The sequence below is a fragment of the Arenimonas fontis genome, assembly GCF_008386465.1.
Classification (GTDB): Bacteria; Pseudomonadota; Gammaproteobacteria; order Xanthomonadales; family Xanthomonadaceae; genus Arenimonas; species Arenimonas fontis.
Genome location: NZ_VUOD01000010.1, coordinates 1 through 56,139, shown reverse-complemented (window position 1 = coordinate 56,139; position 56,139 = coordinate 1). Strand labels below are relative to the sequence as shown.

Genomic DNA, 56,139 nt, shown 5'->3' with positions numbered 1-56,139 from the left:
TTGGGCAGGCCGGTCAGCACGTCGTAGTGGGCCAGCTGCTCGATGCGTTCGTTGGCCTCGTGCTCTTCGGTAATGTCCTGGGTCAGGCCGGTGACGCGGTAGGGCTGGCCGTCGCGCCGCTCCATGCGGGCGGTGATGCGCAACCAGATGCGCCGCTCGTCAGGCGTGAAGTAGCAGGCTTCCAGCGTTTCCTCGTGCGTCACCCCGGCGACCAGCCGTGACAGCGCTTCGCGCAGCTCCATCCGCGACTCGGGCGCGTAGTGGGGCAGGGTGTCTTCGAAACGCAGCGGCGTGCCGGACGGGATGCCGTGGATGCGGTAGTTCTCGTCGGTCCAGTGCAGCTCGTCCGTGTCCAGGATCAATTCGAAACCGCCGATGCGACCGACGGCGGCGATGCGGTTGAGCAGGTCGTTGCGCCAGCGCGCGGTTTCCTCGCTCCGTCGCTGTTCGGTGATGTCGTGCAGCACGCCCACCAGCCGCCGCACCACCCCGTCCGGACCGGGAATGCCCTCGCCACGCGCCTGCACCACCCGGCGTTCGCCGTTGGGCCGCACCATCTCCAGTTCCAGCGCGTAGGGCTTGCCCTCGCGCAGGATGGCGATGGAGGCCTCGCGCAGGCGGGCGTAGGACTCTGGCGTGAACAGGTGCTTCTGCGAACGGAACGGCGGCGGCGTGCTGCCCGGCCGCAGGCCGGCGATCAGGTACAGCTCGTCCGACCACCACAGGACATCGGCCTCGGCGTCCCAGCTCCAGCTGCCCAGGCGGGCCACGTGCTGGGCCTGGTTGAGGATCAGCTCGCGCTCGCGCAACTGCAGTTCGATCTGCTTGTAGTCGTGGATGTCGGTGTGGGTGCCGATCACCCGGAGGGGCCGCCCGTGCGTGTCCCAGCGCAGGGCGCGGCCGCGGTCCAGGATCCAGCGCCAGCGGCCATTGGCGTCGCGCACCCGGTAGTCCACCTGATAGTTCTCGCGTTCGCCGGCCAGGTGGGCATGCAGGGCCTCGGCGACGCGCGGGCGGTCGTCCGGATGGATCAGGGCCTGCCAGGCATCGAAACTGCCGTCGAAGGCGTTGTGCGGGTAGCCCAGCATGCTGAAGCAGCGGCCGGACCGGTATACCTTGCCGGTGCTGGCGTCCCAGTCCCAGAGGCCGTCGCGGGCGCCTTCCAGGGCGAAGCGCCAGCGGGCCGCATCCGGCGCCTCGGCCGGTTCCGCGCCGTCGTCGCCGTCGTGAAGGCTGACGGTATAGCCCTGCAGATCGCCGCGGTCGTCGCGCACGGCGCGCAGCAGGCATTCCAGCACGCCGTCGGCGTCCTCATGCCGGTGCCCGACCACCCGGTCGGGATGATCGGCCAGCTGCCGGATGCCTTGCGCCAACGCCTCCCGCAGCAAGGGTTCACGGGCCGGGCCGACCAGCTCGGCAGCACGGGAGTTGCCGCCCAGTACCCGGCCTTCCGCGTCCAGAACCAACAGGGCGCGGCGAACCGGATGCTGCAACAGGCTGGCGGTGAATGCGGACAACAATGGCCTCCCCAAGGATGGACCTCGCCATTGTTCTGTCACAGGACTGCCGGCCCTGCTGTGCGCCAGCGCACAGACCGGCGCCTCGAAGGACGAGCCGTTCAGCTTGGCCGCCCGCTTTCCGGGCCCGGCCCGGCTTCCCATGCCGGCGGCTACCTGCGAGAATGACCGGCCCGCACCGCACCGGGCTCCGCCGGTGCCGGGAGCGCCGAAACACGCGCCTGTAGCTCAGCCGGATAGAGTAGCGGCTTCCGAAGCCGTTGGTCGGGGGTTCGAATCCCTCCAGGCGCGCCAGTTCCCCCGCGACAGGTCCGGGACCGCATCCGATCCCGGGCAAGCTGTCGCCTTCATCCTGATAGGACACTGGGGCGAGGCAAGGCCGGCATGAAGACTTCGAAGGTTCTCCAGATCCGGGTCGAACTCCGGGGGATCGAGCCGCTGATCTGGCGCCGCCTGCAGGTGCCGGGCGACTACACCTTCTGGGACCTGCACGTCGCCATCCAGAGCGCCTTCGCCTGGACTGACACCCACCTGCACGAGTTCCGGCCCTGGGGCCGGCGCGGCGGCCATCCGCGCTTCGGCATGCCGCTGGACGAGTTCGACGACGATCCGCCCCTGCCCGGCTGGGAGCACCGCGTGGCCGACGTCCTGAGCCGGGCCAATCCTCGGCTGGAATACGAATACGACTTCGGCGACGGCTGGGAACACGCGGTCGTGCTCGAGGACGTCCTCGAAGCGGCGCCAGGCAAGAAGTATCCGCGCTGCACGGCCGGCGAGCGTTCGGCGCCGCCCGACGACTGCGGCGGCCCGGGCGGTTACGAAAGCCTTCTCGAAACCCTGGCCGACCCGGAAGACCCGGACCACAAGGCGTCCCACGTCTGGGCCAGCCGCCAGAAGGGCAGGCGCGGCAAGTTCGATCCCGAGGCCTTCGACGAACAGCAGGTGAAGTTCGCCAACCCGGCGCCGCGGCTCAAGCGGCTGCTGGCTTATATTGCGTCCCAACGTTGATAGCCGGCGGGCTGCCCCTGGCTATCGGGAGGCCGGCGGCTTCCCAAGAAGCGGCGCCACGACGCCAGCCAACTCGGCCACCACCACTGCAAGCCCAGGCGCCTCCAGCCGACCCCTTTCGAGGAAGGCCCGCCATTGCCTTTGCTTGGCGTTGTCCGAGGCGAAAGCCTCCGTCAGCCCCACCGGCAGGGAACCAGGCATTGGGGTGTCCCGTCGCGCGAACGTGGCGGACACGGCGTTTCGAAGCACCGTCGGATCGAGCCGGCCCTCCCGGGCCAGGCTGAGCAGATCGAAGTAATCCTTCATCCGGCTGTTGGTCATACCGAGCACGACGATCGACTGCAGCTTCTCGGCGAAGACGGTTTCCCGCGGATAGATGCGCAACGAGGGCGCGGGCAGGTCATCGAGCAAGGTCGGCAGCTCGGCGTCCTCGGGCCCGGGCGTCACGGCATCCCCGAACCCGATATCCCACTGGACCAGGCACTCCGCCGTCCCCAGTCGGGCACGCAGGTTCACTCGCAGGCCGTCGTAGCGCGCCGTTTCCCGGATCTCGCTGACGCGCAGGCCCGCGAGGTCGAAAGCCAGGCCGTCGTCGACCTCAAGTTCGCAGAGTTCGCGGACGATGGCTTCGATTCGCGCCGGATCCGGAGTGCCAAAGCCCAGGAAGTCCGCGTCGCGCGTCGGCCTGTGCTCCTGGCCGAACCAGTGCCGGAAAAGCATGGCGCCCTTGAGCAGGAAGTCAGCCCGGTGGCGCGAGATCGACAGCCGATACAGCAGGCGCTCGACGGCATAGCGGTCTAGCGTCAGCTGGAACTCCTCCCCTGCCTGCTTCGCGTGGTTCAGCAGTCGCTGGCGGATCGAATCAATCCGTGCTGGCAAGGGACTGCTCATACCACCGATTCCAGATAGGGGCGCATGACATTTGCCATCCGAAGCTGACTCGCCAGCCGCCAGATTTCGTCGTTGCTCGTTCGACGCTCGCGGCGCACCTGGGCGAGCGCCTCCAGCGCCACGTCCAAACCGATCCTGTTGCGGAACTTGAAGCAATCCACGACGGTCCGGGCGACCCCGGTAACCCGGAGCGGCACGCCGTCGAGGACGTGGGTTTCGATTCCAGTCGAGAGGCCGGCACCCGAGTACCGAACGACCCGCAGCGAAGGCCAGTCCAGCTTGGGCGTGTGCCGCCCGGCGGCGATACCCAGCCAGACCGAGTGCGGTGCCTGTGTCGTGAGCCCGTGGAAGCGCAGCGCCGTCAGGAGGCAGAAGAAGCCGTCGGGCACGCGGCGCGCGACGATCTGCAGCCCCTCGTCCGCCGACGGCGCCCGACCGGGCAGTGAGTAGACCCCACGCGCGAGCCTGACCAGTTCGCCCCTTTGCACCAGGCGAGTGATCTGGGCACCCTCCAGCCCGGCGGCCCGGAGGTCACGGGCCCGGGCAGTGCCCTGGACTTCGAGCAGGCGCTTGGCTTTGGCGTGGGGATCCACGCACCGAGAGTGTTCTAATTGCTACATCTATGTCAATAATGTGTGTGTTTTTGTAACACCCCGCCACCAGGTTTGGAACTGGCCTTTACTCCCGCGAATGTGCCGACAAGAGCCTTGGACTGCGGTGCAGAATGGCTCCAAGTGACCTCGTCGCAGGCCGACTCGGGTCGGCGCCAAAGCAGGGCAGACCGCTTCGGACGGAAGGAGGCGGTCTGCAATCCATTGCCGCAGCTGAGTTTTCACGGCTTCCGAAGCCCGGCGCCGTTTCACGGTGTCCGGAACCGGGGCGACTCACTCCCGCCGCAACACCGCCCAGGCGAAAGCCTGCGTGTGGCCGCCCGGCGTGGTGTGCACCTCCCGGTGCTGGCCCACCAGGCGGAAGGCCGGACCCATCAGCGCGGCGATGTCCCCGGCCGAACGCCGCGCCACCGGCAGGCCGCTGCAACGCTCCGGGCCGTCGGGAGCGAAGCCGCCGATCACCGCGTGGCCGCCCGGACGCAGCGCCCGCGCCGCCTGCGCCGCATAGGCGGCGGCCGCCTCCGGGGCGGTGAGGAAATGCAGCACCGCGCGGTCGTGCCACAGGTCGAAGCCGGCGGCCGGCAAGTCGGCGGTGAGCAGGTCGGCGGCCAACCAGCGTACGCCGGCACCGCGGTCGCCCAGGCGGGCGCGGGCCAGGTCCAGGGCCTGGCGCGACAGGTCCAGCACGGTGATCGCGGCCACGCCGCGATCCAGCAGGTCGTCCACCAGGGTGGATGCGCCGCCGCCGACGTCGATGAGCCGCACGTCCGGCCCCAGCCCGGCCTGCTCCAGCAAGGCCAGCGAGGTCTCCAGGTGCGGCCTGTACCAGCTGAGGGTATCGGCCGGTTTGCGCTGGTACACGTCTTCCCAGTGGTCCTGCGGCGAAGGCTCCGGTTTGCCGCTCATGTTCCGCTCCTGGTCTCCATGGCCCAGCGCCCCGGCTAGACCTTCCCGCCATGACGAGGCCCAGAGTAGCGCCGCCTTGCGGCCGATGCCCGTGCCGGACGATCTCAGGGTGCTGCCCGGCCGGTAACATGATCGCCGGCCCGGTTCTTCCCCGTCGCCGCCCCTTGTCCCGGCCCCGTGCCGCGGCCACGTCCCCGAGCGGATATCGCCATGCATGCCGAGAACCTTTCCCGCTGGCAACACGAGCACGTCTTCGATACCGGCAGCCATGCCGCCGAGCGCGGCACGCGCCTGGTGATGTGGATCACGGCGGTGGCGATGGCGGTGGAGATCGCCGCCGGCTGGTGGTTCAACTCGATGGCACTGCTGGCCGACGGCTGGCACATGAGCTCGCACGCGCTGGCGATCGGCCTGTCCGCCGCCGCCTATGCGGCGGCCCGCCGTTACGCCCGGGATCCGCGCTTCGCCTTCGGCACCTGGAAGATCGAGGTGCTCGGCGGTTTCGCCGGCGCCATCTTCCTGCTCGGCGTGGCGGCGATGATGGTGATCGGTTCGCTCGAGCGGCTGCTGTCGCCGGAACCGATCCGTTACCGGGAGGCGATCGCGGTCGCCGGTCTGGGCCTGGGCGTCAACCTCGCCTGCGCCCTGATCCTGGGCCGGGCGCACCACCACGGCCACGGCCACCCCCACGGTCACGGACATCGTCATGACGACGGCCACCATCATGGCCGCGCCCACGGCCGGGAGTCCGGCCACGATCATGCCGAGCCCCGCCACCACGACCTCAACCTGCGTTCGGCCTACCTGCACGTGATCGCCGACGCCGCGACCTCGGTGCTGGCCATCGTCGCCCTGGCCGGGGGCTGGCTGTACGGCTGGGCCTGGCTGGATCCGGTCATGGGCATCGTCGGCGCGGTGCTGGTGGCGGTCTGGGCCAAGGGGCTGATCCGCGACACCGGCAAGGTGCTGCTCGACCGCGAAATGGACCATCCCGTGGTGGAAGGGATCCGGGCGGCGCTGGAATCCGGGCCCGGGGCCGGCGACACCCGCGTCACCGACCTGCACGTCTGGCGGGTCGGCCGGCATGCCTACGCCTGCGCCGTCGTCCTGGTGACGCACGATCGGTCGCTTGGCGCCGATGCCGCCAGACGCAGGCTGGCGGCACATCCGGAAATCGTGCACTCGACCATCGAGATCCATCATTGCCCGGACTCCGCCGGGTAGGACCGCGGCGGCCGGATCGTTACAATCCCGGCCCCCGACGGGCGGCGGGCGCGACCTTCCGCTCAGTCTCGGCCCGTGAGCCTGCGGCCGGCGAGACTGCTTTCGGCCCCGGATTGCGTTTCAGCCAGGGATGGCCATGAACATGACGACGACCCCCGAATCCGACGAACGCCAGCAATGGCAGGCGCTGCTGCGGCCGCTGGCCGGGCCGCGCTGGCCGATCCGGGCCAACCGCCGCTTTGCCGCCGAGGACGTCGCCCGCCTGCGCGAGGGCCTGTGGCCGCGCGGCCTGGACGACCGCTGGGCGGTCTGGCTGGACGGAGGGGTGCTGCGTTGCTGGCTGGCCGGCCCGCGCACCTGCGTCTACGAGGCGCGGCTGGAATTCGGCGAAGAGGGCGATGCCCGCTGCGTCGTGCTCGACGTTCTGGACAGCCCCGAGGAATACGCCCGCGCCCGCTCCGACGAGGGCGAGCTGGACCGCTTCGACGGCGTCCTGGTCCTGGTGCTGGCGGCGCGCCGGCAGGCGGCTTGAGCAGGCATCCGCGAACGGCCGGACTCCGCCCCGCCGGATGAGGCCGCGGCGGCTCAGTCGGTTTCCGCTTCCACCGCTTCCTGCGCCGGCGGCGTTTCCGTGCGGGCCTTGCCCTTGCCGCCGGCTGCCTGCACGGGTTCGGGATGCATCGCCAGCGCCGCCTGCAACTCCTCGCAACTGACGCGGCCTTGTTCCTTGCGGCAGATGGTGTCGCCGAAACCCAGGCGCCTGAGCGCCAGCTCGCGCAGCTCCATGCGCTCGAGCAGGAAATCCACGAAGGCGCGCACCTTCGGTGACAGCACCGAGCCGCGCGGAAACACCGCGTTGAGCTCGACGATCGGTCCGGCCCAGCCCGGCAGCACCCGCCGCACGCAGCCGCTGGCCAGTTCGCCGCCCACCACCATCGGCGTGGCCAGCATCAGGCCTTCGCCGGCCAACAGTGCCGGCTTCAGCGCGAAGGGGTCGTTGGCCACCATCATCGGCCGCACTCCGAAGTCGCCGCTGTGGTCGCCGTCGCCCAGAGCCCAGCTCCAACGCTGGCCGCGCCGGTGGTGCGGCATCACCAGAGCATGGTGGTGCTCCAGATCCTCGGGCGTCAGCGGCTCGCCATGACGGGCGATGTAGCTGGGGCTGGCATAGATGTAAGGCCGGTAGCTGCCCAGGTTGCGGGCCACCAGGGTGGAGTCCGGCAGGGAGCCGAAGCGCAGGGCGACGTCTATCTCGTCGCCGATCAGGTCGAGCACGTCGTTGCTCAGCACCAGATCCAGTCGCACCTCCGGGTAGCGCGAGCGGAATTCGGTCAGCAGTGGTCCCAGCGCGATCAGGCCCAGGGACACCGGGACGGTGACCCGCAGCCAGCCGCGCGGCCCGCTCTGCAACTGGTTGACCGCGCCCTCGGCCTCCTCCAGTTCGCGGGCGATGCGCTTGCAATGTTCGTAGTACACGGTGCCGGCCTCGGTCAGTCCGAGCCGGCGGGTGGTGCGCATCAGCAGCTGCGCGCCCAGGCGCGCCTCCAGCTCCAGCACCTTGCGGCTGACCGTAGTCTTGGGCAAACCCAGTTGCCGGGCCGCCGCGGTGAAGCTGCCCTGCTCCACCACCTTCACGAAGATCAGCGTGTCGTTGAGATCGCGCGCCATGCCTGTTCTCCCTCGTGCGGGACGCCCATGCGGGGGCATCCGGGCGGGAACATCCGGACGGCTACCGGCCGGACGCCGGCGCTGCGAACGATTGTCCCTGGTGCGACACCATTCTGTCACCGAATCGCGCGCGCATTGTCTCGCCTCCGAGACAATTTTTCCCTGGTTTGCCGTCTAATCCACGCTCGTATGCGTCCATAACATTCAGCGACCTTTGCCAACGGGCCAGGTCGTCATGAATCCCTCCCCCCGCAACGCCACCCTGCACGGCACTCCCGTGGTGGTGATCGGCGCCACCGGCCACATCGGCCGGGGCGTGGTCGCCGCTCTGCTGGAGGCCGGCACGCCGGTGCTGGCCGTCGCGCGTGACGCCACCCGGCTGGCGGAGCTGCGCATGGGCACGGGTCCGGACCCGCGCCTGGGCGTCATTCCGGCATCCCTGGCCAGCGATGCCGAAGGCGAGGAACTGGCCGCCGTGCTGAGGGCCTTCCGCCGCCCCCTGGGCGGGGTGGTGGTTTGCCTGTCGGGTCCGCGCCAGCGCGGCCGGCTGATCGAACAGCCGGCCGATTTCCTGGAGCGGACGCTGAACGAAAACGTGACGCCGGTGCTGGTGGCGGCCCGCCACCTGGTTCCGCTGCTGGCGGCGGCCGGCAAGGGCCTGCCCTTCCTGGTGATCGGCGGTCCGGCGGCCGACGTGCCCTGGGCCGGCTACGGCCAGCATTCGGTGGCGGCGGCGGCGCAACGGATGCTGCTGCGCGTGCTGCACGACGAGCTGGCCGGCGAACCGGTGCGGGTACAGCAGCTGGTGATCGGTTCGCCGGTCTGCAGCGGCCGGCATGACGAGCCCGCCTGTCCGGAATGGCCCAGTGCGCTCGACGTCGGCCATCAGGTCTGCATCGCGCTGGCGGACGCCCACTCGCACGAGGCGGTCCGTCGGCTCTTCCCCTCGCCACGCCCGTCGGCGACCCCGCCGACCGCAGCCACGAACCCCACTTGAACAGAGGCTCTCCCCCCATGAACGCGAGCACGAACCGGCAAGACCGACTCTTCCGTCCCGTCCGCCAGGTGGCCAGTCGCTGGGCGATCGGCCTACTGGCCCTGTCCGGCCTGCTGGGCCTCGCCGGCTGCGCCAGCGAGGCCGCGCCCGGTGAAGGCATGCCACCGCCGCCAGAGGTCAGCGTGGCCACGGTCGAACAACGCGAGATCCGGCCCTGGAGCGAATTCACCGGCCGCATCGAAGCCGTCCAGACCGTGCAGCTGCGGCCGCGGGTATCCGGCTACATCGAACGCATCGCCTACGAGGAAGGCCAGGAAGTCCGCCAGGGCCAGGTGCTGTTCGTCATCGATCAGCGTCCCTACCGCGCCGCCCTGGCCCGGGCCGAGGCCGAGCTGGCCCGCGCCCGTACCCAGGCCGAACTGACACGCAGCGAAGCCGCCCGCGCCGAGCGCCTGGCCGGCCAGCGGGTGATCTCGACCGAGGAACTCGACCAGCGCCGCGCCGCCGCCGCCGCCGCCCAGGCCGCCGTTCGGGCCGCGGCCGCCGCCCGCGACGTGGCCGCGCTGGAGCTGGAGTTCACTGAAGTGCGCGCGCCGATCGCCGGCCGCGCCGGCCGAGCCCTGGTGACGCCGGGCAATCTGGTCGGCCCCGAAACCAGCGTGCTGACCAGCATCGTTTCGGTGGACCCGGTGCATGTGGTGTTCGAAGGCGACGAGCTGACCTACCTGCGCTTCACCCGCGAGGCCCGCACCGAGGGCAAGCGGCGCAGCCCGGTGCAGGTCGGCCTGGCCGGCGAGGAAGGCTTTCCGCACGAGGGCGTGCTGGATTTCGTCGACAACCACGTGGATCCGGCCACTGGCACCATCGTCGCCCGCGCCGTGCTGGACAACGCCGGCCGGCAGTTCACTCCCGGCCTGTTCGCCCGGGTGCGCCTGCTCGGACCCGAGCCGGTGAAGGCGCTGCTGGTGGATCCGAAGGCGGTGCTGACCGACCAGGACCGCCGCTACGTCTATGTGCTCGGCGCCGACAACACCGCCCAGCGCCGCGACATCCGGCTCGGTCGCGAGCTGGACGGCCTGCGCGTGGTCGAATCCGGCCTGGAACCGGGCGAGAAGATCATCGTGCACGGCGTGCAGAAGGTGTTCTTCCCGGGCATGCCGGTGCAGCCGGTCGAAGTGGCCATGGGCGCGCCGCCGGCCGTCGCCGCGGCCGCGGGCTCGCACTGAGGAGCCGCCGACATGCGCGACTTTTCCAGCCTGTTCGTCGACCGTCCGATCTTCGCGGCGGTCCTGTCCATCCTGATCTTCGTCGCCGGCCTGATCGCCTTGCCGCAGCTGCCGATCAGCGAGTACCCGGAAGTGGTGCCGCCCTCGGTGGTGGTGCAGACGGTGTATCCGGGCGCCAACCCGAAGGTGATCGCCGAGACGGTGGCGACGCCGCTGGAGGAGGCCATCAACGGCGTCGAGGACATGATGTACATCAAGTCCGTCGCCGGCTCCGACGGCGTGCTGATGATGACCGTCACCTTCCGGCCCGGCACCGATCCGGACGACGCCGCGGTCAAGGTGCAGAACCGGGTCAGCCAGGCGCTGGCCCGCCTGCCCGAGGACGTGCGCCGCCAGGGCGTGACGACGCAGAAGCAGTCGCCGACCTTCCTGATGGTGGTGCATCTGACCTCGCCCGGCGGCGAGCACGACACCCTCTACCTGCGCAACTACGCCCGCCTGCACGTCCGCGACGTGCTGGCGCGCGTGCCCGGCGTCGGCGACGCCCAGGTCTTCGGCGGCGGCGACTACGCCATGCGCGCCTGGCTGGATCCGGACCGCATCGCCGCCCGCGGCCTCAGCGCCGGCGACGTGATCCGCGCCATGCGCGAGCAGAACGTGCAGGTCTCCGCCGGCCAGCTCGGCGCCGAGCCCATGCCGGACAGCCAGTTCCTCACCCTGATCAACGCCCAGGGCCGGCTGCGCACCGAGGAGGAGTTCGGCCAGATCGTGCTCAAGGTCGGCGACAACGGCGAGGTCGTGCGCCTGTCCGACGTCGCCCGCCTGGAGCTGGGCGCGCACAGCTACACCCTGCGCAGCAACCTGGACGGGAAGAACGCGGTCGCCATCGGCATCTTCCAGGCGCCGGGCGCCAACGCCCTGCAGATCCGCGACCAGGTGATCGCCCACATGGAAGAGCTGTCGCAGCACTTCCCGCCGGGCATGCAGTACGAGGCGGTGTACGACACCACCATCTTCGTGCGCGACTCCATCAATTCGGTGATCCGCACCCTGCTGGAAGCGGTGGTGCTGGTGGTGCTGGTGGTGCTGCTGTTCCTGCAGACCTGGCGCGCCTCGATCATTCCCTTGCTGGCGGTGCCGGTGTCGGTGGTCGGCACCTTCGCGGTGCTGTACCTGCTGGGCTATTCGGTCAACACCCTGACCCTGTTCGGCCTGGTGCTGGCGATCGGCATCGTGGTGGACGACGCCATCGTCGTGGTCGAGAACGTCGAACGCAACATCGAAGAGGGGCTGGATCCGCTGGCGGCCACCCATCAGGCCATGCGGGAAGTGTCCGGACCGATCATCGCCATCGGCCTGGTGCTGTGCGCGGTATTCGTGCCGATGGCTTTCCTGGACGGTGTCACCGGCCAGTTCTACCGGCAGTTCGCCGTCACCATCGCCATCTCGACGGTGATCTCGACGATCAACTCGCTGACCCTGTCGCCGGCCCTGGCGGCCCGGCTGCTCAAACGCCATGACGCGCCCAAGGACGTGATCGAACGGTTCATCCAGCGCTCCCTCGGCTGGTTGTTCCGGCCGTTCAACCGTTTCTTCGGCCGCAGCTCCGAGGCCTACCAACGTTCGGTCGGCCGCTCGCTGATGCGGCGCGGCGCCGTGTTCGCCATCTATGGCGGCCTGCTGCTGGCCACCGGGCTGATGTTCAGGCTGGTGCCGCCGGGCTTCATCCCGGTGCAGGACAAGCTGTACCTGATCGCCGGCGTGATCCTTCCGGAGGGCTCCTCGCTGTCGCGCACCGACGCCCTGCTATCGAAGGTGGCGGAGATCGCCATGGAAACCGAAGGCGTGTCGCACGCGGTCGCCTTTCCCGGCCTGAACGCCCTGCAGTTCACCAATACACCCAACACCGGCGTGGTGTTCTTCCCGCTCGAAGACTTCGGCGACCGGCCGGGCCGCACCGCCGCCGACATCAACGCCGAGATCAACATGAAGATCGCCGGCCTGCAGGAGGGCTTTGCCTTCTCCTTCATGCCGCCGCCGATCCTCGGTCTGGGCAACGGCTCGGGCTACCAGCTGTTCATCGAGGACCGCGCCGGACTGGGTTACGGCGCCCTGCAGGAAGCGGTGAAGAACTTCCAGGGCGCGGTGTCGCAAGTGCCGGGCATGGGCTTCCCGATCACCAGCTACCAGGCCAACGTGCCGCAGCTGGACGCCGAGGTGGACCGGGTCAAGGCCAAGGCCCTGGGCGTGCCGCTGACCGACCTGTTCGAGACCCTGCAGGTCTACCTGGGCTCGGCCTACGTCAACGATTTCAACCAGTTCGGCCGCACCTGGCAGGTGATCGCCCAGGCCGACGGCCGCTTCCGCGGGCGGGTCGAGGACATCGCCAGGCTGCGGGTGCGCAACGCCGACGGCGAAATGGTGCCGATCGGTGCCATGGTGGACGTCCGGCAGAGCTTCGGGCCCGACCCGGTGCTGCGCTACAACGGCTATCCGGCCGCCGACATCGCCGGTGAATCCGATCCGCGCCTGCTGTCTTCGGCCCAGGCCATGGACGTGCTGCAGAACGTCGCCGACCAGGTGCTGCCCAACGGCATGGCCATCTCCTGGACCGACCTGAGCTACCAGCAAGCCAACCAGAGCGGTGCCGCCCTGGTGGTGTTCCCGCTGGCGGTGCTGCTGGTGTTCCTGGTGCTGGCGGCACTGTACGAAAGCTGGACCTTGCCGCTGGCGGTGATCCTGATCGTGCCGATGTGCATGCTCTCGGCCCTGATCGGCGTCTGGTTCGGCGGCGGCGACAACAACATCTTCGTCCAGGTCGGTCTGGTGGTGTTGATGGGACTGGCCTGCAAGAACGCCATCCTGATCGTCGAATTCGCCCGCGAGCTGGAAATGCAGGGCAGGGGCATCGTCGAAGCGGCGCTGGAGGCCTGCCGACTGCGCCTGCGCCCGATCATCATGACCTCGATCACCTTCACCGCGGCGGTGGTGCCCCTGGTGCTGGCCTCCGGCGCCGGCTACGAAGTGCGGCAGGCGCTGGGCACGGCGGTGTTCGCGGGCATGATCGGCGTCACCCTGTTCGGCCTGTTCCTCACCCCCGTGTTCTATGTCGCCCTGCGCAAGCTGGTGAGCCGCCGCGAGCGCGCGGCGGGCGCCGCCGTCCTGGCGCCGGCGACGGGAGCTTCCCATGACTGATGCCTTGCTTCCCCGCCCGCTGGCAGCCGCGGTGCTTGCCTCGTTGCTCGCCGCCTGTGCCGTCGGCCCCGACTACGTGCGGCCGACCATGGACGCGCCCGCCCAGTTCCACCGCGCCGACCTGGTCCTCACCCGCGCTTCGGAAACCGAGCACGCCTTCTGGGAACGCCTCGGCGATCCGGTGCTGGCGCAGCTGATCGAGGACGCCCTGCGCGACAACCGCGAGCTGCACATCGCCCTGGCCCGGCTCGAGCGCGCCCGCGCCCTGCTCGGCGAGGCCGGCCGCGACTATCTGCCGACGGTGCGGGCCGGCGGCCGGGCCGGCGAGCAGCGCGCCTCTGCCTTCGAAGCGCCGGGTGTTCCGCGCTCCGAACGCGACGGCGACAGCCGCGGTGTCGAGGCCGTGGTGAGCTGGGAGCTGGACCTGTTCGGCCGGGTGCGGCGCGGCGTCGAGGCGGCGCGTGGCGAGTCCGATGCCAGCGCCGCCGACCTGGCGGCGCTGCAGGTGGCGGTGGCCGGCGAAGTCGCGCGCAACTACTACCTGTTGCGCGGCCTGCAGACCCGGCTGGCGGTGGCGCGCGACAACGCCCGCAACCAGGAACGTTCGCTGGAGCTGGTGCGGGCCCGCGCCGAAGCCGGCGGCGGCACCGAACTCGACAGTGCCCGCGCCCGCGCCCAGCTGGAACTGACACTCTCGCGCCTGCCCGCCCTCACCGCCGAGATGCAGGCCGCCCAGCACCGCCTGGCCGTGCTGACCGGCCGCGAACCCGGCGCGCTCGGCGAGCTGCTGGATGCACCGGCGCCCTGGCCGGAGCTGCCCGGGCTGCTGGCGGTGGGTACGCCGCCCGACCTGCTGGCGCGCCGCCCCGACGTCGCCGCGGCCGAGCGACGCCTGGCCGCGGCCACGGCCCGTATCGGCGTCGCCACCGCCGACCTGTACCCGCGCTTCAGCCTGGACGGGCTGATCGGCAGCCTGGCCGGCGATGCCGGTGATCTGTTCGACCGCGACAGCGAACGGCGCCGACTGGTGCTGGGCATCGACTGGTCCTTCCTCGACCGCGGTCGTGTGCGCGATCGCATCGACGCCGCCGGCGCCGATGCCCGTGCCGCGCTCGCGGCATGGCAGCAAGCCAGCCTGAGGGCGCTGGAGGAAACGGAGACGGCACTGGTGCGCTATGCCCAGAGCGAGCGCGAACGCCGGCATCTGGAGGATGCGGCCCAGGCCAGCGCCCGCGCCGCCGAACTGGCACGGCTGCGTTTCGAGGGCGGCGCGGCCGGTTTCCTCGACGTGCTGGATGCCGAAAGGGCGCGACTGGAAGCCGAGGATCTGGCGGCAGCGGCGCGCATGCGCCAGGCCCAGGCCCTGGTCGGCCTGCACGCGGCCTTGGCCGGCGGCTGGCCGGAGCGGATGCCGCGGCCTACTCCGGCGGCTGAACCGAGTAGCCGCGTCGCTCGAGCTCGCTGAGCAGGCTGTCCTTGCCCAGCAACAGGCTCATGGGCAGCACGGCGAAACTGGCGTCGTGCTCGCCCAGGGCCTGCTCGGCGGCTTCCAGCCAGAGCGCGCGCACCCGCGCCGGCGCTTCCGCCAGGCCCTGCTTCTCGGCCAGCCGGGATTGCAGTACCGCTTCCATGCAGGCGCCGGCGGCATCGGTGTAATCCAGCTTCGCCAGCACATCCAGCCGGCCCAGGGCCCAGGCATTGGCGCGGGTGGCCAGGGTCGGCAGGTCGTTCTCCACCTGGGCCAGGCTGCGCCGGAAGCACTCGACGTCGTCCAGGCCGGTGCGGCGGAACTCGCGCAGCGCCGCCCGCGGTTCCTCGATGGTGATCGCGTGCGCCGGTTGCCGCAGCGGCACGCCTGCCTTGCGCGCGGCCCGGCGCACCATGCGCAGCACCAGGTCGGCGCCGGTCAGGTCGTGGGCCTCGAAGGCCTTCTCGCGCAGCTCCATGGCGGCCACCAGCGGTCGGCGCTTTTCGATGCCGCGGTCGCGGCCGAAGTAGCGCTGTTTCAAGGGCTGCCAGCGCGCGTAGTCCTCCGGCGGCAACACGTCCTGCAGCCTGTCCTTGTCGGGGTTGTTGCGCGCCGAGAGCAGGGACGGCAGCAGGAACAGGCCGGTGATGGCACCGCCCCTGGGCCGCAGCTGCACGATCGGCGGCATCAGCACCACGCCGGATTCGGCGATGCGCGCCTCCACCTCGGCCGAGTTCCAGTACATACGCCGCGGCAGCGGACCGACGTAACCCAGCACCCGCATCACCCGACCGTCGCGCGATACCGTCCACAGGCCGGGGCCAGGCTGTTCGCCGGTGACCACGACGGTGTCCAGCACCACCTCGCCTTCGCCGGCGACCGGCGCGTCGTCTGCCGCCTGCGCGTCGCCATCCGCCGCGGGACCGGTGTCGGTCCCGGCGGGATCCGTACTGGCGCGGGTGTCTGCCGGGGCGTCCGGCCCGCCGGTTTCGGCGGGCGGTTCCTGCGCCGGCAAGGGCACGGCCAGGGCGATGGCCAGCAGGAAGGAGATCAGGGCCGGGCGCGTTCCCGTGCGCCGGGCGGCGACGTGCTCAGGGCTGCTTGCGTGCATCCAGAATCATCCGGGCGATGGCAGCGTCGCCCTTGTCCAGGAGTTCCACCGGCGTGTACTGGAAGCCGGACACCACCATGGCCTCGCCCACGCACCATTCGCGCTGCTCCTTGCTGAGCGTGGCGGCGCCAGCGGCGACGGCCTCGAGCAGGTCGGCACCGGGCACCGTGTCCTGCGGTTCGGGCACTTTCTTCTTCACCGGGCCGGCGCCGGCGGCGGCATCGCCTGCGCCCTTCTCGGCCGCGGCCTTCAGCCAGGAGATGCGCGCCATGCCCACCGCCAGGCGGTCGCCGCCGTCCTTGAGCTGGGGCACGGCCGTGGCCAGGGCGCCGAGCAGGGCATCGCGTTCGACGCCCAGGGTCTGCATGGATTTCTCCATGGCCGCCAGCTGCTGCTTCAGCTTTCCGACCTCGGCTTCCAGTTGCAGGATCTCGGTGGCCGGGTCCACCAGGGTCTTGGCTTCCAGCAGCCGCATCACCTTTTCGCTGAGCCGGGCATGGATGGCCGGGTCGGAGAACTTGAGGTCGCGCGCCGCCGTCTGCCAGGCCAGGGCCACCTGGCTGACGGTCTGGGCCTTCTCGGGCGCCGCGCCGGGTTCGGAAGACCGGGGCGGGGCCATCTCGGCGTTGATGAGGTTCTGGATGGCCAGGTCCAGGCGCTCGCACAACTCGGTCTTCTGGAAGTCGCGCGAGAGCTTGCGCAACTCGATCCGGCAGTCGATCAGCAGGGCGCGCAGGTCTTTCATGGCGGCCATTCTATGCCGGCCCCGCGGCCAGGGGCTCAACGGACCAGAAGGAAGTAGAGCAGGTTGTTCTGGAAGTAGGGGTTGACCGACAGCTGGTCGTGCCGCTCGCACAGGAAGAAGGTCTGGCTGACCGGAAAGGCCGGGGCGATCCGCCCGGCCTTGCCCTGGCCGCGGCCCATCTGCGAGTCGCGGGTCACCAGCATGTCGCCCGGCTGCAGCAGCAGGCGTTCGTAGTCCACCCCCTCGACCCGGGCATGGACCTGCTCGGGCCGGATCACCAGCCTCTCGTTGCCCTCGGGTCCGACGTCCAGCACCGCCCGGCCCGGGGTCAGGATGCAGTCGCCACCGAAGGCGGCCACCTCCACGCCGTTGGAGTTCATCGGCACCGACAGCGCCCGCTGGAAACGTTCGGCCCGGCGCAGGTGGCGCACGAACAGGGCCTGCAGCTCGGCCACCTGTCGTTCACCCGTGGCCGGGTCCGGCGCCGCCGCCCGCACCCGCGCCTCGACTTCGGGCGAGAACACCGACCAGCGCCGAGAGCGCCAGGTCTCCGGGTCGTAGATGTCCAGGTCCAGCGGCCGGCCGGCCGGGTCGTATATCACCTGGGCATCCGGATGCGGCAGGGTTTCGAAGGGCGTGGCGAAGGTGGCCAGCACCTCCACCGGTACCGTGCGCAGGGCGATCCGGAAGCCCTGCTGCAGGCGCTCCAGGCTGGTCGCGGCGCCCAGGTTGGGCGTGCCCAGCAGCACGATCCGCCGGATCCGGTGCGCGCCCTCACCCCAGGGCACGAAGGCCGGGGCCTCGAGCACGTCGCGCGGACCGTAGCGCAGGTAGTAGTTGGCGATCAGGGCGCCGTTGCTGTGCGCGACGATGTCCACCGGCAGCTCGGGATCGCCATAGTCCTCGCGGATCCGGTCGATCAGCGCGTGCAGCTGGCGCACCGCCTCCAGGTTCTCCTTGCGCCAGTCGTATAGCAGCACGTAGTAGCGGCGCCGGTCCCTCGGGCCGGCCACCGGCGTGCCGGGCTCGGCCCGACGGAAGCGGCCGACCGTCTCCAGCGCCTCGGTCAGGCCACGGTAGTAGTCGGTGCGGCCGACGCTGTAGAACAGGTCGCCGGGAACCAGTTCGCCGCCGCGGGCCTCGACGTCGCGCATGCGCGCCAGATCGCGGTAGGTGCTGAAGGCCAGCGAACTCAGGCCGCCCGGCCAGTACTCCTTGCCGGTATCGCGTTCGACCAGGGTCGAACCCATCAGCCCGTGGATCAGGACGATCGGCGGCTGCCGCGGATGGCGGGCATCGGCCTCATACAGGCGCACCAGGTCGGGACGTTCGGGCAGGCTGGTGCAGGCGGCCAGCAGCAGCAGCCACCCGGCCAGCAGCAGGGTTCGCGATCGGATCGGCATGGCGCGATTGTCACACCGCGAATCCGGCCTTGCCATGCCGTTCCGGCCGGCGAAGCCGGCTCCGTTCAGCCGCCGCGCCGACCTGCTAGTCTTGCCCCGGGCCCCGCCGGAGAACCCCGATGCGCCTTCGTCCGCTCGCTCTCGCTCTCGCCCTGGCCATGACCGGTCTTTGCGCCTGCGCCAACGGCGGCGGTGCCGACCGGGCCGGGCTCGGGCCCTTCGCCAACGAAGCCCAACCGCCGCCGGCCATGGACGCGCCCGGCCTCAGCGAGGAAACCGCCATGACCTGCGATGCCGAACCCCTGGCCTGGACGATCGGACGCGTCGCCGACGAGGCACTGGTGGCGAAGGCGAAAGCGGACTCGGGCTCCCGGGGCGTGCGGGTGATCCGGCCGGGCATGGCGGTCACCATGGACTACCGCGAGGACCGCCTGAACCTCGAGGTGGACGAGCAGGACCGCGTCACGCGCGCCTACTGTGGCTGAGGCGCGGTCCCGGATGCTCTGGCTGATCGCCGCCGGCGCGGTACTGGCCTACGCGGTCTCGCTGGTCGTGCTGGCCGGACGGCCCGGTTTCAGCCTGGTGGAGCCGTTGTTCGTGCTCGGCGTGCTCGGCCTCGGCATGCCGCTGCTGGCCTGGCTGGGCACCCGGCCGGCGGTGGCACGACGGGCGCCGCAACCGGCGGCGGGTGCCGGTGGCCTGGCGGTGACCTTCGCCTACCTGTTCCTGTTTGCCGTGCTGGTGCTGGGTTTCGGGTTCAGCGCGCTGCAGCAGTGGTTGCCGGAAGGACAGGCCCGCGAGCTGGCGACGCTGGCCCTGAAGTGGCTCACCATGGTGCTGCTGCCCTTGTGGCTGCTGCATCGGCTAGGCCTGGGTTCGCCCTTGCAGGCCCCGCGCTGGGGCTGGCACCGCAGCCAGTGGCTGGCGCTGGTGCTGGTGGGCCTGGCCCTGCTGGCGTTCCAGGCGGTGTTCGGTCGGGGCCTGTCCCGGCTGGACGAACTGCAGCCGGCCCTGCTCACCCTGCTATGGGCGGTGCCGCTGTGTTTCCTCTGGCAGTGCCTGGAGGCCGGCCTCACCGAGGAAGTGCTGTTCCGCGCCTTCCTGCAGCAACGGCTGGCCAGCGTGCTGCGCAGCGACGCGGCCGCGATCCTGATCGCCGCCCTGCTGTTCGGCCTGGCGCACGCGCCGGGTCTGCTGCTGCGCGGCGCCAACCTGCTGGAGGGCGAGGCCGATCCGACCCTGGCCTGGGCCCTGGCCTATTCGGTCGTGGTGATCGCCCCGGCCGGCATCCTGTTCGGCGTACTCTGGGCGCGCACCCGCAGCCTGCCGCTGGTGGTGGCCCTGCACGGGCTCACCGACACCTTGCCGCAACTGGCGGACTTCATCCGGCGCTGGAGCCCCGGCGCATGAGCCGCATCCGCGTCGGCTCCGGGTCGCCGTTGGAACCGCGGATCGGTTTCTCCCGCGGCGCGGGCCACGGCAAGGTGCTGGCGATCTCGGGCACGGCGCCGATCGCCGCCGACGGCTCGGTGGCGGCACCCGGCGACGTCTACGGACAGACCCGGCACTGCCTGCAGATCATCGCCCGGGCCGTGGCCGAGGCCGGCTTCGCGCTCGAGGACGTGATCCGGACCCGGGTCATGCTGACGGACATCGATCGCTGGCAGGAAGCGGCGCGGGCCCACGGGGAATTCTTCGCCGGCGTCCGTCCGGCCTGTACCTTCGTCGAGGTCAGCCGCTTCATCGACCCGGGCTGGCTGGTGGAGATCGAGGCCGATTGCCTGCGCGGCGACTGAACCGCCGCTCAGTGCGAGAACAGCACCGGCAGCGTCGCCTGCGCCAGCACCGTGCGGGTGACGCCGCCGAACACCTGCTGGCGCCAGCGCGAGTGGCTGAAGCCGCCCATCACCAGCAGCTCCGCGCCCGATTCGCGGGCCTGGTCCACCAGGGCGCCGCCGACCTTGCGGTCGCCGCGCGACACCGCCACCACCTGCGGATCCAGGCCATGTCGGGCCAGGTGCGCGGCGATGTCGGCGCCGGGCCGCTCGCCGTGACCGAGCAGGCTGGGCTCGGCATCCACCACCACCACGTCCACCTGCGCGCCGGGCGCCAGCAGGGGCAGGGCGTCGTGCAGGGCACGGGTGGCCTCGCGGCGTGGCTGCCAGGCCAGGCAGACGTGCCTGACCGGCGCCGGCAGGCGCGCGCCCGGCGGCACCAGCAGCACCGGCCGACCGCCATGCATCAGCAGGGCGTCGAAGCCCAGGGCGTGGCGCGGGTTCGGATGCTCCGGCGCGGCGCCACCGAAGACGGACAGGTCGGCGTGACGGGCGTGCAGGGCGGCGATCTCCTCCGGCCAGGCCAGCGGTGCATCCACCAGCCGCAGCTCGTGCGGCACGCCGGCGCGCTCCAGCCGTTCGCGGGCGGCCGCGGCCCAAGCCTGGGCCGCCTCGCGGGCGGCCGCCATTTCCACCGCGCCGGGCCCGGCCGCGGCCAGGCCCCATTCGCTGGCCACCGGCACCGGATGCAGCACCGCGGCCAGGCCCACCACGCGTGCCTCGTGGCTGAGGGCCAGGGCGATGGCCGCGTCCACGGCGGCGACATCGGGCGCGCCGCCCTGCAGATAGACGAACAGATCCCGGATCATGGCCTCCTCCCGTTGCGCGGGCATCCCGTGGCGTTCGTGCCGGACCGCGCCTGTGTTCACCCTACGCCGATGCCGGCCCCGATTGTTGACCCGGGTCAAGCGGGCGCGTCTCAGCCGGTGAGACGGCAGGCGCCTGCAATGCCGGTCTGCAGGCCGGCGCGGAGGGGCCATGAACACGTTCGAGTTTCCCGAGGACGACTTTTCCGCCGGCCGGCCGGCCGGGTCTCAGGTGGCCGGGATCGTGCAGGACGACCCCCGCCCGGTCGGCGCCGGCAATCGGGAACCGGAGCCCGGAGGCGCACGGCGCCGGGCCGAAGGCACCGATGCCGGCCGGCTGGCGGCCCGGCTCCGGGTCCGCTACCGCGACCGCATCACCGGCCACCACGTGCTGCCGGCCCGCGAGGGCCGCTACGCGCCGCTGCCGGAGGACCTGCCGCCGGCGCTGGCGACGGCGCTGCGCGCCCGCGGCATCGAACGGCTCTACAGCCACCAGGCCGAAGCCTGGGAAGCGGCGCGGTCCGGCGAGCACCTCGTGGTGGTCACGCCCACCGCCTCCGGCAAGAGCCTGTGCTACCAACTGCCGCTGGCCGCGGCGGCCATCTGCGAACAGGGCAAGGCCCTGCTGCTGTTTCCGACCAAGGCCCTGGCCCAGGACCAGGTGGCCTCGCTGCTGGAGCTGGGCAAGGCCGGCCAGCTCGGCCTGCGCTGCCACACCTTCGACGGCGACACGCCGGCCGACGCGCGGGTGGCGGTGCGCCTGCACGCCGACCTGGTCGTCTCCAATCCGGACATGCTGCACCAGGGCATCCTGCCGCATCACACCAGGTGGGCGCAGTTCTTCGAGAACCTGCGCTACGTGGTGGTGGACGAGGTGCACGGCTACCGCGGCGTGTTCGGCGCGCACGTGGCGAACGTGATCCGGCGGCTGAAGCGGGTGGCGGCGTTCTACGGCGCCCGACCGCAGTTCATCCTGTGCTCGGCCACCATCGGCAATCCGAAGGAGCACGCCGAGGTTCTGCTTGGCGAACCGGTGCGCGCCATCGCCGAGTCCGGCGCACCTTGCGGCGAACGGCATGTGCTGCTGTGGAATCCGCCGGTGATCAATCCCGACCTGGGCCTGCGCGCCTCGGCCCGCTCGCAGTCCACCCGCGTCGCCCGCGCCGCCATCAAGGCCGGGCTCAAGACCCTGGTGTTTGCATCCTCGCGCACGATGGTCGAGGTGCTGACCCGGTACCTCAAGGACGTGTTCGACCACGACCCGCGCAAACCGGCCCGGATCCGCGCCTACCGCGGCGGCTACCTGCCCGGCGAGCGGCGCGAGGCCGAGAAGTCCATGCGCGAGGGCAAGGTGGACGGCATCGTCGCCACCTCGGCCCTGGAGCTGGGCGTGGACATCGGCGCGCTCGATGTGGTGGTGCTCAACGGCTATCCGGGCTCGGTGGCCGCCACCTGGCAGCGAATCGGCCGCGCCGGCCGGCGGCAGAAGCCGGCCCTGGGCGTGCTGGTGGCCAGCTCCGATCCGCTGGACCAATACCTGGTGCGGCATCCGGACTACTTCGGCCAGGCCAACCCCGAGCAGGCGCGCATCGCGCCCGACCAGCCGCTGGTGCTGCTGGACCACCTGCGCTGCGCCGCCTTCGAATTGCCCTTCCTGCAGGGCGAAGGTTTCGGCCCGGTCGATCCGGCGCCCTGGCTGGAGCTGCTGGCCGAAAGCGGCGTGCTGCACGCCGAGGACGGCCGCTGGCATTGGATCGCCGACGGCTACCCGGCCAACAGCGTCAGCCTGCGCTCGGTCGCCGACGGCAACTTCGTGGTGGTGGACCGCAGCGACGGCGGCCAGCGCATCATCGCCGAAGTGGACCACGCCTCGGCGGCGCTGATGTTGTACGAAGGTGCCATCCACATGGTGCAATCCACGCCCTACCAGGTGGAGAAGCTGGACTGGGTGGGCCGCAAGGCCTACGTCACCCGCACCCACGCCGACTACTACACCGATGCCATCGACTACACGAAGCTGAAGGTGCTGGAACGCTTCGCCGGCTGCATCGCCGGCGCCGGCAGCGCCGGCCACGGCGAGGTGCACGTGCTGCGGCGCGTGGCCGGCTACAAGAAGATCCGCTATTACACGCACGAGAACATCGGCTACGGCCCGGTGAACCTGCCCGACCAGGAACTGCACACCACCGCGGCCTGGTGGCAGCTGCCCGAAGGCGTGCTGGAAGCGGCCTTCGACTCGCGCCAGGACGCGCTGGACGGTTTCCTGGGCGCAGCCCACGCCCTGCACGTGGTGGCGCGGGTGGCGGTGATGGCCGAATCGCGCGACCTGGCCCGGGCCGTGGGCAGCGGCGACGGCGCCTGGTTCGCCCAGGCCGATGGCCGCGGCCGCGGCGCCTGGCACCGCGGCGACGGCGCGCCGGCCGACCCTGGCGCCGCCGAGCGCTTCACGCCCACCGTCTACCTCTACGACAACCTGCCCGGCGGCGTCGGCCTGAGCGAGCCGCTGTGGCGGCGCCAGGCCGAACTGGTGCGGGCGGCGGGCGACCTGGTGGCGCGCTGCGACTGCAAGGCCGGCTGCCCGGCCTGCGTCGGCCCGGTGCCGGCGTCCGACGAGGAGCGTCCCGACACCACGCCGCGCGCCCTGGCCCTGCGGGTGCTGCGCCTGTTGTCGGCGGCATGAGCGCGCAGGCCCTGCTGGTCGAGCGGCTGCGCCGGCTGCAGCGGCAGGCCGGCGGCAGCCCCTTGTCCGCCGCCGGAGCGACCGCCATCTCCCCGCCGCCGGCTTCGGCGCGCGGCCATGCCCGCAGTGGCGGTCGCGAACTCCCCGGTGAGGAGATCTCTCCGGGCCTGCGTTACCTGGAATCCTGGCAGCAGGCTCCGCGCCTGCCCGATCGGCTGGACGCGGGGTTCGTCCGCGGCTTCGGCGAGCTGGCCGTGGCCGACCTGCTGTGTTTCGACACCGAAACCACCGGCCTGGCCGGCGGCACCGGCACCCGCGCCTTCATGATCGGCGCCGCCGACCTGGCGGACGGCCGGCTGCGCATCCGCCAGCTGCTGATCACCAGCATCGCCGCCGAGACCGCCATGCTGGAAACCTTCGCGCGCTGGCTGCGGCCGGACACCGTGCTGGTCAGTTTCAACGGCCGCAGCTACGACGCGCCGCTGCTGAAGACACGCTACCGGCTGGCGCGCCTGCCCTGTCCGATCACGCCGCTGGCCCACCTGGACCTGCTGCATCCGGCCCGCCGGCGCTGGCGCGACCGCTGGGAAAACTGCCGGCTGGCGACGCTGGAACGGCAGGTGCTGGGCCTCGTGCGCGAGGACGACCTGCCCGGCAGCGAGGCCCCGCGTGCCTGGCGCGACTGGCTGCGGGGCGGCTCCGCCACCGACCTGAGCCGGGTACTGCGGCACAACCGCACCGACGTGCGCAGCCTGTTGCAGTTGCTGCTGGCGCTGGCCGAACCTTGAACGCCGGCACCCCGAACCCGATGCCGCCATGGCCGAACCCTTCAAGAACCTGATCAATGCCGAACTGGTCCGCGCCTGCGGCGAGCATCTGCAGCGGGTCTGGCGCCGCTTCGACCGCGCCGGTTTCGAGGCCCTGGCCTTGCCCGGCCTCACCGGCCTGGAGATGAAGGCACGGGCCATGCGCATCGCCGATGCGCTGGAGGCCACCCTGCCGGAGGATTTCGATCATGCCGCCGGGCTGATCGAGGCGGCGCTGGCACCGCCGGCGACCGGTGACGAAATGGAGTTCCGGATCACCGCCGACGGCCTGGCCGGCTGGATCGGCTGGCCGCTGGGCGAATTCATCGCCCGCCGCGGCCAGGCGCATCCGGAACGGGCGCTGCGGGCCCTGCGCGAACTGACCCAGCGCTTCACCAGCGAATTCGCCGTCCGGCCCTTCCTGGTCAACCACTTCGACCTGACCCTGGCGCAACTGCGGCACTGGAGCGGCGATCCCAATCCGCACGTGCGCCGATGGACCAGCGAGGGCACCCGCCCGCGCCTGCCCTGGGGCCTGCGAATCCGTTCGCTGGTCGCCGACCCTTCGCCGACCCTGCCCCTGCTGCGGGCGCTGCAGGACGATCCCAGCGCCTACGTGCGCCGCAGCGTCGCCAATCATCTCAACGACATCGCCAAGGACCATCCCGACCTGGTTGCCGACTGGCTGCAGCGGTACCTGCCCGGCGCCTCACCCGAACGGCTCGCCCTGCTGCGCCACGCCAGCCGCAGCCTCATCAAGCAGGGCCAGCCGCGGGTGCTGGCCGCCTGGGGTCTGGGCCGGCCTTTCCGCGGCGAGGCCAGGCTGTCGGTGACGCCGGCGCGCCTGGCCCTGGGCGGCAGCCTGCGCCTTCGGGCGGAGTTGGTGTCCGCCGCAGCCCGGTCGCAGTCGCTGCTGGTGGACTACGTGGTGCACCACGTGAAGGCCAACGGCAGCAGTTCGCCCAAGGTGTTCAAGGGCTGGAGGCTGGAACTGGGGCCACACGAGCGGCGCCGGCTGGAGAAGACGCATCCGCTCAAGCCGATCACGACCCGCGTCTACCATTCCGGCCGGCACCGGATCGAGCTGCAGGTGAACGGCCGGGTGGTGGCGGAGGCGGCCTTCCTGCTGAAGGCCTGAGCACGCGGCGACGCTGCGGCGCGCATGGAAAGTCCGGACGATCCGGCTAGGCTAGGCACCTGCCCACCGGAGAGCATCATGGCCGCCGACCGCTACCGCCTCTATTCGGAAACCGACCTGCTGGCCGTACTGGACGACATGGCCAGGCAGACGGCCGCCTTGCTGGACGCCACGCCGACGGTGCTGCTGGGCGTGCTCCGCCGCGGCGCACCGCTGGCCGACCGCCTGGCCGAGCGCCTGCGAGTGCACGCGCCCTGGGCGGACATCACGCGCCTGGACCTCAAGGTCAAGCGCTACGCCGACAACCTCGAGCTGCTGCACCCGGACACCGCCCTGGAGGAACCGGACGGCGTCAACGTGATGGGCAGGCGAGTGATCGTGGTGGACGACGTGCTCTACCAGGGCTATTCGCTGTTTCGCGTTTTCGAGTGGCTGGCCACGCAGAAGCCGGCCAGCGTGCACGCGGCCGTGCTGGTGGACCGGCAGCGGCACCGGCTGCCGGTGCGCGCCGACATCGTCGGCCTCACCCTGAAGATCGCCCCGGCCGACGTCATCGAATGCAAGGTGCCGCCCTACGAAAGGGATTTCGCCGTGGACCTGTGGCGCCCGGGCTCGGCCTGAGCGGCGCTCACTTCCAGTGGTGGGGCAAGAACTCCAGGCTCAGCAGCCGATAGCCCTCGGGCACCGACTCGTCCAGCTTTTCGCGGCAGCGCTCGGCCTCCTGGCGGATCTCCTGGCCCAGGACACCGGCAACCAGCTGCGCCTTCAGGTCACCTTCCGGGTTCACGTTGATCGTTGAATCAGCGCAGCTGCCGGTGCTGTCCACGGTGATCCATGACACCGCCAGGGCCATGGCTTCCTCGGCCAGGCGGTCCAGCTGCCGCGGGCTGATGGCGGCGCGCGGGGCGGAGAAGCGGCCCTTGTAGTAGTACAGGCTGCGGTAGAGCACGTAGCCGCGCGACTCGTAGGGCACGCCCTTGAGCACGACACGCGCGTCCATCCGGCGGCCGGGAATGCTGTCGGGCATGCGGAAGCGCGCGCGTGCCGGGGTGTCGCCTCCAGCCGCCCCCAGTTCCTCGCGGATCAGGTCGGCCTTGCGCTGCGCCTCCAGAACGACCTGCCGCACCGGATCGTCGTCCGCCAGCGGCAGGTCGAAGCGGCGCACCTTGCCGAAACGTACCTGGTCGTAGTTGCCCTGCTCGACCAAGTATTCCAGGGAACGGCGGATCTCGCCGATCTGTTGCTCCAGCGCCTGGTCGGGATCCACGCGTCCGGCCGGGTACACGTAGAGCGAGGCCAGCACCTCGGGATGCTGGTGATGGCGGTAGATCAGCGCATAGCCCAACTCGGGCTGGCCTACGAAACCCTTGGCTTCCTGCAGTTGCCAGGGGCCCATGGTTTCAGGAGCCCGTACGATGGATCTGCTGATGAGGATCGGCCGCGGCCCGGACCCGTTCGGGGTTTCGGCGTCGGCGCCTGGCTCGGCCACCTCCGCGGGCGCGACTTCCGTGGCTGGCGCCGGCGCATCCTGCACGCCTTCCTGCCCCATGGCCGCCGTCGTCCATGCCATCGCCATGACCAGCGTCGCGACAAGCGCCGTCTTCCCCTGCCCGCGCATGCATGACTCCCGTGTCCATCCGCCCATCGCGCCCGACCCGACTATGCCATGCGTTGCGCCTGCGCGAGGAGGGCGCGCTCAGCGCTTGCTGCGCACGTACACCGCCTTGTTGCCGCCGCTGCCGCGTTCCTGCAGCTCGAACCAGTCGGGATGGGCTCGGAACAAATCGCTGAGCTTTTTGTGCCCGTACAGGCGCGGATCGAAATCGGAGCGCAGCTTGCCCAGATAGGTACCGACCGAACCCAGTTGCACCCAGCCGTCCTCGTCGTCGTCGGCTTCCTCGATGGCCTGGTCGAGCAGCTTGCGCAGGCCGCGTCGGGCCGGCACCGAATCGGCCGGCTTTCCCGCCTTCCTGGTCGTGGCGCCGCGCCGGCCCGGCTTGCCGGCCTTCTCCGCCGCCTCGGCCGCATCGGCGAGCTCGTCCCGGCGCAGCACTTCGGTGTAGACGAACTTGTCGCAGGCCTGCACGAAGGGATCGGGCGTCTTGCGTTCGCCGAAGCCGTAGACGATCAGGCCGGCTTCGCGCAGGCGCTGGGCCAGGCGGGTGAAGTCGCTGTCGCTGGAGACCAGGCAGAAGCCGTCGAAACGCCCGGTGTACATCAGGTCCATGGCGTCGATGATCAGCGAACTGTCGGTGGCGTTCTTGCCGCTGGTGTAGGCGAACTGCTGTACCGGATGGATGGAATGCTTGAGCAGGGCCTGTTTCCAGCCGGCCAGTCGTTGCGAGGTGAAATCGCCGTAGATGCGCTTGACGCTGGCCACCCCGTAGCGCGCCACCTCGGCCAGCAGGCCGTCAATGACCGCGGGTTGGGCGTTGTCGGCGTCTATCAGCACGGCCAGGTGCGGCTGGTCGCCGGCACGGTCGCGCGGAAGGGCGGGCGGGCTGCTCATGTCGGGCTCCGCGGCGGGCTCCTTCCGACTATGCCACGACCGTCTTCGGCGCGGGTGGGGAAATCGATCGTATGGCGCTGGCCGTTCGCCAGCGGCCGCAGCCGGTAGCGGCCGTGCATGGCCAGCACGCGGTCGCGGATCGCCGGCAGGGCCTGCGGCGACGGCGTTTCCTCCAGGAAGGGCGCGTACTCGAGGTCGAGATCCAGGGTCGCCCGCGGCGCCTCGTCGCCAAGGGGTCGCACGACCAGCCGCAGCCGCAGCTCGCGTACCACGTCCAGCCGGATGGCCTCGCGCACCACCGCCTGGCAGATGCGGTAGACCGCCGCGCGGCCGTCGTCGTCCAGACCGTCTACCGGCCCTTCGAACGCAGTCTCGAAACCGATGCCGGCGTCGTCGAGCATGTCCCGCAGCGGACCGTTGCGCAGGGTGTGCACCAGGCCGTGGCTGTCCAGCAGGGGCGGGCGCAACTGGCGCAAGGCCCGGCGCAGGCTGTCCTGGATTTCGCGCACCTGCTCGCGCAGCGACTCCAGCAGGCGGGTGCCCTGCTGGTCGCTCACCTCGCGGAAGGCCAGGCTGATGCGTGTGCCGAGCGCATGAATGGCCTGGCCGAGCTCGTAGTCCAGCTCCGCGGCCAGCTCGCGCTGGCCCTGTTCCTCCATCCTCACCAGGCGGCGAGTCACCTCGCGCAGTTCGCCGGCCAGTGCGGCCAGCTCGTCGGTCTTGGCCTGCAGTTCGCGATGCCGCTCGGCCAGCGCTTCATGGCTGCGCCGCAACGCCGCGCTCGCCGTGCCCAGCACCAGGGCGCCGCCCCCGACCACCGCCAGCACCAGCTGCAGCAAGGTCGCTTCCACCTGCAAGGCGCCTCCCGCCGCCAGGGCCTGGGCGCTCAGGCCAAGCGCGGCGATGCCGGCCGCGGCGCCTTCCCAGCCGCGCCTGAAGCCGATCACGAACAGCGGCGCGTAGGCCAGCAGCAACAGGTGGGCGGCCGGGCCCGGGTACAGGCGCAGCAGCAGGAACACCAGCAGGGCGCCGGCCAACGCCAGGCCGATGTCGCGCCAGACACCGGTGCGCGGCCGCAGCGCCGCCGGCGACTCCAGTATTGCCAGCAACAGCGGCGCCAGCATCAACTGCCCGGTGAGGTCGCCGTACATGAAGGCGAAGATGCTGGCGAAACTGTCGGCCGCGCTCATCGGCGCGGTCGCCAGCACCGACCACAGCACCGGCGACGTGCCGGCCGCGCCGAGCACGCCGGCCAGCAGCAACAGGAGCATCCGTGCCGGCGAGTCCAGGCCGGGCAGGGGCGCCGGTCCGCGCAGCAGGAACACCACCGCGGCGTAGACGAGCCAGGGCGCGAAGGCCACGGCCGGGAAGGTCGGGCCGAGCAGCGGGAATCCGAGCGCCAGCGTCCGCAGCAGATGCGCGGCGACCTCGCCGGCCAGCAGCCAGCCCCAGCGCCGGGCCGGCACCAGCCACAGCAGGGCCAGGCGCAGGCCGGCCGGCAGGAACCAGAGCTGCCCGGACACCGGCACCAGGGCCAGCCAAGCCAGCATCTCGGCCACCGCCAGCAGGGCCCAGAAGCCGTTACGGCCGGGCACCTGCTCCCGCAGCAGCGAGGCGAGCGACTGTCGCACTGGCCCAAGCCCCCTGTCGGCCCGCCAGAAGATTCCGCCTACATGCTAACGCCGGGGCAAGGCCGCAGCGGTCGCGGAAAGGGGCAGGTCCGCGCCTTCCGCGGGCTGGACGGGGCCGATATAATCGCCGGCCTTGTCCCACCGGGCTCGGCCCGCCAACCGGGTAGCACTGTGCGCAACCACGATCTGGTCTTCCTCAAGCACTTCTCTCAGGTGATCGCCTTCCTGGTGGTCGTCATGATCGGTCTGATCCTGCTGGGCCTGTACTTCAACAGCCGGATCGAACCCGAGGAGAACCCGGTCGCGGTGGCCGCCACCGAGGCCCGCATCCGTCCGGTCGGCGAGGTCTATGCCGGCGCCACCGGCGCCGCCGCGGCGGCGGCGGCGGCCGAGGCCGCGGCCAAGGCGGCAGCCGGACAGGTGGCTTACGACGGCACCCTGGACGGCCAGGTCATCTACGAGGCCCTGTGCGGCGCCTGCCACACCTCCGGCGCCGGCGGCGCGCCCAGGCTGGAGCGCGCGGCCTGGGCGGCCCGCATCGCCCAGGGCATAGACACCCTGAACCGGCATGCCATCGAGGGCTTCCAGGGCGAAGCCGGGGTGATGCCGGCCAAGGGCGGCAATCCGGCCCTGACCGACGAACAGGTCATCGCCACCGTGCAGTGGATGCTGGACAACCTCAAGTAAGCTGGGCGCCACGCCCGTGTCGCGACGCCGCCTTCGGGCGGCGTCGTCGTTTCCGCCACCCGAAAGATCGCCGCCATGCGCCAGCGCCTGCCCACCCTGCTGCTCCTGACCCTGCTGCTGCCTGCCTGCGAGGCCCCGGCGCCGCCGCCCGCGGCCACGGGGCCCACGCCCGGGGTGTCGGCCATCGCCGAGGTCCAGGGCCGCGGCCCGCGCAGCCCGCTGGAGGGTCAGGAGGTGCAGGTGGAAGGGGTGGTCACCGGCAATTTCGCCCGTGGCCTGGGTGGCGTGTTCATCCAGTCCCTGGAGGGGGACGGGGATCCGGCCACGGCCGAGGGCCTGTATCTGACCCGCAGCCCCGAGGCCGGCCCGCGCCTGCGCCCCGGCGACCACGTGCGGGCCCGCGGCCAGGTGGTGGAACTGGGCGAGGAGGGCGCCAGCCTGACCGCTCTGGACGGGGCCGAGGTCGAGCTGCTCGGCCGGGCCGAAGCGCAGGCGCTGGAACTGACCGCCGCCCCGGCCAGCGCCGCCGACTGGGAGGCGCTGGAAGGCATGCTGATGCGGCTGCCCGGACCGGTCACGGTCAGCGGCAACGAGAACCTGGGCCGCTACGGGGAGCTGCTGGTCGCCTTCGGCGAGCGGCTGTTCGCCCCGACCGAGCGGGCCTTGCCGGGCCAGGATGCCGCCGCCCTGGCCGAGGACAACGCCCGCCGCAGCCTGCGCCTGGACGACGCCCGCGACCGGCGCGATCCGGACCGGATCTGGTACCTGCCCGAGCCGCTGTCGGCCACCGCGCCGTTGCGGGCGGGCAGCCGGGTGCGCGGCGCCACCGGCGTGCTGGACCAGCGCCACGGCAGCTACCGGCTGCAGTTGACCGAAGGCCTGGATGCGGTCGAGCAGGCGCCGCGGCCCGAGCCCCCCGCGGTCGCCGGCGAGGTGCGCCTGGCCGCTTTCAACCTGCTCAACCTCTTCAACGGCGACGGCAAGGGCGGTGGTTTTCCGACTGCGCGCGGAGCGGCCAGCTCCGACGAGTATCGGCGCCAGCAGGCCAAGCTGGTGGCGACGCTGCAGGCCATGGCGCCCGACGCCGTGGTGCTGCTGGAGCTGGAAAACGACGGCTACGGCGCGGATTCCTCGCTGGCGCAACTGGTGGCGGCGCTGAACGCGGCCGGACCGGCCCGGGACTGGCGCTTCGTGGATGCCGGCCAGGGTCCGGGGCACGATCCGATCCGGGTCGGGCTGATCTACCGGGCCGAGCGCCTGCGGCCGGTGGGCGCCCCGGCGACGGTCGAGGACGGGCCCTTCGCCGAACTGAGCCGGGCACCGCTGGCGCAGGCGTTCCGGGCGGGCGACGGGCCGGTGTTCCTGGTCGTGGCCAACCACTTCAAGTCCAAGGGCGGTTGCGCCGAGGCCACGGGTCTCGACCGCGACCAGGGCGACGGCCAGGCCTGCTTCAATGCCACCCGGCTGGCGTCGGCGCGCCGGCTGCACGCCTGGCTGGCCGGCGACCCGACCGGCACGGCCCCGGCCGGCACCGTGCTGCTGGGCGATTTCAACGCCTATGCCCGCGAGGATCCGATTCGCTGGCTGCTGGCCGAGGGCTGGTCCGATGCCTTCGCCCTGGCCGGGGTCGAAGGCCCCTACAGCTACGTGTACCGCGGCCAGGCCGGCCGGCTGGATCACGCCCTGCTGGACGCCGGCCTGGCGCCGCGCCTGCGCGGGGTGGCGGCCTGGCACGCCAATGCCGACGAGGCCGAGGGTTTCGACTACCGCCGCGACGACAGCGGCCAGCCCTGGCGGGCCTCCGACCACGATCCCCTGCTGCTGGGCCTCGACCTGGCCCGCTAGCCGCTATCATCCCGGCCATGGACGCCCTGCCCGCCTTCCCGACCGAGTCCGGCTCCCTGTACCTGCCCGGTCCGGCCGGCCGCCTGGAGCTGATGGTGGACCTGCCCGAGGAAGACACGGGCCGGGCCGGCGTGGCCATCGTCTGCCATCCCAACCCGCCGGACGGCGGCACCCTGCACAACAAGGTGGTCACCATGACCGCCCGCGCCCTGAGCGAGTTGGGCATCCCGGCGGTGCGCTTCAACTTCCGCGGGGTCGGACAGTCCGAGGGCAGTTTCGACAACGGCCGCGGCGAGGTCCTGGACCTGCTGGCGGTCGCGGCCTGGGCGCAGAAGCAACGCCCGGGCGATGCCCTGTGGCTGGCCGGCTTTTCCTTCGGCAGCTGGGTGGCGCTGAAGGCGGCCCGGCAGCTGCCGGTGAAGCAGATGATCTCGATCGCCCCGCCGGTGGGGCTCCGCGACTTCACCGGCGTGCTGCCGCCGGACTGCCCCTGGCTGGTGATCGTGCCCGAGGCCGACGAGGTGGTGGATCCGCAGGGGGTCTACGACTGGATCGAGGGCCTGGACCCGAAGCCGGCGCTGGTGCGCATGCCCGATACCAGCCACTTCTTCCACCGCCGGCTGATGGACCTGCGCGGAGCCATCAAGAACGGCGTGCGCAAGAACCTGCCGCCGCCGCGCAATGACTGAAAACCCGGTGCTGCTTCCCTCGGCGGCCTACGCCGCCGGCGTGGCCGCCGGCCGCTGGCGCCCGGACCCGGCCCAGCAACCGGCCCTGGCCGAACTCGACCGCATCCACCGCGGCCTGCTGGCCGGCCAGGCCCGGCGCGGCTGGCGGCGCTGGTTCGGCCCGCCGCCGGCGCCGGTGCCCGGGCTCTACCTCTGGGGCGGCGTCGGCCGCGGCAAGACCTTCCTGACCGAGCTGCTGGTCGAACACCTGGGCGGACTGCCGCGCCGGCGCTGGCACTTCCACCGCTTCATGGTCGAGATGCACGCGCGCATCCAGGCGCTGCCGGACGACACCGCCGACACCGTGGCCGTGGTCGCCGACGGCCTGGCCGAGGAACTGCGGCTGCTGGTGCTGGACGAGTTCGTGGTCAACGACATCGCCGACGCCATGATCCTGGGCCGGCTGCTGGAACGGCTGTTCGCGCGCGGCGTGGTACTGGTCACCACCTCGAACATCGAGCCGGCCGGCCTGTACCGGGACGGCCTGCAACGGCAGCGCTTCCTGCCGGCGATCGCCTTGCTGGAGCGACACTGCGCCGTGCTGGAGCTGGACGGCGCCGAAGACTACCGGCTGCGCCAGCTGACCCGTGCCGAGACCTACCTGACGCCGCTGGGCCCGGCGGCGGAACAGGCCCTGGCCGAACACTACCGGCGCCTGGCCGCCGACTGTGCGCGCGAAACCGGTCCGCTGGTGGTGAACGGCCGGGCGATCCCGGTGCGGGCCCTGGCCGAGGGCATTGCCTGGTTCGACTTCCCGGCCCTGTGCGAGGGGCCGCGCTCGGCCGCCGATTTCGTGGAAATCGCCCGCGATTTCCACACCGTGCTGCTGTCCGGCGTACCGCTGATGGACGCCCGCAGCGACAACGCCGCCCGTCGCTTCGTGCACCTGGTGGACGAGTTGTACGACCGCAACGTCAACCTGCTGCTGAGCGCCGCCGCCGACCCGCTGTGGCTGTACGGTGGCGACAAGCTGCGCCAGGAGTTCGAGCGCACCGCCTCGCGCCTGGTGGAGATGCGCAGCGCCGAATACCTGGCGCGCGGGCACCGGCCCTGAGCCGGCGGCTCCGACCTGGGGTAGATTCGCGACAGCGGCCGCTCCGGCCGCCTCGTTCCCGGAGGATCGCTCATGCGCCACTTGCTGCTTGCCGCCGCCCTCGCCGCCGCCCTGTCGTCCGCCGCCGCCGCGCGAACACCGGATGTCGAAGCGCTGGCCGCCGCCGTGGACGCCAAGGTCCAGGCCTGGCGTCGCGACATCCACCAGCATCCGGAACTGGGTAACCGCGAGGTGCGGACCGCCGGGCTGGTGGCCGAGCACCTGCGCGCGCTCGGCCTGGAGGACGTGCGCACCGGCATCGCCACCACCGGCGTCACCGCCGTGCTGCGCGGCGGCCGGCCCGGTCCGCGCATCGCCCTGCGCGCCGACATGGACGCGCTGCCGGTGACCGAGCGCACCGGCCTGCCCTTCGCCTCGAAGGTCACGACCGTCTTTCGCGGCCAAAGCACGGGCGTGATGCACGCCTGCGGCCACGACGCCCATACCGGCATCCTGATGGGCGTGGCCGAGGCCCTGGCGGCGATGAAGGACGAGCTGCCCGGCGAGGTGCTCTTCATCTTCCAGCCGGCCGAGGAAGGCCCGCCCGACGGCGAGGAGGGTGGCGCCGAGGAAATGCTGCGGCAGGGCGTCTTCGAGCGCTTCCGGCCGGAGGCGGTGTTCGGCCTGCACGTTTTCAGCACGCTCAACGCCGGCCAGGTCGGCTTCCGCAGCGGCCCGACCATGGCCGCCTCCGACCGCTTCAACATCGTGGTCAAGGGCCGGCAGACGCACGGCTCGCGGCCCTGGGGCGGGGTAGACCCGATCGTCGCCGCGGCCGACATCGTCGGCACCGCCCAAAGCATCGTCAGCCGGCGTCAGGATATTTCGCGCCTGCCGGTGGTGGTCAGTTTCGGCGCCATCAACGGCGGTATCCGCTACAACATCATCCCCGACCAGGTGGAACTGGTCGGCACCATCCGCACCTTCGACGAGGGCATGCGCCAGGCGGTGTTCGCCGACCTGAAGAACGTGGCCGAGTCGGTCGCCCACGCCCACGGCGCGACCGCCGTGGCTCAGGTGCCGGACAGCAAGGGCAATCCGGTGACGGTGAACCACCCGGCCCTGACCGCGCGCGCCGTGCCCAGCCTGGAGAAGGTGGTCGGCCGCGAGAACGTGGTGGAAATGGGCCTGGTGATGGGTGCCGAGGACTTCAGCTACTACGCCCGCGAGGTGCCCGGCTTCTTCTTCTTCGTCGGTGCCACCCCGGCCGGCCAGGATCCGCTCACGGCGCCGTCCAACCACTCGCCCGAGTTCTTCCTGGACGAGCAGGCCCTCAAGGTGGGCACCCGGGCCATGCTGCAGGTGGCCCTGGATTACCTGCACGAGGCCGGCTGAGCCCTGCCGCGGCCGCTGCAGCGGTGCCGGGCTTGGGCGGGGTGACAGCCAGGCTAAACAATATCTTGCGTTGACGCTCTCCGACGGCCCCTATATCTTGTGGCCGTCGGTCCCGACCGCCGCCGAGGCGGAAGGGTTAATAGGGAAGCCGGTGCGACTCCGGCGCTGCCCCGCAGCGGTATGTGGAAACGACCGCCGTCACAGGCACTGGGCCCCCGCGGCCCGGGAAGCGACGGCCAGTAGGAGAGGCGTCCGCGCCTCGCGTCCGCGAGCCCGAAGACCTGCCGACAGCCGCGCGAAGCACGCCGCGCGGTGACCGGCCCAGGGTCTCCGGGGGGAGGCGGCCGGTGTCTCCGGGCCGCCCCGTCGCGGGCCCTGCGACACCCTGCCTCCATCCTGGCCAGACTCGTACGCCCGCGGGGGCGTGGTCGCGCGGCGCCCGGCGCCGGTGTCCGCCCCCGTGCGCCGCCTTCGAGGGAAAGGCGGCGACCCGTGCGCCACGCACCGGAGACCAGGATGAACCAGACCGTCGCCCCCGCCCCCGAGGCGCCGCCCTTCCAGCTCACCCCGCCGCCGGCCAATGCCGGCATGACCGTCACCAAGCGCAATGGCCGGCGCGAGCCGGTGGACCTGAACAAGATCGTCCGCGCCGTCACCCGCTGCTGCGAGGGCCTGCATGCGGTGGATCCGATGCGCGTGGCCACCCGCACCATCTCCGGCCTGTACGACGGCGCCAGCACCCGCGAGCTGGACGAGCTGTCCATCCGCACCGCCGCCCTGCTCTCGGGCGAAGAGCCGGAGTACGGCCGCCTGGCCGCGCGCCTGCTGGCCGGGCTGATCGAGAAGGAAGTGGCCGGCCAGGAGATCCACGCGTTTTCCCAATCGGTGCAGCGCGGCCACGACCTTGGCCTGGTCAACGACCGTCTGCTGGGTTTCGTCCAGGCCAACGCGCGCAAGCTCAACGACGCCCTCGACCCGTCCTTCGACCTGCGTTTCGACTACTTCGGCCTGCGTACCCTGTACGACCGCTACCTGCTGCGGCATCCGACCGCGCGCACGGTGATCGAGACGCCGCAGCAGTTTTTCCTGCGGGTGGCCTGCGCGCTCAGCGAGGACGTGCCCGAGGCCCTGGCCCTGTACCGGCGCATGGCCGGCCTGGACTACCTGCCCAGCTCGCCGACCCTGTTCAACGCCGGCACCCGCCACGAGCAGCTGTCGAGCTGCTTCCTGCTCGACTCGCCGCAGGACACCCTGGAGTCCATCTACGAGCGTTATGCCGACATCGCCAAGCTGAGCAAGTTCAGCGGCGGCATCGGCGTGGGCTGGACCCGGGTCCGTTCGCGCGGCGCGCTGATCCGCGGCACCAACGGCCACAGCAACGGCATCGTGCCCTGGCTCAAGACCCTGGATTCCTCGGTGGCGGCGGTGAACCAGGGTGGCCGGCGCAAGGGCGCGGCCTGCGTCTACCTCGAGCCCTGGCATGCCGACGTCGAGGAGTTCCTGGAACTGCGCGACAACACCGGCGACGAAGCCCGGCGCACGCACAACCTCAACCTGGCCAACTGGATCCCGGACCTGTTCATGCGCCGGGTCGAGGCCGACCAGCACTGGTCGCTGTTCGATCCGGCCCGGGTGCCGGAGCTGACCGACCTGTACGGCGAGGCTTTCGATGCCGCCTACGAACAGGCCGAGGCCCGCGGCCTGGCGGTGCGCAGCCTGCGCGCCCGCGAGCTGTACGGAAAGATGATGCGCACCCTGGCCCAGACCGGCAACGGCTGGATGACCTTCAAGGACAAGTGCAACCGTGCCGGCAACCAGACCGCCCGGCCCGGCAACGTCATCCACCTGTCCAACCTGTGCACCGAAATCCTGGAAGTGACCGGCGCCGACGAGACGGCCGTGTGCAATCTCGGTTCGATCAACCTGGCCCGGCACCTGGGCGAAGACGGCTTCGATTTCGAGCGGCTGGCCGATACCGTGCGCCTGGCGGTGCGCCAGCTCGACCGGGTGATCGACCTGAACTTCTACCCGATCGAGTCGGCCCGCCGCGGCAACCTGCGCTGGCGCCCGGTCGGACTGGGCTGCATGGGGCTGCAGGACGTGTTCTTCCGGCTGCGGCTGCCCTTCGATGCCCCGGAGGCGCGGGCACTGTCGGCGCGCATCGCCGAAGAGATCTATTTCCACGCCCTGCAAGCCAGCTGCGAACTGGCGCAGGAACGCGGCCGACACCCCGCCTTCGACCAGACCCGGGCCGCCCGCGGCGAACTGCAGTTCGACGCCTGGGGCGTACGGCCGGCCGACACCGCGCGCTGGGACGCCTTGCGCCAGCGCATCGTCGAACACGGCCTGCGCAATTCGCTGCTGGTGGCGATCGCGCCCACTGCCACCATCGCCTCGATCGCCGGTTGCTACGAGTGCATCGAGCCGCAGGTCAGCAACCTGTTCAAGCGCGAGACGCTATCGGGCGACTTCCTGCAGGTGAACCGTCATCTGGTGGCCGAGCTCAAGAAGCTTGGGTTGTGGACGCCGGAAATGCGCGACCGGATCAAGCTGGCCGAAGGCTCGGTGCAGGCCATCGCCGAGATCCCGGCCGAGCTGCGGGCGGTCTACCGCACCGCCTGGGAGATCCCCATGCGCTCGCTGATCGACATGGCCGCCGACCGCGGTGCCTTCATAGACCAGAGCCAGTCGCTGAACCTGTTCATGGAGAACCCGAACATCGGCGCACTCTCGTCCATGTACATGTACGCCTGGAAGAAGGGCCTCAAGACCACCTACTACCTGCGTTCGCGCCCGGCCACCCGCATCGCCAAGGCCACCGTGGACGCTCCTGCCGCCGCCGTCGCCTGCTCGCTGGAAAACCCGGAGTCCTGCGAGGCCTGCCAGTGATCCGGCACTGCGGCCCGCCGCCGCCGAAACGCCGGCGAGGCGCCGGCAAGCAGAGGAACACACCATGACCACATCGAAGCTTCTGGATCCCGGTTTCGAACTGACGCTGCGGCCGATGCGCTATCCGCAGTTCTACGAACGCTATCGCGATGCGATCCGCAATACCTGGACCGTGGAGGAGGTGGATTTTTCGCTCGACCTCAACGACCTCAGGCACAAGGTCGGCCCGGCCGAGCGGCACCTGATCGAGCGGCTGGTGGCCTTCTTCGCCACCGGCGACTCGATCGTCGCCAACAATCTGGTGCTCAACCTCTACCGGCACGTCAACGCGCCTGAGGCGCGCATGTACCTGTCACGGCAGCTGTACGAGGAAGCGCTGCACGTGCAGTTCTACCTGACCCTGCTGGATACCTACCTGCCCGATCCGGCGGCGCGGGCCAAGGCCTTCGCCGCGGTGGAGAACATCCCCTCGATCCGCCGGAAGGCCGAGTTCTGCTTCCGCTGGATGGACAGCGTGCACCGGCTCGAACGCCTGGAAACCCGGGCCCAGCGCCGGCAGTTCCTGCTCAACCTGGTCTGCTTCGCCGCCTGCATCGAGGGCCTGTTCTTCTTCGGCGCCTTCGCCTACGTCTATTACCTGCGCTCGCGCGGCCTGCTGCATGGCCTGGCCAGCGGCACCAACTGGGTGTTCCGCGACGAGAGCGGGCACATGGCCTTCGCCTTCGAGGTGATCCGGGTGGCGCGCGAGGAGGAGCCCGACCTGTTCGACGACGAACTCAAGGCGCAGGTGCTGCGGATGCTGTGCGAGGCGGTGGACTGCGAGTACCGCTTCGCCGAGGACGTGCTCAGCGGCGGCGTCGCCGGCCTGTCGCTCCGTGACATGCGCCAGTACCTGGAATACGTGGCCGACCAGCGCCTGGCCCAGCTCGGCCTGCCCCGCCACTTCGGTGCCCGCAACCCCTTTCCGTTCATGGACTTGCAGGATGTGCAGGAGCTGACCAACTTCTTCGAGCGGCGGGTCTCGGCCTACCAGGTCGGGGTGACCGGGGAGGTCGGCTTCGATCACGCGTTCTAGCCGGCGCTGTGGGAAAATGCGCGCCATGAGCTCCCCCGACCTCGGCCCGCTGGGCAGGGCCGTCGCCTACCCGGCCGAATACGACCCCGGCCTGCTGTTCCCGATCGCCCGGGCGACGGGCCGGGCGGCGCTCGGCCTGGAGGGCGAGCTGCCCTTCACCGGCGTGGACCTGTGGAACGCCTACGAGCTGAGCTGGCTGGATGCCCGCGGCAAGCCGCGGGTGGCCCTGGCCGAGTTGCGGGTGCCGGCGGCCTCCAGCCACCTGATCGAGTCCAAGAGCCTGAAGCTGTACCTGGGCAGTTACGCCCAGGCCCGCTTCGCCGATACCGACAGCCTGCGCGCGCAGCTGGTACGCGACCTGAGCGCGGTCGCCGGCGCTCCGGTCAGCGTGGTGCTGACCCCGGCCGCTTCCGCCAACGCCGCCGCCATCGAAGCACTGGAGGGCGAGCCGATCGACGATCTGCCCCTGGAGATCGGCCACTACGGCCCGCCGCAACCCGATTTCCTCTCGGCCGATCCGGACCTGCGCGCCGACGAGGTGCTGGTTTCGCACCTGCTCAAGTCCAACTGCCCGGTTACCGGCCAGCCGGACTGGGCCAGCGTGCAGATCCGCTACGCCGGGCCGCGCATCGCCCGCGACGGCCTGCTGCGCTACCTGGTGTCCTACCGCTTGCACCGCGATTTCCACGAGCAGTGCGTCGAGCGCATCTTCATGGACATCCTGCAGCGCTGCCGGCCCCAGCGGCTGGCGGTGTATGCCCGCTACACCCGCCGCGGCGGCCTGGACATCAACCCCTTCCGCGCCACCCCGGGCATGCCCCTGCCCGGCAACCCGCGTACTGCCCGCCAGTGAGCCACCCGCCCGGAGACGTCATGCGCACCGTCCGCTTCGCCGCACTGCCGTTGCTGTTGCCGCTCCTGACCGCCTGCGGCCGCGAGGAGACGGCGCCGCCGGCCGAGACCGCTCCGGTCGAAGCCGCTGCCGAAGCCGAAGCCGAGGTGGCGGAGCCGGAGCTGCCGCCCCTGCCCGGCGGGGATTTCCGCATCGCTTCGATCAGCTTCGGCACGGCGGTGGACGAGGAGGGCCAGGTCCTGCAGCCGCTGGAGGTGTTCGCTCCCGGCGACCGCATCCATGCCGCGGTGGTCACCGTCGGCAGCAGCGAAGGCCTGACCCTGTCGGGTCGCTGGCTGGCCCCGGACGGCCGCGAGATCGCCCGGGCCGGGCAAACGCTCGATCCGAGCACGCCCATCGTGGCCAGCTTCAGCCTGCGGCAGCCCGATCCGTGGCCGCCGGGCCGTTACCAGTTCCAGGTCGCGATCAATGATCGCGTGGTCGAAACCCGTTCCTTCGAGGTGCGCTGACCGCCGGTGCCCCCGGTCGCGTCGGGCCGACGCGCCATGAACCACCACCCCTGCCTGCGTTGCGGCGCCTGCTGCGCCACCTTCCGCGTTTCCTTTCACTGGTCGGAAGCCCAACCCACGAATCCCGACGGCCCACCGGAAGAGATGGTGGTGCCGCTGCGCCGGCACGAACTGGCCATGCGCGGCACCGATGGCCCGCGCCCGCGCTGCATCGCCCTGCGCGGCAGCATCGGCGTGGACGGGCACTGCGGCATCTACCCGCAACGGCCCTCGGTCTGCCGGGAAGTCGAACCGTCCTGGGAGTTCGGCCGGCACAGCCCGCAATGCGACAAGGGCCGCATCGCCCACGGTCTGAAGCCGTTGACCCCCGAAGACTGGGCAATGCTGCCGGTGCAACTGCCGGCGGCGGGGGCCGAGTACCACCTCCGTCCGACGGCTGCGGACACGGACCTGCAGACATTGCCTGGCGGGGCGCCGCCGGGCCCGCAGCCACCGGACGACCCTACGCACGCGCACTGATGCGCCGACCGGGCGCGGCTTTCCCCGACCCGGCGGAACCGCGACAATGAGCGGCATTTCCGCCCCGCGGCGCCACGCCCGTACGAAGCCGATCGGCGTACGGGCCGGGACGCCGCACGAATCCGAGCGACGCCCACATGTCCGATACGCCCAAGATCCTCTACACCCTCACCGACGAAGCGCCCTGGCTGGCCACGCAATCCTTGCTGCCGATCGTGCAGGCCTTCGCCGGCGCCGCCGGCATCGCAGTCGAGACGCGCGACATCTCGCTGGCCGGCCGCATCCTGGCGCAGTTTCCCGAGCGCCTGGGCGAGCGCCGGGTGAACGACGACCTGGCGGAACTGGGCGTCCTGGCCACCCGGCCGGAGGCCAACATCATCAAGCTGCCCAACATCAGCGCTTCGGTACCGCAGCTCAAGGCCGCGATCAGGGAACTGCAGGCCCTGGGCTACGACCTGCCCGACTACCCGGAGGAGCCGCAGGACGAAGCCGAGCGCGAGATCAAGGCGCGCTACGACCGGGTCAAGGGCAGCGCGGTCAATCCGGTGCTGCGCGAGGGCAACTCCGACCGGCGCGCGCCCAGGTCGGTGAAGGACTACGCCCGCAAGCATCCGCACCGCATGGGCAAGTGGAGCGCCGATTCGAAGTCGCACGTGGCGCACATGCAGGACGGCGATTTCTACGGCAGCGAGCGCTCGGCGACCATGGCCGAGGCCGGCAGCCTGCGCATCGAGCTGGTCGGCAAGGATGGCCGCACCAACCTGCTCAAGGAGCTGAAGGTGCAGGCCGGCGAGATCGTCGACGCGGCGGTGATGAGCCGGCGCAAGCTGGCCGGCTTCGTCGCCACCCAGATCGAGGACGCCCGCCGCCAGGGCGTGCTGTTCTCGCTGCACCTGAAGGCGACCATGATGAAGGTCTCCGACCCGATCATGTTCGGCGTCGTGGTCAACGAGTTCTACAAGGCGGCGCTGGAGAAGCACGCCGCCGCCCTGGAGCGCATCGGCTTCGATCCCAACAACGGCATCGGCGACCTCTACGCCCGCCTGGGCGAGCTGTCCGAGAGCGAGCAGGCGGCCATCCGCGCCGACATCGAGGCCGTCTACGCCCAGGGCCCGGGCCTGGCGATGGTGAACTCCGACAAGGGCATCACCAACCTGCACGTGCCCAGCGACGTGATCGTGGATGCCTCGATGCCGGCCATGATCCGCGACTCCGGCCGCATGTGGAATGCCCGCGGCGAACTGCAGGACACCAAGGCGGTGATTCCGGACCGCTGCTACGCCGGCATCTACCAGGCTGTGATCGACGACTGCAAGGCCAACGGCGCCTTCGACCCGGCCAGCATGGGCAGCGTGCCCAATGTCGGCCTGATGGCGCAGAAGGCCGAGGAATACGGCTCGCACGACAAGACCTTCCAGATTCCCGCCGACGGCACCGTGCGGGTGCTGGACGAGACCGGCGCACTGCTGTTCGAACATGCGGTCGAGGCGGGCGACATCTGGCGCATGTGCCAGACCCGGGACGCCGCCGTCCGCGACTGGGTGAAGCTGGCCGTGCAGCGTGCCCGCCTGAGCGCGACGCCGGCGGTGTTCTGGCTGGATCGCCAGCGCGCCCATGACGCGCAGCTGATCGGCAAGGTGGAGCGCTACCTGAAGGAACACGACACCGCCGGCCTGGACATCCGCATCCTGGCGCCGGTGGAAGCGATGAAGCACTCGCTGGCGCGGGTTCGTCGCGGCGAGGACACCATTTCGGTGACCGGCAACGTGCTGCGCGACTACCTGACCGATCTGTTCCCGATCCTGGAGCTGGGCACCAGCGCCAAGATGCTGTCCATCGTGCCGCTGATGGCCGGCGGCGGCCTGTTCGAGACCGGCGCCGGCGGCAGTGCGCCCAAGCACGTGCAGCAGTTCGTCGCCGAGAACTACCTGCGCTGGGATTCCCTTGGCGAGTTCCTGGCCCTGCAGGCCTCGTTCGAACATGTGGCCGAGCGCAGCGGCAATGCCGCCGCCGGCGTGCTGGCCAGGGCTCTGGACCGGGCCAACGGCCGCATCCTCGACGAGAACCGGTCGCCGGCCCGCAAGCTCGGCGGCCTGGACAACCGCGGCAGCCATTTCTACCTGGCCCTGTACTGGGCCCAGGCCCTGGCCGAGCAGGACGAGGACGCCGCCCTGAGGGCGAAGTTCGCGCCGCTGGCCAAGGCCCTGGCGGAGAACGAGGAGAAGATCGTCGCCGAGCTCAACGGCGTGCAGGGCCGGCCGGTGGACATCGGCGGCTACTACCGCCCCGACCCCGCCAAGGCCGCCGCTGCCATGCGCCCGAGCCCGACCTTCAACGCCGCCCTGGCGGCGCTTTGAGTGGCCTTGGCCACGCATTGCGTGGCCAAGGCCCTTACTTCAAACCCCTTACTTCAGGTCGAAGCGGTCCAGGTTCATGACCTTGGTCCAGGCGGCGACGAAATCGCGGACGAACTTCTCCTGCGAGTCGTCTTCGGCATAGACCTCGGCCAGGGCGCGCAGCTGGGAGTTCGACCCGAACACCAGATCCACCACGGTGCCGGTCCACCTGAGCTCGCCGGTCTTGCGGTCGCGGCCTTCCAGGACGTTGGCGTCCTTGTCCGAGCGTGACCACTTCGTGCCCATGTCCAGCAGGTTGACGAAGAAGTCGGTGCTCAGCACGCCCGGCCGCCGGGTGAACACACCGTGCTTGCTGCCACCGACGTTGGCGTCCAGCACGCGCAGACCGCCGATCAGCACGGTCATCTCGGGCGCGGTAAGAGTCAGCAGGGCGGCCTTGTCCACCAGCCGCTCGGCCAGGCCGCCGACACCCTTGGCGGCGTAGTTGCGGAAGCCGTCAGCCCGGGGTTCGAGCACGGCGAAGGACTCCACGTCGGTCTGCTCCTGGCTGGCGTCGGTGCGGCCAGGGGAGAAGGGCACGACGATGTCCACCCCGGCCTTCTTCGCCGCGTCCTCGACCGCGGCATTGCCGGCGATCACGATCAGGTCGGCCAGCGACACCTTCTTGCCGCCGGATGCCGAGGCGTTGAAGTCCTTGCGGATGCCCTCGAGCACGGCCAGCACCTTGGCCAGCTGGGCCGGCTGGTTGGCTTCCCAGTCCTTCTGCGGGGCAAGGCGGATGCGCGCGCCGTTGGCGCCGCCGCGCTTGTCGCTGCCGCGGAAGGTCGAGGCCGAGGCCCAGGCGGTGGCGACCAGCTGCGCCGTGGTGAGGCCGGAGCCCAGCACCCTGGCCTTCAGCGCGGCCACGTCCTTGTCGTCCACCAGCGGGTGGTCCACCGGCGGCACCGGGTCCTGCCAGATGAACTCCTCCTTCGGTACCAGCTTGCCCAGGTAGCGGGAGCGCGGACCCATGTCGCGATGGGTCAGCTTGAACCAGGCGCGGGCGAAGGCGTCGGCGAATTCCTTGGGGTTCTGGTGGAAGCGGCGCGAGATCTTCTCGTAGGCAGGATCCATGCGCATGGCCATGTCGGCGGTGGTCATCATGACGGTGACCTTCTTCGCCGGGTCGTGCGCGGACGGCGCGTGGTGCTCGGGCTTGAGGTCCTTGGGATGCCATTGCCAGGCGCCGGCCGGGCTCTTCACCAGCTCCCAGTCGTAACCGAACAGCATGTCGAAGTAGCCGTTGTCCCAGCGGATCGGATTCGGGGTCCAGGAGCCCTCGATGCCGCTGGTGATGGTGTCGTTGCCCTTGCCGCTGCCGTGTTTGCTGATCCAGCCGAAGCCCTGTTCGGCGATGTCCGCCGCCTCCGGTTCCGGGCCGACCAGGGCGGCATCGCCGGCGCCGTGCGCCTTGCCGAAGGTATGGCCGCCGGCGGTGAGGGCGACGGTCTCCTCGTCGTTCATGGCCATGCGCGCGAAGGTTTCGCGAATGTCCCTGGCCAAGGCCACCGGGTCGGGTTTGCCGTCCGGGCCTTCCGGGTTCACGTAGATCAGGCCCATCTGCACGGCCGCCAGCGGGTTGGCCAGGTCGCGCTCGCCGGAGTAGCGGCTACCGGGTTTGTCGCTGGTGGCCAGCCATTCCCGCTCCGGCCCCCAGTCCACCACGTTCGGTTCGTAGATGTCCTCGCGGCCACCGGCGAAGCCGAGCGTCCTGAAGCCCATGGACTCCAGGGCGGCGTTGCCGGCCAGGATGAACAGGTCGGCCCAGCTCAGCTTCTTGCCGTACTTCTTCTTGATCGGCCAGAGCAGGCGCCTGGCCTTGTCCAGGTTGCCGTTGTCGGGCCAGCTGTTGAGCGGCGCGAAACGCTGGTCGCCGGTGCCGCCGCCGCCACGGCCGTCATGGATGCGGTAGGTGCCGGCGGCGTGCCAGGCCATGCGGATCATCAGGCCGCCGTAATGGCCGTAGTCGGCCGGCCACCAGTCCTGGGAATCGGTCATCAGCGCCTTGAGGTCGGCCATGACCGCGTCCAGGTCGAGCTTGCGGAACTCCTTGCGGTAGTCGAAGCCCTTGTCCATGGGGTTGGACTTGTCCGAATGCACGTACAGGGCACTGAGATCGAGCTGGTCGGGCCACCAGTCCCGGTTGCGCGGGCCCTTGCCCATGCCGATGTGGTTGACCGGGCATTTGGTTTCGGCGCTCATGGGGATCTCCTCGCAGTGGTCGCTGGGTCCGACCAGCTTGAACCGGAGGACCGGCGAGGGGAAATCTTTTGTTCCGATGGCAACAATAGGGAGCGTGTATCGCCGCAGCGCCGATGCGGGGATGTCGCCGATGGCGGGCGTGTTAGCCTCGGTGGCCCCGTCCCTGTCACCGGAGCTCCGCATGCGTACCGTCGTCGTTCCGCTCGCCCTTGCCCTGGCCGTGGCCCTGTCCGCCTGCCGGCAGGCGGATGCGCCCGAAGCGCCCGCCGCCGAACCGGCTGCCGGCACCGCCGACTCCACCGGCTCCGAGCGCCGGCCGAGCGCCGATCGGCTCGACGCCGTCCTGGCCGGCGACTGGCGCGACCCGGCCAACACCGCCCGCGACGTCTGGCGGCACCCGCGTGAAACCCTGGAGTTCTTCGGCGTCGGCCCCTCCCAGGCCATCCTGGAGATCACCCCCGGCGGCGGCTGGTACACCGAGATCCTGGCGCCGCTGCCGGAAGGCAAGGGCCGCTATGTCGGCGCCATCGTCGATCCGGAGGCGGTCGAGAGCGAAGGCGCGCGCAACTACTATGCCCGCAGCAACCAGGGCCTGCGCGACAAGCTGGCCGCCCGTCCCGACGTCTACGGCGACGTCAGCCTGATCGAGTTCGACCCCAAGGCACCGGTGTTCGGCGAACCCGGCTCGATGGACGTGGTGCTGACCTTCCGCAACGTGCACAACTGGGCCGACGGCGGCTATGCCGAGGCCATGTTCGCCGCTTTCTTCGAGGTGCTGGCGCCCGGCGGCGTGCTGGGGGTGGTCGAGCACCGCGCCGCCGAAGGCAAGACCTGGGACGAGGTCAAGGGCAGCGGTTACGTACCCGAGGACTACGTGATCTCGCTGGCCACCGCCGCCGGCTTCGTGCTCGAGGAAAAGAGCGAGATCAACGCCAATCCGGCCGATACCAAGGACCACCCCAAGGGGGTGTGGATGCTGCCGCCCTCCAACCGCCACGACGAAAGCGAGCGGGAGAAGTACGCCGCCATCGGCGAAAGCGACCGCATGACCCTGCGTTTCGTCAAACCGGCCGGATCGGCCTCCGCGGACTAGCGGCCGACAGCGGGCAAGGCTGGGCCGGTCAAGCCCGGCGACCGCATCCGGCCAGCGGGCGGGCATAAAACGTCCGGCGGGACTACACTGCACGGATGCTGCTCGCCTTCAACAAGCCCTACGGGGTCTTGAGCCAGTTCACGGACCGCCGCGAGCCACCGCGACCGACCCTGGCCGGCTTCGCACTGCCGTCCGGGGTTTATCCGGCCGGACGCCTGGATTTCGACTCCGAGGGCCTGCTGCTGCTCAGTGACGATGGCCCCCTGATCGCCCGGATCAGCTCGCCCCGGTTCCACTGGCCCAAAACCTACCTGGTGCAGGTGGAGGGAGAGCCCGGCGACGAACAGATGGAAGCCTTGCGCACGGGTGTCACGCTCAAGGAAGGGCCGACCCGGCCGGCCAAGGCCCAGCCGCTGGTGGGGCAACCGGACTGGCTGTGGCCGCGCACGCCGCCGGTGCGTTTCCGCAAGTCCGTACCCGACAGCTGGATCGAACTGACCATCACCGAAGGCCGCAACCGCCAGGTGCGGCGCATGACCGCCGCGGTCGGCCTGCCGACGCTGCGTTTGGTACGCATCGGCATCGGCCCGTATCGCCTGGAAGGCCTGAAGCCGGGCGAGTTCCGCGAACTGGACCACTGACGCTCCGGAGCTGCCGACATGGCCGACTTCAAGGACCATTTTTCCGGCCACGCCAGCCAGTACGCACAGGCCCGCCCGACCTATCCGGCGGCCCTGTTCGAATGGCTGTCCGGGCAATGCCCGTACCACGAACTGGCCTGGGACGCGGGCTGCGGCAACGGCCAGGCCAGCCTGGCCCTGGCCCGACATTTCCGGCGCGTGCACGCCAGCGATCCCAGCGCCACCCAGATCGCCGCGGCGCCCGCCGATCCCCGCATCACCTGGCGGGTGGAACCAGCCGAGCGCTGCTCCCTGCCCGACCACGGCGCCGATCTGGTGACCGTGGCGCAGGCCTACCACTGGTTCGAGCACGAGCGCTTCATCGCCGAGGTCCGGCGGGTGCTGCGGCCGGGCGGCCTGCTCGCCGTGTGGTGCTATGGGCTGTCGGAAGTGGATGCGGCGGTGGACGCGGTCTATTTCCGGCTCTACCGCGACATCCTCGACAGCTACTGGCCGCCGGAACGGCGGCACATCGAAAGCGGCTACCGCGACCTGCCCTTCCCGCTGGCGGAGATCACCGAGGCGCCGCGCTTTCACATGGCGCACGAGTGGACATTGACGCAGTACCTCGACTACCTGCGCAGCTGGTCGGCCAGCCAGCGTTTTCTCAAGGAAACGGGCCGCGATGCCGTGGCCGAGCTTGCCCCGGCCTTCAGCGAAGCCTGGGGGGACCCGGAACGGCCACGGGAGGTGCGGTGGCCGCTGTCGCTGCGCGCCGGACGCACCGGCGCGCGCTGAGCCTCAGCGACGACCGGCGGCTTTCTTCGGGGCCGCCTTCCTGGTGGCGGGCTTGCGGGCCGGCACCTTTTTCGCCGCCGCCTTCTTCGTCGCGGAGGCTTTCGCCGGCGCCTTCTTCACCGCTGCCTTCTTCGCCGCCGGCTTGGCCGCGGCCGCCTTCTTCTTGCGCGCCGCGTACACCGCCGCTCCCACCGCCGCCAGGGCGGCGGTGGCCACGGCTGCGCCGACCGGATGCTTGCGCACCGTCTTCACCGCGGCGCTGCCGCCCTTCTTCGCCAGCGCCAGGCCGGCGCCGACGCCGGCAATGCCGCCGGCCTTCTTGGCCAGGCTTGCGTTCTTGAAGGCCTTGGTCGCCTGGTCCAGCCTGGCCTTGGCGGCGGACACGATCTGCTTGGTCTTGCTCATGCGCGTTTCTCCCGGGGAGGGGTGGGGAACCGACCTGCGTGCCGAACCACAGCTTACGCCTGTGCGGAGAAACGTGTCGCGGCCGTGGGATCGGCCTCAGCGCCCGCGCGGTTTGGCCCGATGGGTGGCGACGGCCGTCCAGGGATCCTCCGGCCAGGGGTGGCGCGGGTAGCGGCCCTTCATTTCCTTCCTGACTTCCGGATAGGTGTTGGCCCAGAAGCTGCGCAGATCCTGGGTGACCTGCAGCGGCTTGCCGCCGGGGGAGAGCAGGTGCAGCAGCACCGGCACCCGGCCGTCGGCCACACGCGGGGTGTCGGCCAGGCCGAACAGTTCCTGCAGCTTCACCGCCAGCACCGGCGGCTGGCCATGCCGGTATTCGACCGGCCGCTCCAGGCCGGAGGGGACGGCGATCCGGCGCGGCGCCAGTCGGTCCAGCTGCTGCCGCAGCGACCAGTCCAGGCCGGACTGCAGGGCCTCGCCGAACTCCTGTTCCGACAGCGCATCCAGGCGGGTCTTGCCGGCGAAGGCGGGCTTGAGCCAGGTCTCGCGGCTGGCCAGCAGGGCCTCGTCGGAGACGTCGGGCAGGCCAAGCTCGGGCATCCATTCGCGCAGGCAGCGCACGCGCACCTGCCATTGCCGCAAGCCATCGGTCCAAGGCAGGGCATCGAGGCCGAGCTCGCACACCGCGTCGCACAGGGCTTGCGCCGCCTGGTCCGGATCGGGCCGGCCGGCGGGGCGGCTTTCCAGGACGATGCGATCGAAACGGCGCTCGCGCCGGCGGACCAGTGCGCGCGCCTCCGGATCCCAGCGGACGACGTCGCCCTCGCTGAAGCGGCGCGGGAAGGCCTCGCGCAGCCAGGCCTCGTCCACCGGCGCGGCGCGCAGCAACAGGGCGTCGCGGGCTTCGAAGCGCAGTTCGCTGGCGACCAGCCAGGGTTCGCCGTAGACGGCGCTGTCATCGAGCAGCCGGGCCATGCGGCCATTGGCCAGCTGGTAGCGGCGCGGATCGGACGGGTGCTGGCGGGCGATGCGGTCGGGAAAGGCGAAGGCGAGCAGGTCGCCGAGGCGGTGCGCCGGCGCTTCCGCCGGTGGCGCGACCTCGCAGCGCAGGCGCCGGCGCCATTGCCGGGCGGCGGCATCGATCGCCGCCAAGGCGCCGCGATGGGCGTTGCCTGGCGCGCGGCCGGCGCGGAAGGCCGCCAGCGCCTGCCAGCGCGCGACCAGGGCGTCGCTGCGCTCGCGCAATACGTCGCGCGCTTCGACCAAGGCCGCCAGGTCGCAGGCCAGCGCACGATCGCCGGGATCACGCGCGGCCCGCAGCATGGCCGCCAGGCGCGGGTGCGTGCCCAGCGCCAGCAGCTCGCGGCCGAAGCCGGTGATGCGCTGGCCGGCGTCGAGCGCGCCCAGGCGCTGCAGCAGTTCGCGCGCGGCGCCGAGGGCACCGGTCGGCGGCGCATCGACGAAACGCAGCTTCGCCTCGCCCCAGGCGGCCAGCTCCAGCGCCAGCCCGGCCAGCTCGACCTGGGCGATCTCGGGCGTGCGCATCGGCTCCAGGCGCTGGCTTTGCGGCCACAGGCGATACGCCCAGCCTTCGGCGACGCGGCCGGCGCGGCCGGCGCGCTGGTCGGCCGAGGCCTGGGAGATCGCCACCGTCTCGAGCCGCGAAAAGCCCGAGTTGGGGTCGTAGCGCGGCTCGCGCGCCAGGCCCAGGTCGATGACCACGCGCACGCCGGGCAGCGTCACCGAACTTTCCGCGACGTTGGTGGCCAGGATGACCCGGCGACGGCCCTGCGGATCGGGGCTGAGCGCGGCGGACTGCTGCTCCATCGGCAGGTCACCGTGCAGCGGCAGGAGCACCGGCTCGCCGGTGGAAAGCCCCTCGCCCCTTGCGGGAGAGGGGTTGGGGAGAGGGGAAAGGCCGGACATCGCCTCGCCGATCTCCCGCTGCCCCGGCAGGAACACCAGCACGTCGCCCGGGTGCTTTTGCAGCGCTTCGGCCAGGCAGCGGCGCAGCTGCGGCAGCCAGCCTTCGTCGCGCCTGGCCGGGAAGTGCGCCACCTGCACCGGGTACGCGCGGCCGGCGCTGGTGAGGCGCGGCGCATCGAGGAAACGCGCCAGGGCCTCGCCGTCGAGCGTGGCCGACATCACCAGCAGGCGCAGGTCCTCGCGCAGCTGCGACTGCACGTCCAGCGCCAGCGCCAGGCCCAGGTCGCCGGCGAGGTGGCGCTCGTGGAATTCATCGAAGACGATCGCCGCCACGCCCTCGAGCGTGGGGTCGTCCTGGATCATCCGGGTGAGGATGCCTTCGGTGACGACCTCGATCCGGGTGCGCGCCGACACCCTGGCCTCGAAGCGGATGCGATAGCCCACCGTGTCGCCGGGCTGCTCGCCCAGCTGCCGGGCCATGAAAGCGGCGGCGGCGCGGGCGGCGACGCGCCGCGGTTCGAGCATCAGGATGCGGCCGTCGCCGCGCCAGGACGCCGAGAGCAGGGCCAGCGGCACCTGGGTGGTCTTGCCGGCGCCGGGCGGCGCTTCGAGCACGAGGCGCGGCCTGGCCTCGAGGCTGGCCAGCACCTCGGGCAACAGCGGCTGGATGGGGAAATCGGGCGTCGTCACGGCGCGCAGTGTAGCCGCCCGCCGGGGACAGGCTCAGTCGGGGTCGGCGAGCACCCGGGCCGTGCAAGCCTGCTGCAATCGCACGATGGCCGGGCGCATCGCGCGGCCGCGCCCGCGCACCAGCAGCACGCCGGCCACGCCGGCCGATTCGTCCACCCAGGGCGTGAAGCCGAAGGCGCCGGGGCTGGAGACGCGCCTTGGCCCGCCACCCGCGTCGCGCCCCTCGACCCATTGGCCCAGGCCGTAGCCCATGCCGGCGGCGGTCTCGGGCTGCTTGTCGATGCGAAGCCCGGCGCTGCGGTCGCGGGCCATGAAATCGAGCGTCTCCGGCGTCAGGAAGACGCGGCCAGCGTGACGCCCGCGCGCGAGCACCATGTCCACCACCGTGCCGTAGTCGGCCAGGCTCGAGCGCGCGCCGCCGGCGATGCGCGGGTTGGGGTTTCCCACGTAGCCGGGACGCCGCGCCAAGGCCCGCCAGTCGGTGGCGGCCAGTCCCAGCGGCTCGACCATCTCGCGCTGGAAAATCGTGTCCCAGGATTGGCCGGTCGCCCGCTCGGCGATGGCGCCGGCCACCTGCATGCCGTTGCCGCCGTAGGCAAAGACGGTACCGGCGGGCGCCACCGGACCGCCGGCGAGGATCTGCCGCGCACAGTCCTGCAGGCTGCCGCCGCGGCCCGACAGGCAGGGCGCGGGCCCGGCCGGCAGGCCGCTGGTGTGCGAGAGCAGCTGCTCGAGCGTGATGGCGTGCGTGGACCGGGGCGCATCGGGGAAAAACTCGCCGACGCGGCTGTTCCAGCGCAGCTGTCCGGCCTCGACCAGGCGCGCGAAGGTCAGCGCCGCCAGCCACTTGCTGGCCGAGGCGATCGGCACGCGGGTGTCGTCGTCATGGCGGCCGGCGTGCCAGCGCACCGGCAGGCCCTGCCGCGTGGAAAGCCGGAGCGAGGCCCCGTCGAGGCCATGGCTGGCCACCAGTGGCTCGAGCACGTCGGCGACCGGGTCGGCGCAGGCGGCCGGTTCGGCAGCCGATATCACCGGGACATGCAGGGAAAGGGCGAGGACGAGCGTGGCGAGGGTCTTCATGCCGGTTCCAACGCGCCGGGCCGCGCGGGGTTGACGCCGGGACGATAAAATCCCGGTTTCTGCCCGCGGAATCCGCATGGACCTGATCGACATCGGCGCCAACCTGGGCCACGAAAGTTTCGACCACGACCTCGATGCCGTGCTGGCGCGCGCCCGCGCGGCCGGGGTGAACCGGCTGGTGGTGACCGGCGCCAGCCGGGCCGGTTCCGTGCGCGCGCTCGAGCTGGCCCGGGCGCACCCGGGCCAGCTGTACGCCACCGCCGGCGTGCACCCGCACCACGCCGTCGAATGCACCCACGAAGCCATCGCCGAGCTGCGTGCGCTGCAGGCGCAGCCCGAGGTAGTTGCCGCGGGCGAATGCGGCCTGGACTACCACCGCGACTTCTCGCCGCGCCCGGCGCAGCGCACCGCCTTCGCCCGCCAGCTCGAGCTGGCCGCGGAAACCGGTCTGCCGCTGTTCCTGCACCAGCGCGACGCCCATGCCGATTTCCTGGCGATCATGAAGGACTTCGAGGGCCGGCTCGGCCCGGTGGTGGTGCACTGCTTCACCGGCAGCCGCGAGGAGTGCTGGGACTACCTCGACCGCGACTGGCACATCGGCATCACCGGCTGGCTCTGCGACGAGCGCCGCGGCCGGCACCTGCGCGAATTCGTGAAGGACATCCCCGGTCACCGCCTGATGGTGGAGACCGACGCACCTTACCTGCTGCCGCGCACCGTGCGGCCGATGCCCAGCCATCGCCGCAACGAACCGATGTACCTGGCGCACATCGTCGAGGAGCTCGCCCGCGACCGAGGCGAGCCCGTCGAACAGACCGCGGCGGCCACCACCGCCACCGCCGCCACCTTCTTCGGGCTTTAGTCGTCGTCGACGGGGAGGCCGTGGCGGCGGCCGAAGTCGAGGGCCTGGTCGCGCACGCGTTCGTTGAGTTCCTTCATGCGCTGGCGGTTGAACTTCCGGCAGTCGCTGCCGGCACGACCGGAGGGACAGGCGTCGAGGGCTTCCTGGATCGCCCGGGCCTCGCCCTGCCAGGCCGGCAGCTGGTTGCCGAAGGCCATCGCCTCGACCAGGCCTTGGCCGGTGAAGGCGGTGACGAAGCGGTAGTCGCTGCTGTCCACCGACTGCTCGGCCGGGCCGATCTCGCGCAGGTCGAACACCAGGTCGCCGCCATCGAGATCACCGCCCTCCCAGCGCGTGCGATGCACGAAGCGGTTGGCGCGGATGCGCGTGTCCTTCATCACGCCGACGCCGGCGCCGAGGAAGGGCATCTGCGTCGCAACCGGCGCGGCGCGGCGGCTGACCCACATCTGCAGCATGATGCCGTCGCCCTCGCCGCGGATGCCCTGCACGTTGCCGCCCGGCCCCTCGCCCAGGGTCTGCGGCGTGCGCGGGATGGACGCCAGGAAGTTGCGGTGCAGGGTGGTGTCGCGCAGCCAGCCGAAGGCCGCGCCCAGGTTCTCCCCGAGCAGCAGGCAGGCCGGGCCGATCTCCTGGTGCTTGCCGCAGATGAACACGTCACCGTCGGCCTGGCGCACCGCGAAATGCACCTCGCCCTGCGCGAAATTGCCGCCGCCGGGCATCCAGTTGCCCATCAGCCCGGGCAGGAACAGCTGGCTGTTGTCGGCGCTGTTGACGAAGTAGGTGATCTCGCCGAGCCCTTCGGAAGAATCGATGAGCTGGCGGATCATCAGGTCAAAGCGATACCGGCCCATCTCGGATTCGGGATTGGGCGGGAAACGGCTGTTGGCGACGAAGTTGGCTTCCACCTGCCGGCGCATTTCCGCCAGCCGCTCTTCCTCGGCCAGGTCGATGAAGGTTTCGCCGTGCGCGAGCCAGGCCGCTTCGGTGCCCGATTCCACCACCGGCACCGGCGGCAGCTCGAAGGGATTGGGCGGCTCGCCGAACTTCTCGATCACCTCGCCCGCCAGTGCCCGTGCCTCCGGGCTGCCCGACTCGATGACCGGCACGTTGGGCGCGAACGGATCGCTGGCCGAGGCCGGCGGCGGCATCGTGATCTCGCCGGCGGCGGCGGCGTCCTTGCTGCCCGACTCGACCACGTCGGGCGGCGGCGGATCGAAGGGATTGGGCAGCACGCCCGTGGCCGCCAGCACCGCGCCGGTGAATACCACGACCGCCCCGACGGCGAAGGCCTTGCCGGCGCGGCTCACGGCAGGCCCCGTTCGGCGATGCGCCGCGCGATGGCCTCGAGCTCGCTGCTGGCCTGCAGGAATTTGTTGCGCTTGCCGTCATCGACGTTGAAATAACGCAGCTCGATCACGCGGTCGCCCAGCGCAAAGCTGACGTTGAACTCCATGCGGTGGTCGGCCAGCGGATCGGGCTTGCGGAAGTGCACCGCCGCGCTGCCCAGGCCCTCGGGCCGCGACAGGCCGAAGCGACGGCTGCCGTCCTCGCGCGCCATCGCGTTGATCGTCGCCACCGCGCCGGCGGCGTCGCGCGCCGGCGAGACCATGAACACCAGCTCGTCGCTGAAGCGGTCCCCACCCTGGCTGTAGATGCGGCTGCAGTGGCGATCGTCCTCGGCCACGACGCCGCTGGCGCGTCGCTCGACGCCAGCCGCGCGGGCCCCGCCGATCGCCGCGGCGATGTCGGACACCGGGAACAGCGCGTCGCACCAGGCCGACGGTTCGGCCGCGGCCGCCGGTCCGGCGGCCAGCAGCAGCGCCGGCAACAGGGCGCGCATCACTGCTTCACCAGCTCGACGCGCCGGTTCAGCGCGCGGCCGGCCTCGCTGGAATTGGGCGCCACCGGCTCGCTCTCGCCGGCGCCGCGCGAGCGCAGCCGGCGATCGGGCACGCGGTGTTCGATCACCAGCGCCGAGCGTACCGCCAGGGCCCGCTCCTCGCTCAGCCGCTGGTTGGCCGCGGCGTCGCCGACATCGTCGGTGTGGCCGACGATTTCCAGCCGCAGCGACGGATCGCGCCGCATCAGCTCGGCCACCTGCGCCAGCGAGTCGCCCGACTCCGGCTTGAGCGTCGCCTTGCCGGTGTCGAAATAGATGCCGTCCAGGCGCACGGCGCCGGACGCGGCGAGCTCGGCCGCCAGTTCGTCCGCGCTCACGCCGGCCTGGCCGGTCTGCATCGCCTCGGCCTCGACCACGTAGACCCAGCTGCGCTGCGGATTGACCATCACCGCGACGCTGATGGCGCTGGCCCCGACCCGGCCCTCGGCGGCGAGGTAGCGGATGTCGCCCGCGACGCCGACGTTGATGTCCGCCACTTCCTTCCACTTGCTGCCGCACTCGCGGCGGCCGTTGCAGCTGTAGACCCGGGCCAGGCCCTGGGCCAGCAGGGCCTGCTCGTAGTTGCGCAGGATCTCGAGGGTCGAGCGCCCCGAGGGATTGTCGTAGACGGTCTTGGTGACGCGGCCTTCGACGGTGCGGGTGCGCAGGTCGCCGTTGCTTTCGCGCCCGACCACGAACGGATAGGCGTCGAAGGCAAGCACCTTTTCCTCGCGCACGTTCGACCCGGCGTAGGGGAGCACGCGGAAGGCCGGGCCGCTGGCGGCCTGGCCCCGGCTGCCGGCAGGGGCCTGCTGCACGACGCGGCCGCGCGAATCGACATACTCCACGTCCTCGCCGCGGCGCTCGGCTTCGTATGCGCAGCGCTCGTCGCCCAGCGCACAGCGGGTGACGCGGCGCACTTCACGATCGACCGCCCGCTCGACCTCGGACTGCACCGCGCGTTCGGCGGTGCGCTTGAGCGAACGCCCGATGTCCTGGGCGGCGGCGGGGGCCGCCAGCGAAATCACGACGGCAAGGCAGGCGAGGCGGTGGCTTGGGGTCATCGACAGGCTCCTGATTCCAGCGCCGGGGGGCGCGATCGACAGGAAACATATCGCAATCCCGCGTGAAATTGTGCCGCCCCCCAGAAAAATGGTTCTTCTCCCAACTGAGGGGAGAGAGGCGCACGGCCGACCCGGCAGAATTGTTGTTCTCGAGGCAACAAAACGGGGCCGGCCGTGGCCGAAGTGGATTGTATGTCCCAGCTGGGTGGCTGGAAG

Annotated in this window: 47 protein-coding genes, 1 tRNA gene, 1 pseudogene and 1 riboswitch (1 of these 50 only partly in view); of the genes and pseudogenes, 30 read left to right on the top strand and 19 right to left on the bottom strand. The window is 71.1% G+C overall.

Annotated features, from left to right (window positions below):
- Nucleotides 1–1,517, bottom strand: the 5' portion of a protein-coding gene (locus F0415_RS10990; protein WP_188310372.1) for an EAL domain-containing protein. Its footprint begins 1,252 nt before the window's first position; only the first 1,517 of its 2,769 coding nucleotides appear in the window; it begins with the start codon at nt 1,515–1,517; the stop codon falls past the left edge of the window.
- Nucleotides 1,518–1,734: 217 nt separating this feature from the next.
- Here F0415_RS10990 and F0415_RS10985 point away from each other — a divergent pair.
- Together F0415_RS10985 and F0415_RS10980 are read left to right on the top strand one after the other, a co-directional pair.
- Nucleotides 1,735–1,811: transfer RNA gene (locus tag F0415_RS10985), tRNA-Arg, on the top strand.
- 90 nt (nt 1,812–1,901) lie between these two features.
- On the top strand, nt 1,902–2,525 hold the full coding sequence (locus tag F0415_RS10980) for a plasmid pRiA4b ORF-3 family protein (protein WP_149861270.1): 624 nt from the start codon (nt 1,902–1,904) through the stop codon (nt 2,523–2,525).
- 21 nt (nt 2,526–2,546) lie between these two features.
- Here the strand turns inward: F0415_RS10980 and F0415_RS10975 are convergent, their stop codons facing one another.
- The 3 genes from F0415_RS10975 to F0415_RS10965 form a co-directional block, all read right to left on the bottom strand.
- Nucleotides 2,547–3,416 carry a nucleotidyl transferase AbiEii/AbiGii toxin family protein gene (locus F0415_RS10975; protein ID WP_149861269.1) on the bottom strand — a complete coding sequence of 290 codons (870 nt, stop codon included), beginning with the start codon at nt 3,414–3,416 and terminating at the stop codon, nt 2,547–2,549.
- A complete protein-coding gene (locus F0415_RS10970) occupies nt 3,413–4,009 on the bottom strand; it encodes a type IV toxin-antitoxin system AbiEi family antitoxin domain-containing protein (protein WP_149861268.1) in 597 nt (198 codons plus the stop codon). Before F0415_RS10970 ends, F0415_RS10975 begins: the two co-directional genes overlap by 4 nt.
- Before the next feature lie 291 nt (nt 4,010–4,300).
- The gene (locus F0415_RS10965; protein WP_149861267.1) at nt 4,301–4,933 is read right to left on the bottom strand and encodes a class I SAM-dependent methyltransferase; all 633 of its coding nucleotides are present in this window, start codon (nt 4,931–4,933) and stop codon (nt 4,301–4,303) included.
- Nucleotides 4,934–5,143: 210 nt separating this feature from the next.
- On the opposite strand from F0415_RS10965, the gene dmeF reads away from it, so the two are divergent.
- Complete coding sequence (gene dmeF / locus F0415_RS10960; protein ID WP_149861266.1) at nt 5,144–6,157, top strand: CDF family Co(II)/Ni(II) efflux transporter DmeF; 1,014 nt, start codon at nt 5,144–5,146, stop codon at nt 6,155–6,157.
- Between the two features lie 142 nt (nt 6,158–6,299).
- Nucleotides 6,300–6,689, top strand: coding sequence for a hypothetical protein (locus F0415_RS10955; protein ID WP_149861265.1), 390 nt, complete (start codon nt 6,300–6,302; stop codon nt 6,687–6,689).
- 53 nt (nt 6,690–6,742) lie between these two features.
- Here F0415_RS10955 and F0415_RS10950 read toward each other — a convergent pair whose 3' ends face one another.
- Nucleotides 6,743–7,825, bottom strand: coding sequence for a LysR family transcriptional regulator (locus F0415_RS10950; protein ID WP_149861264.1), 1,083 nt, complete (start codon nt 7,823–7,825; stop codon nt 6,743–6,745).
- A 235-nt stretch (nt 7,826–8,060) separates the two neighbouring features.
- On the opposite strand from F0415_RS10950, the gene F0415_RS10945 reads away from it, so the two are divergent.
- The 4 genes from F0415_RS10945 to F0415_RS10930 are packed head-to-tail and all read left to right on the top strand — an operon-like array spanning nt 8,061 to nt 14,708.
- Nucleotides 8,061–8,822, top strand: coding sequence for an SDR family NAD(P)-dependent oxidoreductase (locus tag F0415_RS10945; RefSeq protein WP_149861263.1), 762 nt, complete (start codon nt 8,061–8,063; stop codon nt 8,820–8,822).
- Nucleotides 8,823–8,839: 17 nt separating this feature from the next.
- Nucleotides 8,840–10,048, top strand: coding sequence for an efflux RND transporter periplasmic adaptor subunit (locus F0415_RS10940; protein ID WP_149861262.1), 1,209 nt, complete (start codon nt 8,840–8,842; stop codon nt 10,046–10,048).
- A 12-nt stretch (nt 10,049–10,060) separates the two neighbouring features.
- On the top strand, nt 10,061–13,243 hold the full coding sequence (locus tag F0415_RS10935; protein ID WP_149861261.1) for an efflux RND transporter permease subunit: 3,183 nt from the start codon (nt 10,061–10,063) through the stop codon (nt 13,241–13,243).
- Nucleotides 13,236–14,708, top strand: a complete 1,473-nt coding sequence (locus F0415_RS10930; protein WP_149861260.1) for an efflux transporter outer membrane subunit — start codon at nt 13,236–13,238, stop codon at nt 14,706–14,708. The genes F0415_RS10935 and F0415_RS10930 overlap by 8 nt, the downstream gene beginning before the upstream one ends.
- Here F0415_RS10930 and F0415_RS10925 read toward each other — a convergent pair.
- From F0415_RS10925 to F0415_RS10915, 3 genes are read right to left on the bottom strand one after another with little or no spacing between them, the layout of a single operon-like run.
- Nucleotides 14,662–15,822: a TraB/GumN family protein gene (locus tag F0415_RS10925; RefSeq protein WP_149861259.1), complete on the bottom strand. Its 1,161-nt coding sequence runs from the start codon at nt 15,820–15,822 to the stop codon at nt 14,662–14,664. The two genes, F0415_RS10930 and F0415_RS10925, sit on opposite strands and share 47 nt — an antisense overlap.
- A complete protein-coding gene (locus F0415_RS10920) occupies nt 15,803–16,567 on the bottom strand; it encodes a hypothetical protein (RefSeq protein ID WP_149861258.1) in 765 nt (254 codons plus the stop codon). The genes F0415_RS10925 and F0415_RS10920 overlap by 20 nt, the downstream gene beginning before the upstream one ends.
- Nucleotides 16,568–16,602: 35 nt before the next feature.
- Nucleotides 16,603–17,970: an esterase/lipase family protein gene (locus F0415_RS10915; RefSeq protein ID WP_188310371.1), complete on the bottom strand. Its 1,368-nt coding sequence runs from the start codon at nt 17,968–17,970 to the stop codon at nt 16,603–16,605.
- A gap of 119 nt (nt 17,971–18,089) precedes the next feature.
- On the opposite strand from F0415_RS10915, the gene F0415_RS10910 reads away from it, so the two are divergent.
- From F0415_RS10910 to F0415_RS10900, 3 genes are read left to right on the top strand one after another with little or no spacing between them, the layout of a single operon-like run.
- The gene (locus tag F0415_RS10910; RefSeq protein ID WP_149861256.1) at nt 18,090–18,455 is read left to right on the top strand and encodes an I78 family peptidase inhibitor; all 366 of its coding nucleotides are present in this window, start codon (nt 18,090–18,092) and stop codon (nt 18,453–18,455) included.
- A gap of 13 nt (nt 18,456–18,468) precedes the next feature.
- On the top strand, nt 18,469–19,380 hold the full coding sequence (locus tag F0415_RS10905) for a CPBP family intramembrane glutamic endopeptidase (protein WP_149861255.1): 912 nt from the start codon (nt 18,469–18,471) through the stop codon (nt 19,378–19,380).
- Nucleotides 19,377–19,766, top strand: a complete 390-nt coding sequence (locus F0415_RS10900; RefSeq protein ID WP_149861254.1) for a RidA family protein — start codon at nt 19,377–19,379, stop codon at nt 19,764–19,766. The genes F0415_RS10905 and F0415_RS10900 overlap by 4 nt, the downstream gene beginning before the upstream one ends.
- A gap of 8 nt (nt 19,767–19,774) precedes the next feature.
- Here F0415_RS10900 and F0415_RS10895 read toward each other — a convergent pair whose 3' ends face one another.
- Nucleotides 19,775–20,614: a universal stress protein gene (locus tag F0415_RS10895; RefSeq protein ID WP_188310370.1), complete on the bottom strand. Its 840-nt coding sequence runs from the start codon at nt 20,612–20,614 to the stop codon at nt 19,775–19,777.
- A gap of 334 nt (nt 20,615–20,948) precedes the next feature.
- Here F0415_RS10895 and F0415_RS10890 point away from each other — a divergent pair.
- The 4 genes and pseudogenes from F0415_RS10890 to F0415_RS10875 all read left to right on the top strand — a co-directional run.
- Nucleotides 20,949–23,291 (top strand): annotated as a pseudogene (locus F0415_RS10890) (DEAD/DEAH box helicase); the annotation flags it as partial.
- The gene (locus tag F0415_RS10885; protein WP_149861251.1) at nt 23,288–24,079 is read left to right on the top strand and encodes a ribonuclease H-like domain-containing protein; all 792 of its coding nucleotides are present in this window, start codon (nt 23,288–23,290) and stop codon (nt 24,077–24,079) included. The pseudogene F0415_RS10890 and the gene F0415_RS10885, both read left to right, overlap by 4 nt.
- Nucleotides 24,080–24,107: 28 nt before the next feature.
- Nucleotides 24,108–25,235, top strand: a complete 1,128-nt coding sequence (locus F0415_RS10880; RefSeq protein ID WP_149861250.1) for a DNA alkylation repair protein — start codon at nt 24,108–24,110, stop codon at nt 25,233–25,235.
- Between the two features lie 78 nt (nt 25,236–25,313).
- Entirely contained in the window at nt 25,314–25,856 is a 543-nt protein-coding gene (locus F0415_RS10875) for a phosphoribosyltransferase family protein (protein WP_149861249.1), read from the top strand.
- 7 nt (nt 25,857–25,863) lie between these two features.
- Here F0415_RS10875 and F0415_RS10870 read toward each other — a convergent pair whose 3' ends face one another.
- From F0415_RS10870 to F0415_RS10860, 3 genes are all read right to left on the bottom strand, one after another.
- A complete protein-coding gene (locus F0415_RS10870; RefSeq protein WP_149861248.1) occupies nt 25,864–26,631 on the bottom strand; it encodes a hypothetical protein in 768 nt (255 codons plus the stop codon).
- A gap of 300 nt (nt 26,632–26,931) precedes the next feature.
- A complete protein-coding gene (locus F0415_RS10865) occupies nt 26,932–27,744 on the bottom strand; it encodes an NYN domain-containing protein (protein WP_149861247.1) in 813 nt (270 codons plus the stop codon).
- Nucleotides 27,741–29,375 carry an MASE1 domain-containing protein gene (locus F0415_RS10860; protein ID WP_149861246.1) on the bottom strand — a complete coding sequence of 545 codons (1,635 nt, stop codon included), beginning with the start codon at nt 29,373–29,375 and terminating at the stop codon, nt 27,741–27,743. The genes F0415_RS10865 and F0415_RS10860 overlap by 4 nt, the downstream gene beginning before the upstream one ends.
- Nucleotides 29,376–29,546: 171 nt before the next feature.
- Here F0415_RS10860 and F0415_RS10855 point away from each other — a divergent pair, with 171 nt between their 5' ends.
- The 11 genes from F0415_RS10855 (at nt 29,547) to F0415_RS10805 (ending at nt 43,265) form a co-directional block, all read left to right on the top strand.
- Nucleotides 29,547–30,062 (top strand): c-type cytochrome, encoded by a 516-nt coding sequence (locus tag F0415_RS10855; RefSeq protein WP_149861245.1) that lies wholly within the window; start codon nt 29,547–29,549, stop codon nt 30,060–30,062.
- Between the two features lie 75 nt (nt 30,063–30,137).
- A complete protein-coding gene (locus tag F0415_RS10850; protein ID WP_149861244.1) occupies nt 30,138–31,907 on the top strand; it encodes an ExeM/NucH family extracellular endonuclease in 1,770 nt (589 codons plus the stop codon).
- Nucleotides 31,908–31,924: 17 nt separating this feature from the next.
- On the top strand, nt 31,925–32,596 hold the full coding sequence (locus tag F0415_RS10845) for an alpha/beta hydrolase (RefSeq protein WP_149861243.1): 672 nt from the start codon (nt 31,925–31,927) through the stop codon (nt 32,594–32,596).
- Entirely contained in the window at nt 32,589–33,689 is a 1,101-nt protein-coding gene (gene zapE / locus F0415_RS10840) for a cell division protein ZapE (RefSeq protein WP_149861242.1), read from the top strand. Before F0415_RS10845 ends, zapE begins: the two co-directional genes overlap by 8 nt.
- 72 nt (nt 33,690–33,761) lie before the next feature.
- A complete protein-coding gene (locus tag F0415_RS10835; protein WP_149861241.1) occupies nt 33,762–35,063 on the top strand; it encodes an amidohydrolase in 1,302 nt (433 codons plus the stop codon).
- 90 nt (nt 35,064–35,153) lie between these two features.
- A riboswitch (cobalamin riboswitch) is annotated at nt 35,154–35,366 on the top strand.
- Between the two features lie 213 nt (nt 35,367–35,579).
- The gene (locus F0415_RS10830; protein WP_149861240.1) at nt 35,580–37,952 is read left to right on the top strand and encodes a ribonucleoside-diphosphate reductase subunit alpha; all 2,373 of its coding nucleotides are present in this window, start codon (nt 35,580–35,582) and stop codon (nt 37,950–37,952) included.
- Between the two features lie 64 nt (nt 37,953–38,016).
- Nucleotides 38,017–39,027: a ribonucleotide-diphosphate reductase subunit beta gene (locus tag F0415_RS10825; protein WP_149861239.1), complete on the top strand. Its 1,011-nt coding sequence runs from the start codon at nt 38,017–38,019 to the stop codon at nt 39,025–39,027.
- 25 nt (nt 39,028–39,052) lie between these two features.
- Nucleotides 39,053–39,880 (top strand): NADPH-dependent 7-cyano-7-deazaguanine reductase QueF, encoded by an 828-nt coding sequence (gene queF / locus F0415_RS10820; protein WP_149861238.1) that lies wholly within the window; start codon nt 39,053–39,055, stop codon nt 39,878–39,880.
- A gap of 20 nt (nt 39,881–39,900) precedes the next feature.
- On the top strand, nt 39,901–40,389 hold the full coding sequence (locus tag F0415_RS10815; protein ID WP_149861237.1) for a hypothetical protein: 489 nt from the start codon (nt 39,901–39,903) through the stop codon (nt 40,387–40,389).
- 36 nt (nt 40,390–40,425) lie between these two features.
- Nucleotides 40,426–40,908 carry a YkgJ family cysteine cluster protein gene (locus tag F0415_RS10810; protein ID WP_149861236.1) on the top strand — a complete coding sequence of 161 codons (483 nt, stop codon included), beginning with the start codon at nt 40,426–40,428 and terminating at the stop codon, nt 40,906–40,908.
- Between the two features lie 137 nt (nt 40,909–41,045).
- Nucleotides 41,046–43,265 carry an NADP-dependent isocitrate dehydrogenase gene (locus tag F0415_RS10805; protein ID WP_149861235.1) on the top strand — a complete coding sequence of 740 codons (2,220 nt, stop codon included), beginning with the start codon at nt 41,046–41,048 and terminating at the stop codon, nt 43,263–43,265.
- A gap of 48 nt (nt 43,266–43,313) precedes the next feature.
- On the opposite strand, the gene katG is transcribed toward F0415_RS10805, so the two are convergent.
- A complete protein-coding gene (gene katG, locus F0415_RS10800; RefSeq protein ID WP_149861234.1) occupies nt 43,314–45,506 on the bottom strand; it encodes a catalase/peroxidase HPI in 2,193 nt (730 codons plus the stop codon).
- 181 nt (nt 45,507–45,687) lie between these two features.
- On the opposite strand from katG, the gene F0415_RS10795 reads away from it, so the two are divergent.
- The 3 genes from F0415_RS10795 (at nt 45,688) to F0415_RS10785 (ending at nt 48,017) form a co-directional block, all read left to right on the top strand.
- Nucleotides 45,688–46,599, top strand: a complete 912-nt coding sequence (locus F0415_RS10795) for a class I SAM-dependent methyltransferase (protein WP_149861233.1) — start codon at nt 45,688–45,690, stop codon at nt 46,597–46,599.
- 95 nt (nt 46,600–46,694) lie between these two features.
- Nucleotides 46,695–47,240: a pseudouridine synthase gene (locus F0415_RS10790; protein ID WP_149861232.1), complete on the top strand. Its 546-nt coding sequence runs from the start codon at nt 46,695–46,697 to the stop codon at nt 47,238–47,240.
- 18 nt (nt 47,241–47,258) lie between these two features.
- Complete coding sequence (locus F0415_RS10785) at nt 47,259–48,017, top strand: class I SAM-dependent methyltransferase (protein WP_149861231.1); 759 nt, start codon at nt 47,259–47,261, stop codon at nt 48,015–48,017.
- Nucleotides 48,018–48,020: 3 nt separating this feature from the next.
- Here F0415_RS10785 and F0415_RS10780 read toward each other — a convergent pair whose 3' ends face one another.
- From F0415_RS10780 to F0415_RS10770, 3 genes are all read right to left on the bottom strand, one after another.
- Nucleotides 48,021–48,422 (bottom strand): hypothetical protein, encoded by a 402-nt coding sequence (locus F0415_RS10780; protein WP_149861230.1) that lies wholly within the window; start codon nt 48,420–48,422, stop codon nt 48,021–48,023.
- A 96-nt stretch (nt 48,423–48,518) separates the two neighbouring features.
- Entirely contained in the window at nt 48,519–51,038 is a 2,520-nt protein-coding gene (gene hrpB / locus F0415_RS10775; protein WP_149861229.1) for an ATP-dependent helicase HrpB, read from the bottom strand.
- A gap of 33 nt (nt 51,039–51,071) precedes the next feature.
- Nucleotides 51,072–52,118 (bottom strand): serine hydrolase domain-containing protein, encoded by a 1,047-nt coding sequence (locus F0415_RS10770; protein ID WP_188310369.1) that lies wholly within the window; start codon nt 52,116–52,118, stop codon nt 51,072–51,074.
- A 76-nt stretch (nt 52,119–52,194) separates the two neighbouring features.
- On the opposite strand from F0415_RS10770, the gene F0415_RS10765 reads away from it, so the two are divergent.
- Nucleotides 52,195–52,980 carry a TatD family hydrolase gene (locus F0415_RS10765; protein ID WP_149861227.1) on the top strand — a complete coding sequence of 262 codons (786 nt, stop codon included), beginning with the start codon at nt 52,195–52,197 and terminating at the stop codon, nt 52,978–52,980.
- Here the strand turns inward: F0415_RS10765 and F0415_RS10760 are convergent.
- Genes F0415_RS10760 through F0415_RS10750 form a run of 3 tightly spaced genes read right to left on the bottom strand, consistent with a single transcriptional unit; the run spans nt 52,977 to nt 55,923 of the window.
- A complete protein-coding gene (locus F0415_RS10760; protein ID WP_149861226.1) occupies nt 52,977–54,287 on the bottom strand; it encodes a hypothetical protein in 1,311 nt (436 codons plus the stop codon). The two genes, F0415_RS10765 and F0415_RS10760, sit on opposite strands and share 4 nt — an antisense overlap.
- Entirely contained in the window at nt 54,284–54,820 is a 537-nt protein-coding gene (locus F0415_RS10755; RefSeq protein WP_149861225.1) for a hypothetical protein, read from the bottom strand. Before F0415_RS10755 ends, F0415_RS10760 begins: the two co-directional genes overlap by 4 nt.
- Nucleotides 54,820–55,923, bottom strand: a complete 1,104-nt coding sequence (locus tag F0415_RS10750; protein WP_149861224.1) for an OmpA family protein — start codon at nt 55,921–55,923, stop codon at nt 54,820–54,822. The genes F0415_RS10755 and F0415_RS10750 overlap by 1 nt, the downstream gene beginning before the upstream one ends.
- Between the last annotated feature and the right edge of the window lie 216 nt (nt 55,924–56,139).

What these genes read in the sequence shown, in the direction of transcription:
- F0415_RS10795 (WP_149861233.1), top strand. Translation starts at nt 45,688, where the DNA reads ATGCGTACCGTCGTCGTTCCGCTCGCCCTTGCCCTGGCCGTGGCCCTG.
- F0415_RS10920 (WP_149861258.1), bottom strand. Translation starts at nt 16,567, where the DNA reads ATGAAAGACCTGCGCGCCCTGCTGATCGACTGCCGGATCGAGTTGCGC.
- F0415_RS10790 (WP_149861232.1), top strand. Translation starts at nt 46,695, where the DNA reads ATGCTGCTCGCCTTCAACAAGCCCTACGGGGTCTTGAGCCAGTTCACG.
- F0415_RS10815 (WP_149861237.1), top strand. Translation starts at nt 39,901, where the DNA reads ATGCGCACCGTCCGCTTCGCCGCACTGCCGTTGCTGTTGCCGCTCCTG.
- F0415_RS10765 (WP_149861227.1), top strand. Translation starts at nt 52,195, where the DNA reads ATGGACCTGATCGACATCGGCGCCAACCTGGGCCACGAAAGTTTCGAC.
- F0415_RS10925 (WP_149861259.1), bottom strand. Translation starts at nt 15,822, where the DNA reads ATGCACGCAAGCAGCCCTGAGCACGTCGCCGCCCGGCGCACGGGAACG.
- dmeF (WP_149861266.1), top strand. Translation starts at nt 5,144, where the DNA reads ATGCATGCCGAGAACCTTTCCCGCTGGCAACACGAGCACGTCTTCGAT.
- F0415_RS10770 (WP_188310369.1), bottom strand. Translation starts at nt 52,118, where the DNA reads ATGAAGACCCTCGCCACGCTCGTCCTCGCCCTTTCCCTGCATGTCCCG.
- F0415_RS10945 (WP_149861263.1), top strand. Translation starts at nt 8,061, where the DNA reads ATGAATCCCTCCCCCCGCAACGCCACCCTGCACGGCACTCCCGTGGTG.
- F0415_RS10825 (WP_149861239.1), top strand. Translation starts at nt 38,017, where the DNA reads ATGACCACATCGAAGCTTCTGGATCCCGGTTTCGAACTGACGCTGCGG.
- F0415_RS10835 (WP_149861241.1), top strand. Translation starts at nt 33,762, where the DNA reads ATGCGCCACTTGCTGCTTGCCGCCGCCCTCGCCGCCGCCCTGTCGTCC.
- F0415_RS10955 (WP_149861265.1), top strand. Translation starts at nt 6,300, where the DNA reads ATGACGACGACCCCCGAATCCGACGAACGCCAGCAATGGCAGGCGCTG.
- F0415_RS10755 (WP_149861225.1), bottom strand. Translation starts at nt 54,820, where the DNA reads ATGCGCGCCCTGTTGCCGGCGCTGCTGCTGGCCGCCGGACCGGCGGCC.
- F0415_RS10940 (WP_149861262.1), top strand. Translation starts at nt 8,840, where the DNA reads ATGAACGCGAGCACGAACCGGCAAGACCGACTCTTCCGTCCCGTCCGC.
- zapE (WP_149861242.1), top strand. Translation starts at nt 32,589, where the DNA reads ATGACTGAAAACCCGGTGCTGCTTCCCTCGGCGGCCTACGCCGCCGGC.
- F0415_RS10850 (WP_149861244.1), top strand. Translation starts at nt 30,138, where the DNA reads ATGCGCCAGCGCCTGCCCACCCTGCTGCTCCTGACCCTGCTGCTGCCT.
- F0415_RS10910 (WP_149861256.1), top strand. Translation starts at nt 18,090, where the DNA reads ATGCGCCTTCGTCCGCTCGCTCTCGCTCTCGCCCTGGCCATGACCGGT.
- F0415_RS10865 (WP_149861247.1), bottom strand. Translation starts at nt 27,744, where the DNA reads ATGAGCAGCCCGCCCGCCCTTCCGCGCGACCGTGCCGGCGACCAGCCG.
- F0415_RS10875 (WP_149861249.1), top strand. Translation starts at nt 25,314, where the DNA reads ATGGCCGCCGACCGCTACCGCCTCTATTCGGAAACCGACCTGCTGGCC.
- katG (WP_149861234.1), bottom strand. Translation starts at nt 45,506, where the DNA reads ATGAGCGCCGAAACCAAATGCCCGGTCAACCACATCGGCATGGGCAAG.
- F0415_RS10805 (WP_149861235.1), top strand. Translation starts at nt 41,046, where the DNA reads ATGTCCGATACGCCCAAGATCCTCTACACCCTCACCGACGAAGCGCCC.
- F0415_RS10935 (WP_149861261.1), top strand. Translation starts at nt 10,061, where the DNA reads ATGCGCGACTTTTCCAGCCTGTTCGTCGACCGTCCGATCTTCGCGGCG.
- F0415_RS10880 (WP_149861250.1), top strand. Translation starts at nt 24,108, where the DNA reads ATGGCCGAACCCTTCAAGAACCTGATCAATGCCGAACTGGTCCGCGCC.
- queF (WP_149861238.1), top strand. Translation starts at nt 39,053, where the DNA reads ATGAGCTCCCCCGACCTCGGCCCGCTGGGCAGGGCCGTCGCCTACCCG.
- F0415_RS10780 (WP_149861230.1), bottom strand. Translation starts at nt 48,422, where the DNA reads ATGAGCAAGACCAAGCAGATCGTGTCCGCCGCCAAGGCCAGGCTGGAC.
- F0415_RS10830 (WP_149861240.1), top strand. Translation starts at nt 35,580, where the DNA reads ATGAACCAGACCGTCGCCCCCGCCCCCGAGGCGCCGCCCTTCCAGCTC.
- F0415_RS10870 (WP_149861248.1), bottom strand. Translation starts at nt 26,631, where the DNA reads ATGGGCCCCTGGCAACTGCAGGAAGCCAAGGGTTTCGTAGGCCAGCCC.
- F0415_RS10905 (WP_149861255.1), top strand. Translation starts at nt 18,469, where the DNA reads ATGCTCTGGCTGATCGCCGCCGGCGCGGTACTGGCCTACGCGGTCTCG.
- F0415_RS10895 (WP_188310370.1), bottom strand. Translation starts at nt 20,614, where the DNA reads ATGATCCGGGATCTGTTCGTCTATCTGCAGGGCGGCGCGCCCGATGTC.
- F0415_RS10750 (WP_149861224.1), bottom strand. Translation starts at nt 55,923, where the DNA reads ATGACCCCAAGCCACCGCCTCGCCTGCCTTGCCGTCGTGATTTCGCTG.
- F0415_RS10915 (WP_188310371.1), bottom strand. Translation starts at nt 17,970, where the DNA reads ATGCCGATCCGATCGCGAACCCTGCTGCTGGCCGGGTGGCTGCTGCTG.
- F0415_RS10885 (WP_149861251.1), top strand. Translation starts at nt 23,288, where the DNA reads ATGAGCGCGCAGGCCCTGCTGGTCGAGCGGCTGCGCCGGCTGCAGCGG.
- F0415_RS10930 (WP_149861260.1), top strand. Translation starts at nt 13,236, where the DNA reads ATGACTGATGCCTTGCTTCCCCGCCCGCTGGCAGCCGCGGTGCTTGCC.
- F0415_RS10845 (WP_149861243.1), top strand. Translation starts at nt 31,925, where the DNA reads ATGGACGCCCTGCCCGCCTTCCCGACCGAGTCCGGCTCCCTGTACCTG.
- F0415_RS10980 (WP_149861270.1), top strand. Translation starts at nt 1,902, where the DNA reads ATGAAGACTTCGAAGGTTCTCCAGATCCGGGTCGAACTCCGGGGGATC.
- F0415_RS10950 (WP_149861264.1), bottom strand. Translation starts at nt 7,825, where the DNA reads ATGGCGCGCGATCTCAACGACACGCTGATCTTCGTGAAGGTGGTGGAG.
- F0415_RS10965 (WP_149861267.1), bottom strand. Translation starts at nt 4,933, where the DNA reads ATGAGCGGCAAACCGGAGCCTTCGCCGCAGGACCACTGGGAAGACGTG.
- F0415_RS10900 (WP_149861254.1), top strand. Translation starts at nt 19,377, where the DNA reads ATGAGCCGCATCCGCGTCGGCTCCGGGTCGCCGTTGGAACCGCGGATC.
- F0415_RS10810 (WP_149861236.1), top strand. Translation starts at nt 40,426, where the DNA reads ATGAACCACCACCCCTGCCTGCGTTGCGGCGCCTGCTGCGCCACCTTC.
- F0415_RS10785 (WP_149861231.1), top strand. Translation starts at nt 47,259, where the DNA reads ATGGCCGACTTCAAGGACCATTTTTCCGGCCACGCCAGCCAGTACGCA.
- F0415_RS10975 (WP_149861269.1), bottom strand. Translation starts at nt 3,416, where the DNA reads ATGAGCAGTCCCTTGCCAGCACGGATTGATTCGATCCGCCAGCGACTG.